Annotated in this window: 52 protein-coding genes, 2 tRNA genes and 1 other RNA gene (2 of these 55 running past the window's edge); 25 read left to right on the plus strand and 30 right to left on the minus strand. The window is 69.6% G+C overall.

What is annotated here, in order from left to right:
- Positions 1-972 carry the 5' end (the start) of an AAA family ATPase gene (locus ASD56_RS11330; RefSeq protein ID WP_235565655.1) on the minus strand. The gene continues 1,659 nt to the left of window position 1, outside the view, so only the first 972 of its 2,631 coding nucleotides appear in the window; the start codon lies at positions 970-972; the stop codon falls past the left edge of the window.
- Between the two features lie 502 nt (positions 973-1,474).
- Here ASD56_RS11330 and ASD56_RS11335 point away from each other — a divergent pair.
- Both ASD56_RS11335 and ASD56_RS11340 read left to right on the plus strand, forming a co-directional pair.
- Positions 1,475-5,398: a hypothetical protein gene (locus ASD56_RS11335; RefSeq protein WP_055965645.1), complete on the plus strand. Its 3,924-nt coding sequence runs from the start codon at positions 1,475-1,477 to the stop codon at positions 5,396-5,398.
- Positions 5,399-5,746: 348 nt separating this feature from the next.
- Positions 5,747-6,913 carry a tyrosine-type recombinase/integrase gene (locus tag ASD56_RS11340; RefSeq protein WP_055965647.1) on the plus strand — a complete coding sequence of 389 codons (1,167 nt, stop codon included), beginning with the start codon at positions 5,747-5,749 and terminating at the stop codon, positions 6,911-6,913.
- 232 nt (positions 6,914-7,145) lie between these two features.
- Here ASD56_RS11340 and ssrA read toward each other — a convergent pair.
- Positions 7,146-7,514: a transfer-messenger RNA gene (ssrA, locus tag ASD56_RS16030) on the minus strand.
- A 495-nt stretch (positions 7,515-8,009) separates the two neighbouring features.
- Between ssrA and ASD56_RS11345 the strand changes: the two genes are divergently transcribed.
- On the plus strand, positions 8,010-8,270 hold the full coding sequence (locus tag ASD56_RS11345) for a hypothetical protein (protein ID WP_055965649.1): 261 nt from the start codon (positions 8,010-8,012) through the stop codon (positions 8,268-8,270).
- A gap of 20 nt (positions 8,271-8,290) precedes the next feature.
- Positions 8,291-8,965: an SIMPL domain-containing protein gene (locus tag ASD56_RS11350; RefSeq protein ID WP_055965651.1), complete on the plus strand. Its 675-nt coding sequence runs from the start codon at positions 8,291-8,293 to the stop codon at positions 8,963-8,965.
- A gap of 24 nt (positions 8,966-8,989) precedes the next feature.
- Here ASD56_RS11350 and smpB read toward each other — a convergent pair whose 3' ends face one another.
- The 3 genes from smpB to ftsE all read right to left on the minus strand — a co-directional run bounded on the left by smpB (position 8,990) and on the right by ftsE (position 11,664).
- Positions 8,990-9,466 carry an SsrA-binding protein SmpB gene (gene smpB / locus ASD56_RS11355; RefSeq protein WP_055965653.1) on the minus strand — a complete coding sequence of 159 codons (477 nt, stop codon included), beginning with the start codon at positions 9,464-9,466 and terminating at the stop codon, positions 8,990-8,992.
- Between the two features lie 93 nt (positions 9,467-9,559).
- A complete protein-coding gene (ftsX, locus tag ASD56_RS11360) occupies positions 9,560-10,474 on the minus strand; it encodes a permease-like cell division protein FtsX (RefSeq protein WP_055965656.1) in 915 nt (304 codons plus the stop codon).
- Entirely contained in the window at positions 10,471-11,664 is a 1,194-nt protein-coding gene (gene ftsE / locus ASD56_RS11365) for a cell division ATP-binding protein FtsE (protein ID WP_055965658.1), read from the minus strand. The genes ftsX and ftsE overlap by 4 nt, the downstream gene beginning before the upstream one ends.
- Positions 11,665-11,778: 114 nt before the next feature.
- Here ftsE and ASD56_RS11370 point away from each other — a divergent pair, with 114 nt between their 5' ends.
- Positions 11,779-13,116: an HNH endonuclease signature motif containing protein gene (locus ASD56_RS11370; RefSeq protein WP_055965660.1), complete on the plus strand. Its 1,338-nt coding sequence runs from the start codon at positions 11,779-11,781 to the stop codon at positions 13,114-13,116.
- Between the two features lie 47 nt (positions 13,117-13,163).
- Complete coding sequence (locus ASD56_RS11375) at positions 13,164-13,511, plus strand: cupin domain-containing protein (protein ID WP_055965662.1); 348 nt, start codon at positions 13,164-13,166, stop codon at positions 13,509-13,511.
- A gap of 18 nt (positions 13,512-13,529) precedes the next feature.
- On the opposite strand, the gene ASD56_RS11380 is transcribed toward ASD56_RS11375, so the two are convergent.
- Together ASD56_RS11380 and prfB are read right to left on the minus strand one after the other, a co-directional pair.
- Complete coding sequence (locus ASD56_RS11380; RefSeq protein ID WP_055965664.1) at positions 13,530-13,976, minus strand: GNAT family N-acetyltransferase; 447 nt, start codon at positions 13,974-13,976, stop codon at positions 13,530-13,532.
- Positions 13,977-14,018: 42 nt separating this feature from the next.
- Positions 14,019-15,128 carry a peptide chain release factor 2 gene (prfB, locus tag ASD56_RS11385; RefSeq protein WP_055965666.1) on the minus strand — a complete coding sequence of 370 codons (1,110 nt, stop codon included), beginning with the start codon at positions 15,126-15,128 and terminating at the stop codon, positions 14,019-14,021.
- Positions 15,129-15,148: 20 nt separating this feature from the next.
- On the opposite strand from prfB, the gene ASD56_RS11390 reads away from it, so the two are divergent.
- Together ASD56_RS11390 and ASD56_RS11395 are read left to right on the plus strand one after the other, a co-directional pair.
- Positions 15,149-16,423, plus strand: a complete 1,275-nt coding sequence (locus tag ASD56_RS11390; RefSeq protein ID WP_055965668.1) for an MFS transporter — start codon at positions 15,149-15,151, stop codon at positions 16,421-16,423.
- Positions 16,420-16,755: a hypothetical protein gene (locus ASD56_RS11395; RefSeq protein ID WP_055965670.1), complete on the plus strand. Its 336-nt coding sequence runs from the start codon at positions 16,420-16,422 to the stop codon at positions 16,753-16,755. The genes ASD56_RS11390 and ASD56_RS11395 overlap by 4 nt, the downstream gene beginning before the upstream one ends.
- A 6-nt stretch (positions 16,756-16,761) precedes the next feature.
- On the opposite strand, the gene ASD56_RS11400 is transcribed toward ASD56_RS11395, so the two are convergent.
- Positions 16,762-17,778, minus strand: coding sequence for a transcriptional regulator TrmB (locus ASD56_RS11400; RefSeq protein ID WP_235565660.1), 1,017 nt, complete (start codon positions 17,776-17,778; stop codon positions 16,762-16,764).
- 79 nt (positions 17,779-17,857) lie between these two features.
- Between ASD56_RS11400 and ASD56_RS11405 the strand changes: the two genes are divergently transcribed.
- The gene (locus ASD56_RS11405) at positions 17,858-21,700 is read left to right on the plus strand and encodes a S8 family serine peptidase (protein WP_055965672.1); all 3,843 of its coding nucleotides are present in this window, start codon (positions 17,858-17,860) and stop codon (positions 21,698-21,700) included.
- Positions 21,701-21,772: 72 nt separating this feature from the next.
- On the opposite strand, the gene ASD56_RS11410 is transcribed toward ASD56_RS11405, so the two are convergent.
- Genes ASD56_RS11410 through ASD56_RS11440 form a run of 7 tightly spaced genes read right to left on the minus strand, consistent with a single transcriptional unit; the run spans position 21,773 to position 26,237 of the window.
- Positions 21,773-22,219 (minus strand): pilus assembly protein TadG-related protein, encoded by a 447-nt coding sequence (locus tag ASD56_RS11410; protein WP_055965674.1) that lies wholly within the window; start codon positions 22,217-22,219, stop codon positions 21,773-21,775.
- A complete protein-coding gene (locus tag ASD56_RS11415; protein WP_235565662.1) occupies positions 22,216-22,656 on the minus strand; it encodes a TadE/TadG family type IV pilus assembly protein in 441 nt (146 codons plus the stop codon). The genes ASD56_RS11410 and ASD56_RS11415 overlap by 4 nt, the downstream gene beginning before the upstream one ends.
- A 13-nt stretch (positions 22,657-22,669) precedes the next feature.
- A complete protein-coding gene (locus ASD56_RS11420; protein ID WP_055965678.1) occupies positions 22,670-23,077 on the minus strand; it encodes a TadE/TadG family type IV pilus assembly protein in 408 nt (135 codons plus the stop codon).
- 3 nt (positions 23,078-23,080) lie between these two features.
- Complete coding sequence (locus tag ASD56_RS11425) at positions 23,081-23,281, minus strand: hypothetical protein (RefSeq protein WP_082541421.1); 201 nt, start codon at positions 23,279-23,281, stop codon at positions 23,081-23,083.
- An 18-nt stretch (positions 23,282-23,299) separates the two neighbouring features.
- Entirely contained in the window at positions 23,300-24,235 is a 936-nt protein-coding gene (locus tag ASD56_RS11430; protein WP_235565664.1) for a type II secretion system F family protein, read from the minus strand.
- Positions 24,232-25,089, minus strand: coding sequence for a type II secretion system F family protein (locus ASD56_RS11435; protein WP_055965680.1), 858 nt, complete (start codon positions 25,087-25,089; stop codon positions 24,232-24,234). Before ASD56_RS11435 ends, ASD56_RS11430 begins: the two co-directional genes overlap by 4 nt.
- Positions 25,086-26,237 carry a CpaF family protein gene (locus tag ASD56_RS11440; protein WP_055965682.1) on the minus strand — a complete coding sequence of 384 codons (1,152 nt, stop codon included), beginning with the start codon at positions 26,235-26,237 and terminating at the stop codon, positions 25,086-25,088. Before ASD56_RS11440 ends, ASD56_RS11435 begins: the two co-directional genes overlap by 4 nt.
- A gap of 103 nt (positions 26,238-26,340) precedes the next feature.
- On the opposite strand from ASD56_RS11440, the gene ASD56_RS11445 reads away from it, so the two are divergent.
- From ASD56_RS11445 to ASD56_RS11455, 3 genes are all read left to right on the plus strand, one after another.
- Positions 26,341-26,553 carry a PLDc N-terminal domain-containing protein gene (locus ASD56_RS11445; RefSeq protein WP_055965947.1) on the plus strand — a complete coding sequence of 71 codons (213 nt, stop codon included), beginning with the start codon at positions 26,341-26,343 and terminating at the stop codon, positions 26,551-26,553.
- Between the two features lie 68 nt (positions 26,554-26,621).
- Positions 26,622-26,703: transfer RNA gene (locus tag ASD56_RS11450), tRNA-Leu, on the plus strand.
- Between the two features lie 56 nt (positions 26,704-26,759).
- A complete protein-coding gene (locus ASD56_RS11455) occupies positions 26,760-27,551 on the plus strand; it encodes a DedA family protein (RefSeq protein ID WP_055965684.1) in 792 nt (263 codons plus the stop codon).
- 11 nt (positions 27,552-27,562) lie between these two features.
- Here the strand turns inward: ASD56_RS11455 and ku are convergent, their stop codons facing one another.
- Positions 27,563-28,489, minus strand: a complete 927-nt coding sequence (ku, locus tag ASD56_RS11460; RefSeq protein ID WP_055965686.1) for a non-homologous end joining protein Ku — start codon at positions 28,487-28,489, stop codon at positions 27,563-27,565.
- Between the two features lie 46 nt (positions 28,490-28,535).
- Between ku and ASD56_RS11465 the strand changes: the two genes are divergently transcribed.
- A complete protein-coding gene (locus tag ASD56_RS11465; protein ID WP_055965688.1) occupies positions 28,536-31,013 on the plus strand; it encodes an ATP-dependent DNA ligase in 2,478 nt (825 codons plus the stop codon).
- 3 nt (positions 31,014-31,016) lie between these two features.
- Here ASD56_RS11465 and ASD56_RS11470 read toward each other — a convergent pair whose 3' ends face one another.
- The 4 genes from ASD56_RS11470 to murI all read right to left on the minus strand — a co-directional run bounded on the left by ASD56_RS11470 (position 31,017) and on the right by murI (position 34,215).
- Positions 31,017-31,937: a cation diffusion facilitator family transporter gene (locus tag ASD56_RS11470; RefSeq protein ID WP_055965690.1), complete on the minus strand. Its 921-nt coding sequence runs from the start codon at positions 31,935-31,937 to the stop codon at positions 31,017-31,019.
- Between the two features lie 81 nt (positions 31,938-32,018).
- Positions 32,019-32,630, minus strand: coding sequence for an RdgB/HAM1 family non-canonical purine NTP pyrophosphatase (rdgB, locus tag ASD56_RS11475; protein ID WP_055965692.1), 612 nt, complete (start codon positions 32,628-32,630; stop codon positions 32,019-32,021).
- Entirely contained in the window at positions 32,630-33,379 is a 750-nt protein-coding gene (rph, locus tag ASD56_RS11480; protein ID WP_055965694.1) for a ribonuclease PH, read from the minus strand. The genes rdgB and rph overlap by 1 nt, the downstream gene beginning before the upstream one ends.
- Positions 33,380-33,387: 8 nt before the next feature.
- The gene (gene murI, locus ASD56_RS11485) at positions 33,388-34,215 is read right to left on the minus strand and encodes a glutamate racemase (protein ID WP_055965696.1); all 828 of its coding nucleotides are present in this window, start codon (positions 34,213-34,215) and stop codon (positions 33,388-33,390) included.
- Between the two features lie 41 nt (positions 34,216-34,256).
- Here murI and ASD56_RS11490 point away from each other — a divergent pair, with 41 nt between their 5' ends.
- The gene (locus tag ASD56_RS11490; RefSeq protein ID WP_055965698.1) at positions 34,257-35,591 is read left to right on the plus strand and encodes a nicotinate phosphoribosyltransferase; all 1,335 of its coding nucleotides are present in this window, start codon (positions 34,257-34,259) and stop codon (positions 35,589-35,591) included.
- Here ASD56_RS11490 and ASD56_RS11495 read toward each other — a convergent pair.
- Genes ASD56_RS11495 through ASD56_RS16500 form a run of 3 tightly spaced genes read right to left on the minus strand, consistent with a single transcriptional unit; the run spans position 35,570 to position 38,692 of the window.
- A complete protein-coding gene (locus ASD56_RS11495; RefSeq protein WP_055965700.1) occupies positions 35,570-35,836 on the minus strand; it encodes a DUF3039 domain-containing protein in 267 nt (88 codons plus the stop codon). The two genes, ASD56_RS11490 and ASD56_RS11495, sit on opposite strands and share 22 nt — an antisense overlap.
- Before the next feature lie 31 nt (positions 35,837-35,867).
- A complete protein-coding gene (locus ASD56_RS11500) occupies positions 35,868-37,433 on the minus strand; it encodes a hypothetical protein (RefSeq protein ID WP_055965702.1) in 1,566 nt (521 codons plus the stop codon).
- Complete coding sequence (locus tag ASD56_RS16500) at positions 37,409-38,692, minus strand: ABC transporter ATP-binding protein (RefSeq protein WP_235565665.1); 1,284 nt, start codon at positions 38,690-38,692, stop codon at positions 37,409-37,411. Before ASD56_RS16500 ends, ASD56_RS11500 begins: the two co-directional genes overlap by 25 nt.
- 196 nt (positions 38,693-38,888) lie before the next feature.
- Between ASD56_RS16500 and ASD56_RS11510 the strand changes: the two genes are divergently transcribed.
- The 3 genes from ASD56_RS11510 (at position 38,889) to ASD56_RS11520 (ending at position 41,964) form a co-directional block, all read left to right on the plus strand.
- Positions 38,889-39,581 carry a phosphocholine cytidylyltransferase family protein gene (locus tag ASD56_RS11510; RefSeq protein WP_055965706.1) on the plus strand — a complete coding sequence of 231 codons (693 nt, stop codon included), beginning with the start codon at positions 38,889-38,891 and terminating at the stop codon, positions 39,579-39,581.
- A 77-nt stretch (positions 39,582-39,658) separates the two neighbouring features.
- A complete protein-coding gene (locus ASD56_RS11515) occupies positions 39,659-40,531 on the plus strand; it encodes a hypothetical protein (RefSeq protein WP_235565667.1) in 873 nt (290 codons plus the stop codon).
- 53 nt (positions 40,532-40,584) lie between these two features.
- Complete coding sequence (locus tag ASD56_RS11520; protein ID WP_055965707.1) at positions 40,585-41,964, plus strand: maltokinase N-terminal cap-like domain-containing protein; 1,380 nt, start codon at positions 40,585-40,587, stop codon at positions 41,962-41,964.
- Here ASD56_RS11520 and ASD56_RS11525 read toward each other — a convergent pair whose 3' ends face one another.
- Entirely contained in the window at positions 41,965-43,254 is a 1,290-nt protein-coding gene (locus tag ASD56_RS11525; RefSeq protein WP_055965709.1) for a CDP-glycerol glycerophosphotransferase family protein, read from the minus strand. It abuts the gene before it with no gap.
- Between the two features lie 109 nt (positions 43,255-43,363).
- Here ASD56_RS11525 and ASD56_RS11530 point away from each other — a divergent pair, with 109 nt between their 5' ends.
- Entirely contained in the window at positions 43,364-44,389 is a 1,026-nt protein-coding gene (locus ASD56_RS11530) for a glycosyltransferase (RefSeq protein WP_055965948.1), read from the plus strand.
- Positions 44,390-44,407: 18 nt separating this feature from the next.
- Here the strand turns inward: ASD56_RS11530 and ASD56_RS11535 are convergent, their stop codons facing one another.
- From ASD56_RS11535 to ASD56_RS11545, 3 genes are read right to left on the minus strand one after another with little or no spacing between them, the layout of a single operon-like run.
- Positions 44,408-45,871, minus strand: a complete 1,464-nt coding sequence (locus ASD56_RS11535; protein WP_055965711.1) for a CDP-glycerol glycerophosphotransferase family protein — start codon at positions 45,869-45,871, stop codon at positions 44,408-44,410.
- The gene (locus tag ASD56_RS11540; RefSeq protein WP_055965713.1) at positions 45,868-47,154 is read right to left on the minus strand and encodes a CDP-glycerol glycerophosphotransferase family protein; all 1,287 of its coding nucleotides are present in this window, start codon (positions 47,152-47,154) and stop codon (positions 45,868-45,870) included. Before ASD56_RS11540 ends, ASD56_RS11535 begins: the two co-directional genes overlap by 4 nt.
- 46 nt (positions 47,155-47,200) lie before the next feature.
- Positions 47,201-48,718 carry a S1C family serine protease gene (locus tag ASD56_RS11545; RefSeq protein WP_082541423.1) on the minus strand — a complete coding sequence of 506 codons (1,518 nt, stop codon included), beginning with the start codon at positions 48,716-48,718 and terminating at the stop codon, positions 47,201-47,203.
- Positions 48,719-48,835: 117 nt separating this feature from the next.
- Between ASD56_RS11545 and ASD56_RS11550 the strand changes: the two genes are divergently transcribed.
- The gene (locus ASD56_RS11550) at positions 48,836-50,044 is read left to right on the plus strand and encodes an aminotransferase class I/II-fold pyridoxal phosphate-dependent enzyme (protein WP_055965715.1); all 1,209 of its coding nucleotides are present in this window, start codon (positions 48,836-48,838) and stop codon (positions 50,042-50,044) included.
- On the opposite strand, the gene ASD56_RS11555 is transcribed toward ASD56_RS11550, so the two are convergent.
- Both ASD56_RS11555 and ASD56_RS11560 read right to left on the minus strand, forming a co-directional pair.
- Positions 50,041-50,856: a carbon-nitrogen hydrolase family protein gene (locus tag ASD56_RS11555; protein WP_055965716.1), complete on the minus strand. Its 816-nt coding sequence runs from the start codon at positions 50,854-50,856 to the stop codon at positions 50,041-50,043. The genes ASD56_RS11550 and ASD56_RS11555 overlap by 4 nt on opposite strands.
- Complete coding sequence (locus ASD56_RS11560; protein WP_055965718.1) at positions 50,853-51,368, minus strand: DUF6328 family protein; 516 nt, start codon at positions 51,366-51,368, stop codon at positions 50,853-50,855. Before ASD56_RS11560 ends, ASD56_RS11555 begins: the two co-directional genes overlap by 4 nt.
- Before the next feature lie 94 nt (positions 51,369-51,462).
- On the opposite strand from ASD56_RS11560, the gene ASD56_RS11565 reads away from it, so the two are divergent.
- Positions 51,463-51,536, plus strand: a tRNA-Met gene (locus tag ASD56_RS11565).
- A 62-nt stretch (positions 51,537-51,598) separates the two neighbouring features.
- Here ASD56_RS11565 and ASD56_RS11570 read toward each other — a convergent pair.
- Positions 51,599-52,075, minus strand: coding sequence for a MarR family winged helix-turn-helix transcriptional regulator (locus ASD56_RS11570; protein ID WP_327043630.1), 477 nt, complete (start codon positions 52,073-52,075; stop codon positions 51,599-51,601).
- A 70-nt stretch (positions 52,076-52,145) separates the two neighbouring features.
- Between ASD56_RS11570 and idi the strand changes: the two genes are divergently transcribed.
- The 5 genes in view from idi to ASD56_RS11595 are tightly spaced (at most 1 nt apart) and all read left to right on the plus strand, a layout consistent with a single transcriptional unit that may run on beyond the window.
- Positions 52,146-52,697, plus strand: coding sequence for an isopentenyl-diphosphate Delta-isomerase (gene idi, locus ASD56_RS11575; protein WP_055965722.1), 552 nt, complete (start codon positions 52,146-52,148; stop codon positions 52,695-52,697).
- Complete coding sequence (locus tag ASD56_RS11580; RefSeq protein WP_055965724.1) at positions 52,694-53,749, plus strand: polyprenyl synthetase family protein; 1,056 nt, start codon at positions 52,694-52,696, stop codon at positions 53,747-53,749. Before idi ends, ASD56_RS11580 begins: the two co-directional genes overlap by 4 nt.
- The gene (locus tag ASD56_RS11585) at positions 53,746-54,645 is read left to right on the plus strand and encodes a phytoene/squalene synthase family protein (RefSeq protein ID WP_055965726.1); all 900 of its coding nucleotides are present in this window, start codon (positions 53,746-53,748) and stop codon (positions 54,643-54,645) included. Before ASD56_RS11580 ends, ASD56_RS11585 begins: the two co-directional genes overlap by 4 nt.
- Positions 54,642-56,198: a phytoene desaturase gene (locus tag ASD56_RS11590; protein ID WP_055965728.1), complete on the plus strand. Its 1,557-nt coding sequence runs from the start codon at positions 54,642-54,644 to the stop codon at positions 56,196-56,198. Before ASD56_RS11585 ends, ASD56_RS11590 begins: the two co-directional genes overlap by 4 nt.
- Position 56,199: 1 nt before the next feature.
- On the plus strand, positions 56,200-56,461 hold the 5' portion of the coding sequence (locus tag ASD56_RS11595; RefSeq protein WP_055965730.1) for a lycopene cyclase domain-containing protein. 89 nt of this gene lie beyond the right edge of the window; only the first 262 of its 351 coding nucleotides appear in the window; its start codon is at positions 56,200-56,202; the stop codon falls past the right edge of the window.

A 56,461-nucleotide genomic window follows, 5' to 3' on the forward strand; every position in this document is an offset into this window, starting at 1 on the left:
ACGTCCGCCCGAGGTGGTGGAGCGGGTGTCGGCGTCGACGACCGCCATCGCGGCGAGCAGGTCGACGTCGACCTCTTCGAGACGGATAGACCTGATCGCGACCGCCGGGCGTTCATTGACGAGATCGGGACTAATCGCGGCGATCTCGTCACGAACCATCCCTTCCCAGGAGTCCTCGTCAAGATCGCTCGGCTTGTTCGGGCGAGATACCGCCCACGCCCGCCGGTCGATCTGACTCATCACCCCCGCGCTCGGGATGGCACCGTGGTGCGCCGCCGACCATTCGGCGACTATGCGTGCACGGTTCGCTTCGATCTGCGCAGATCGGCGAGACAGCGGACGCACCGCAGCGGACAGCTCGGCGATTTCGCCGTCCGTATTGATCGTGTAGCCGTGACGGGCCAGCGCCGCGAGCCACTCCGGATCGGTGCGCGCAGCGAGTTCGCCCTCGGCGTTGATGACGGTGTGCAGCTTCATCGCGACGCGCGAGTCGAGATTCGACCACCTCCCATCGGTGCCGAGCACCTTCACGTTGAGCCAGAGATGTCGATGGATGTGCGGGTCAAGTGCGCGAGACCGACGGTGCCGAAGCTCAACGACCTCGAGGCGTGTGATGTCCTCGCGGATGAGGCCGTTGTGGCCGCGGCGGACGTTGAGCTCCCGCTGCCACGTGAGGAGGATCCGGCTCCGGAGGCGGTCCTGCAGTGCTTCGAACTCTTCGGCGAGGTCGGGGTGGAGCAGCGCGGCGACGCTGTACGACTTCGGGTGATTGATGGTCCCGTCGAGCACGAGGTCGGCGTCGGGACTCAGCCGTGCGCGCCCCCGCTCCTCCCCCGTGACCGGGTCATGGCCGGTGAGCCACACGCGGAGACCTCCGGCGGTGAGTTCGTCGCTCGTGACGACACCATCGGAGACGATGAAGCGAGCGACGCTTGAATCGGATGCTGCGCCATACCGGTCGAGCGCGTCCACACCGCTTCCGTGATGGAGGTGCGCGTCGCAGGTGCCCTCAAGCGCATAGGAGATCGCGTTCCGGACACCTCGGGAATCAACACCCCCCTTCCACCGCTCCAACCCGCCTCGCATGGCGCCAGAGTACGACGCGTTTTGCCGCTTATCCAGGTATTTTTGTGCGTTGCAGGTACGTGTAGCGAGATGGTGCCCAATGCCGTCGATCCGGCGAGCTCATCCACTGATGCCTGCGTGCATTGCTTTCGCCTCTGGAGGCACGGCATCGATCTCCGCGGGTCCCTGAGCTCGCACTGCTCGCATGGTTTACGTTGAGCGCGTGGCAGTAGTGGAGCGATTCGTAGCGCAACGGGGTTATGTAGCAACCGACGACTTCACACCTAGCGGGGAAGCGACTACAGGCACGCCGTTCCTCCCGCTGTCCAGCCTCGTGGGTCGAACCGCGAGCCTTGTGCTTGGTGAACCGGGTGCGGGGAAGTCGACAGCGCTATCAGAACTTCGCGAGATGCTTGTCAATTCTTCGTCCGCCGTCGAGTTGGTGGACCTCCGCGATTTTGGATCGGACCAAGCCCTTTCAAACGCATTTGACAGGCTCACCGCGACGGTCGGGGCAGTCGCCCCGATCTTGCTCCTGGACAGCGTGGACGAAACTCGCCTTCTCATCCGGCACTTCGTTCGTTTCCTCGAGCAGCGGCTGAGACCCCTTATCGCGGCGGGCTGGCGAGTCATTGCTGTCTGTCGCACGGCAGAATCGGTCCGGGCACTCGATGCGCTGTTTGAGTCGTTAGAAGACAAGGCTGTCCACGTCCTGCTCCCGCTGAGGAGGAGCGATGTCGAAACCATCGCGGAAGAGCGCGGGATCGACGGCGCCGACTTCATGGGTCAGGTAGAGCGGCGTCGACTCGAATCGCTGGCTGCGACTCCATACACTCTGAGCCTCTTGCTCACCATCTATGCGGCTGACGGCGGACTTCCCGGATCGCGCCAGTTGATATTCGAAAGGGCCCTGTCCTTGATGATGGCGGCAGACTCGATAGGGAACTACACGCCGCGCCAGGCCGAAGACGCGTCGCCTGCTCGGCAACGGGCGGCGCTGGCCAGACTTGCCGGCTACGCGACCTTCACCGACGCTGGCGACTTTGCTCTATACGAGGTGGGCCAACGTTCTGCCGGCACACAGACAGACCGGCTGGTCGGGACCACGACAGTCGACGGCGTCACAGTGGAAGTCAACAATGATGACCTGCAACTCGCGCTTCGGACTCCGGTGTTTGCGCACTCTGGATCGACCGAGCGACAGTTCGCCCATCGTCGACTCCGCGACTTTCTCGCGGCCGAGCAGCTTGCTGGCGCATCGCTTTCTCACGCGCAGCTTAGATCGGTACTGCTCGTAGGTGATGGCGAGACAATTCCGCCTCAGATGGCCGACGTGGCAACGTGGCTGGTGGCGCTGAACCAGGATGCGTTCGCATGGCTCTTGGATGCTGACCCGTTGACACTGGTCCGGAACCGGATCACTCAGGACGACACGACGATCGCACGAGGATTAGTCGCCCGATTGACCGAGCGCGCGGACGATTTTGACCGCGATATCTCTTGGCGGGATGATCTTTCCGGCCTGGAGTACGACGAGATGGAATCGGACTTTTCGCGATTCCTCACCCAAGACGAATCAACGCAGCGGGTGGCCCTGAGAATCTTGCGTGACTCGTACCGCGGGGGGCTCGAGGCAGATCTCCAGCGCACATTGGAGGATCGAAACCTCAGTGTCAACACACGGGTCCTCGCTGCGGATGTCGTGTCTACCCACAACATTGAAGGCGTGCTCCGATCCCTTCGATGGGGGGCCGACGAGTTCTTTGAAGGCGACTCAAATTCGGAACTTCGGGGCAAGGTCCTAGATGCGCTTTGGCCCAGATACATCACTGCGGAGGAGTTGACGGAAGGGCTCGTTCGTGCGCCCGAGAGCTTCTTCGGCTCGTACTTCGTTTTCCTATCGACGCTCGCAAACGAGATGACGGAAGACCTCGCACTCGCCGTCATCCGCCGTGCTTCGCCTGTGGTCGACGCTTCAGTGGCCGATGATGGCGGGCTGTCGGAAACGAACGAGTGGGAGCATGACGAGTTCGATCCCGACGACCTTCAAAGACTCGTGGACAGCGCGATTAGGGTGCTCGCCACACTCCCGGAACTCGAAGACGATGTCCGCACGCTCCTGGCACGCGCCGTCGCTCGACGACTGTCCGGAGATCGCTCGAAGCTGCCATTCGCCCGCGCGTCAATTCAACCGCGGGAGTTTCGCGCGCTTATCGAGCGTCTCGTCACGGTCTACGACGGAGATCTGCCCGCATGGTACGGCTTGCTCACTGCGCGCGATGCCGATGGTGAACCGCTGATCACACGGTCTGACCTGGACTGGTTGGCCGAGAGCGCCGAGCGCGGCAGCGAGGACGAGCTTCGCGTGTGGACCGCTCTCATAGATCAACTGCTCGACGCGACGAGCGATGCGGATATGGCGTGGGCGTGGCACCACAATCACGGACGACTATGGGCCGGGTTACGACACCGGTTCGATCCCGTCGACCTCGACTCCGACATCGCCAGAACTCAGCGAGAGCACTGGGAATTTGGTCAACGGTTCAATGACCGGCCCCCGGACCGAAGCCTGTCAGTAAGCGAGTACCTCGCAGCCTTCCGGAACGCGGCGACGCGGGTTCGCACGGCACCCCTGGGTTTCTGGCACCTGGTTCGTCTTCTGGGTCTCGACCTCGCGACGCGAAGGTATCAGTTCAGCTTTGAGGCTGACCTGCTTGACCTCGAGAACGTGGACCTTCTAGACGACAGCGATCGCACGTGCATCCTTGATCTGGCTCACGCCTACCTTGTCGCGATCACGTCGCCCGATCGCCCATTTCCCAAGCAGTTCAAGAAGGACCGGTTCCACCTCGGTATTCAGGCTTGCTACCAGGCGTTGTACACACTGCTCAAGCATGAGCCGCACCGACTCGACGATCTTGAGGACGCGGTCTGGGCTATCGCGAACATCGCGATCCTCGAAGCACAGACGACTTCGCGCGACTCGGCGACCACTGATTTTCGGCGCGCTCTCCTGGAGATGTCCGCCGCGAAGAACCGGCCAAACCTTCGTCGCTCTATCCGGGCGTTCTTCGGCCGCGTCGGTCGCGGTACTTCCTCGGCAGCCGCGCTGCCCGCATTGACCACGCTCATCGACTCGGACCTTCTATCGGCTTTGCGCCCCGCGGTCCTGGCAAGCGAGCGGCACCGCGACTCCCTTGCGGATCTACTTCTGCAAGTGGATCCCATCGATGGCCGCGAATGGATGCGGCGGCGCATCGGGAAGTCGATCAATGAACATGAGCTCGCGACTCTCATAGGTAGTCTTCTCACGTCGAACCCGTCGTTTGGGTACGAAGTTCTCCTGGAGTTCTGCGACCGAGCACCGACGCTTGTGCGCTCAGTGCTGCTGCTGGTCGGCTCGCATGAGCGATATGGCGGTGACCGCATTCGAGAAGTTTCGCCAGAGGACCGGGTAGCCTTCTACGTTCGACTCGCGGCACTATTTCCGGCAAGTGAGGATGACATTCCCACCGGTGTGCATTCGGTCACGCCGCGAGAGGATGTCGCGTACTGGCGGGCGGCGCTACTCGACAGCGTCGCATCCAGCGGAAGTAAAGCGGGCCTGGCCGCTCTGCTCCAAGCGGCGCGCGAACACCCCGAGCTTGACCTTGCATACGCAGTCGCGACAGCGCGCGAGTCCTACCGCGTCAATGGCTGGATGCCTCTGTCCATAGGCGAGTTCACCACCATCCTTGCCGTTAGCAACTCCGTGCTCGCACGGAGCGCCAACGACGTACTCGCCGCCACAGTTGACGCGCTAGGCACGATTCAACACTGGCTTACTGATGAGACACCGCAGTCGTTCGCGCTGTGGAACATCGCACCAAACTACAAGAGCCCGAAGGACGAGAACCGCTTGTCCGACTGGTACACGCATGCGCTGAGGGTCATCTTGGATCGTGGCGGCTTCATCGTTAATCGCGAGGTGGAAGTGCGTCGCGTCTCGGATCACGGAGTAGGGCACCGCCAAGACATTCGCGTCGAGGTCCGCGATCCACACTCCGGCGACGTGTTCGTGGTGGTGATCGAAGTGAAGGGCATCTGGAACTCCGCAGTTCGAACGAGTCTCCTCGATCAACTGGCGGCGGACTACTTGGTGCGTGGTGGCCTGACCCACGGCATCTACCTGGTCGTCGACTTCGACCCATCTCAGATGACTCGGCAATCAAACGCCCGTCGCTCCATGCGCAACCGGCACGGCCTCAACGAACTGCTGCACCAGCAGGCGCAATCGCTCGAACCAGCACTTCGAATCACGCCGGTCGTGCATGATGCGAGTCTGCCGACCTAACCGCCCAGAACACCGATCGTCAATCCGCTGCGATTCTCAGTGGGGGCTTAGCAGGTAGCCACGACAGCGACAGCTGAGCGATGCTGCACGTGTGCGCCAATCGCGCAGGAGCGTTCCGCGCCTCGTCGATGGACTTGCCGGCAGGTCAGCGCGCCACGCGGATGACCGACAAGAGGCCCGTCACGACTCCGCTCAAGGTAGTGCCGATCGGGCGCCACTCGCGCAAGCAGGGGCTCCGATGCCTCCACAAACTGCAACTAGCCACAGTTATCCACAAGACACACCCGGGTCGATAGATTACCGGCACGCACACCGCACCTCGAGGCTACCCTGGCCCCGAGGTGAGCCATGGGAAGCATCACGGCGTACGAGATTGAGGCTGGACGGCGCTACCGGGTTCGCTGGCGCAACGACCAGCAGAAGCAGGTCGAGAAGAAGGGCTTCCGCACCAAGAAGGACGCAGAGCTCTACCTCGCGCACAGCGAAGTCTCGCGTTCGAATGGCTCCTACACCGATCCCGGCGAGGCCCGCATCACGGTGGGCGCGCTCGGCGTCGAGTGGCTCCGCAACAAGGAGCACGCCCTCAAGGCATCGTCGTTCAGCTCGCTGAAGACGTCGTGGCGGGTCTACGTCCTCCCCCGCTGGGGCGACGTGCGTATCGGGGATATCCGTGCGTCCCATGTCGAGCAGTGGATTCGCGAGCTCTCAGAGGGCACGGCGACGACGAAGCGCACGAAGAGTGAGAAGGCCGGCGCCAACCCGCGTTCTGCGAGTGTCGTCTACCGTGCGCTAGGCGTGCTCGCGGGCATCCTGGACACCGCCGTGCGCGATGGCCGCATCCCGCGCAACGTCGCCCGCGGAGCTCAGAACCTGCCTCCGAAGCAGTCGCAGAAGCCGCGGCGATACCTGACTCACGCCGAGGTGGTCCGCCTTGCCGAGTCGACGAACAACGACACCCACAAGACCCTCATCCTGCTGCTCTCTTACTGCGGGCTCCGCTGGAGCGAGGCGATCGGCATGCACGTCAGCGACATCATCTTCCCCAGACATCGGATCCAGGTGCAGCGCGCCGCTGTCGAAGTCGAGGGCAAGATCGTGCTCGGGACTCCGAAGAATTGGGAGCGCCGGCTCGTCCCCTTCCCCGCCTTCCTCGAAGATCCTCTCAAGCAACTCTGCCGCGGCAAGCGGGCCGACGACCTCGTCTTCACGGACCTTGAGGGCAAGCACCTGCGCCGGGCCAAGACGCAGTACGGCGTGAACTCGTGGTTCACGACCGCGCTCGATCTCGCCGACATCGAGCGGCTGACACCGCACGACCTGCGTCACACCGCGGCGAGCCTGGCGATCTCGTCCGGAGCGAACGTGAAGGCCGTGCAGCGGATGCTGGGTCACAAGTCGGCGGCGATGACACTCGATACCTACGCCGATCTGTTCGACGACGACCTTGCCGACGTCGCCGAGCGGATGAATCAGGGCGGGTTGAACGCCGATGTCGGCCGCCTCTGGGCGAGCTGATCGCCATTCCGTCTCGCTGCCCTCGCTCTTCGACCGACTCGCGCTCGCTCGCTCGCTCGGACTAGAAACCGACAACTAGCGGCTTTCGGACACGCTTATCGACATGTATACCTCAAAAGTTTGTGGGCGATTTGTGGGCGATGAGACTCTTGGTTGACTCCTCGACAACGAACGAAGGCCCCAAAACCCGCGTGATTACGCGGCTTTCGGGGCCCTGTTCCGTGACAGCGGGTGGTGGAGATGGGGGGAATCGAACCCCCGTCCATCGCTGAGATACTGCGTCTTCTCCGGGCGCAGTCTGTGAAGACGTTCTACTCGGCTCCGACCTTTGTCACAGACACCTAAGTCGACAAGCCCAGCCTGGGAAGAGTCCCGCGTGACGTCCAGACGCCGTCACGCAGCAAGTCCCCTAGATGACGCCAGGATCCGTAGCGGGAACACCTACGGTCTGACGGAACTCAGGCTCGCTTACGCAGCGAGGGCGAGTTCAGTGCGCTTGGTTTCGGCACTTATTGGTTTGCAGAGATCGTTTACGAGATAACCCTGCATCCTCGGCCCGCTTCTCGCAGATTCGCAGGCGATGTCGAAACCGATCATCCCCATGAGCCTTCGTGCGAAGGGCCGCTGTCACGCTGTTGAGTTGCCATTACCGGATGCCGAAGCATCCGAGCACATCAGTCTATAACGTCTCGGCGACACGGACCATTCCGCGGTGTGCTGAACCGTAGAGTGAAGCTCCCTCGTAACTTCAGGAGCCCGCTTGACCCCTCGCACCTCGGCCGTCGTGGCCGTCGCTGCCCTGCTGATCTTCGCTCTCGCCGGATGCGCACCCGAGCCTGTTCCCTCGCCGGATCCGAGCGCTACTCGGACTGCGTCCCCTACCCCCACGCTGACCCCGAGTCCGACTCCGACTCCGACCGCCACCCCGATCGCAGCGACATGCGAGAACACCTCCACGGCGGAGTGGCATGCCGCGGCGGCGCGGATGGATTGGGTGTCCTGGAGCCGGCCTGACGGATCCGGTTGGCCGTTCGCGGAATTTCCGGGTGGTGCGCCCGTCGGAAGCTTCACCTGCACGTGGGGTGCGGACCCGGACTTGGGTACGGACAGCGTAGCGACGCTCGCGTGGGCTCCGATCGAACCGGATGCCGCTGCCTCCGCCCAGAGCTACCTCGAATCGCTGGGCTTCGTTCGCATCGAGACCCCGGAAGGGGTTTATCTCGCGCAGAAGGGCGACGACGGCTGGGCCGATGCCGAAGGTTACGGAGTGACGTACCTCTTCACTGACACGGATGTCCGCTGGGCCGCCTACAAGGACGAGGTCGGCTACGTGAAAGCACCCGACGAGGCGGGCTGATCGGCGCGTAGAGTCGGCCCATGAGCGAAGTCGTCATCACGGTCCGGGGCGAGCACGAAGCACGTCTGGCGCCCGAGCGCGCCGTGGCCCACCTCACCATCCGCGCCGAGAGTTCCGAGCGCGGCGACGCCGTCGAGCGCATGGCCGCCTCCAGCGCCGTCGTGCGCGACGACCTGGAGTCGCGCAAGAGCGCGGGGACCATCGCCGAGTGGACGAGCCAGCGGGTATCGGTGTGGTCGGACCGCCCGTACAACCACGAAGGCCGTCGCCTGGCCCCGGTGCACTATGCCACGGTGGACTTCTCGGCCACCTTCACGGACTTCCCGGTCCTGTCGGCCTGGGCCGCAGAGGTCGCCGAGCGGGAAGGCGTACAGCTGGGCTGGATCGACTGGCAGCTCACACCCCAGACCCGGACGGCGACGGAGCGGGATGTCGCGGCCGGCGCCGTCGGGGTCGCTGTGACCCGCGCGAACGCCTATGCCTCGGCCATCGGGCTGTCCACCGTGACCCCGGTCGAGATCGCGGACCTCGGGCTGCTCACGCGCAACGACTCCCCCACGCCTGAGCATGCGCCTCGCATGCTGATGGCGAAAGCATCCTTCGCCGGCGATACCGGCGGCGGACCCTCCGTGCAGCTCCAGCCCGAGGAGATCGTGATCACGGCCGCGGTGGAAGCACGGTTCCGCGCGAGCTGACGCCGGGTCGCGGCATCCGCTCGGCTACTCCCCCAGGCGGTTGCGGCCGCGCATCGCGCGCTCGGCCTCGCGCTTGTCTTCGCGCTCGCGGATCGTCTGGCGCTTCTCGTACTCGCGCTTGCCCTTGGCGACGGCGATCTCGACCTTGGCGCGACCGTCGTTGAAGTAGAGCTTGAGCGGCACCAGCGTGTATCCGCCCGCCGACACCGCGTGCGAGAGCTTCACGATCTCGTCCTTGTGCAGCAGGAGCTTGCGGATGCGCTTGGACGCGTGATTGGTCCAGTGCCCCTGCGAGTACTCGGGGATGTGGACGGCGTCGAGGAACGCCTCACCGCCGGAGATGTAGGCGTAGCCGTCAGAGATGTTCGCGCGTCCCTGCCGCAGCGACTTCACCTCGGTGCCGGTGAGCACCAGGCCCGCCTCGTAGGTCTTCTCGATCGTGTACTCATGGCGCGCGCGACGGTTGGTCGCGACGACCTTCTCACCGCGTTCGCGAGGCATGACCACTCCTTGTTCGATCGCCGCGCGAGCGCACGGCAGCCCGTCAGTCTATCCGAGCCCGCACGAGTCGCGCGAACGACCCAGCCTGCCGGGTCAGGCGCGCAGCCACCGCCGGATCGCGAAGCTCGCGGACAGGCCCGCGAGGAGCACGCCGATCAGCACGAGGATCGGCACCACGAGCCACGCATCGCCCATGTCGACCCACGTCGTCACGAACTCGACCCGGCCTCGCAGGTACTGGTCCACGCCGAAGTGCACGCCGGCGAGGACTGCCGCGCTGGCCAGGATCGAGCCGAGCAGCGCGGCGAACACGCCCTCCAGGATGAACGGTGTCTGGATGAAGCGATTGGATGCCCCGACCAGGCGCATGATGCTGAGCTCGCGCCTTCGCGCATAGGCGGACAGCCGGATCGTGGTCGCGATGAGCAGCACCGCTGCGATGAGCATGAGGGCGGCGATGCCGACGGCGATGTAGGTCGCGACGGTGAGCGCCGAGAACAGCGGCTCGAGGTACTGCAGCTGGTCCTTGACCTCCTCGACGCCCTCCGTGCCCGAGAAGGCCTCGAAGATCACGTCCGACTGCCCCTGGTCGACCAGGTTGATCCAGAAGGTCTCGTTGAGCTGATCGGGCGTGATGACGCTCGCGTAGTCGTCGCCGAACAGCTCGAGCGCGTTCTCGTACGCCTCGTTCCGGTCCTCGAACCGCACGTCGCGGATGAGGGGCGACAGCGCCGGACCCTCGAGCTTCTCCTGCACGGCGGCCAGCTGCTCCTCGGTCGCGACACCGCCGGTGCAGGTCGGCGCGAGCGAGATGCCGGTGCACATGTAGATCGCGACCTGGGCCCTGTCGACCCAGAAGTCCTTCATCGTGCCGATCTGCATCTGCATGAGGATCGCGGCGCCGACGAAGGTCAGCGAGACGAACGTCACCAGCACGACGGAGATGACCATCGAGGCGTTGCGGCGCAGTCCGGTGAACGCCTCGGAGAGGATGAGTCCGGCCCTCATGACGTCGGCCCCACTTCGCGGTCGCCTTCGCTGTCGTCGAGCCCCAGACGGTCGGCCAGTCCCAGCTCGGCGACGTCGAGCTCGGCGAGGTCGATGAGCGGAATCGGCTGGGTGTGGGATGCCGGGGGCGTCTTCTTCGCGGATGCCGCGGCCTTCTCAGCCGCCGCGGAGTCCTCGGATGCTGCGGATTCGTCTGGCGGCGCGGCCGTGGCCGGCGCCGTGTCCTGCGAGCCCGTGGTGTCGGCGGCGCGTGGTGCGGGGGCCGGCGGCTCAGCGGCGGGGGTCGGGGCGGGCTGCGGCTCCGGCTCCGGCTCGGCGCTCGGGGCGCTCGAGGGTTCCGGGGCGCCAGGTGCGGCATCCGCTCGATCTTCCGCATTGGCGAGTGTGGGGTCGAGGCCCGCCTGGGCTGCGGCGACGGCCTCGCGCTGCACCTCGAGCACGGCGGTTAGTGCGGCCACAGCGGCTGCGCCGCGCTCCTGCTCGGGCGCGAGGCTCGGCAGGCTCGAGGTGTCTCCGTAGCCGCCGTGGCGCTCGTCGCGGACCATCTCACCGTGGCGCAGCTCGATCACCCGGCGCTGCATCTGGTCGACGAAGCCCGCCTCGTGCGTGGCCATGACCACGGTCGTCCCGCCCGCGTTGATGCGCGCGAGCAGCTGCATGATGTCCACCGAGGTGGCGGGATCGAGGTTTCCGGTCGGCTCATCGGCGAGCAGGACCTGAGGACGGTTCACCAGCGCGCGGGCGATCGCCACGCGCTGCTGCTCACCGCCCGAGAGCTCGTGCGGGAACCGCTTCTCCTTGCCCGCGAGACCCACGAGCGCGAGCACCTCGGGGACCGTTTGCTGGATGAAGCCCTTCGACGATCCGATGACCTGGAGCGTGAAGGCGACGTTCTGGAAGACCGTCTTGGTCGGCAGCAGCCGGAAGTCCTGGAACACCGCGCCGACGTGACGTCGGAAGTACGGGACTTTGCGGTTCGTGAGCGTCCGCAGATCGCGGCCCAGCACGACGACCCGGCCGTCGGTGGGCGTCTCCTCGCGCAGGATCATGCGGAGGCACGACGACTTTCCCGAGCCGGACGCGCCAACGAGGAACACGAACTCCCCGCGCAGCACCTCGAAGTCGACATTGTTGAGGGCAGGCTTCACCGTGCCCTTGTAGCGTTTCGTGACGTTCTCGAACCGGATCATGGCCCCACGAGCCTATGCGGCCGACTCCTCACCGTGACCGCGACACCCGGGGTCGGCACGCACCGATGTGCGGGCCCGCCTCAGAATGTCGGAGGTATGTTCTAACGTCTGAGTATGACCCCTTCCGACGACGACTCGTTCGCCGCGGACGAGAGCGCCGTGTGGGATGCCGAGCCCGTCGACGACGCGGGGTGGTACGTCGACGGCGTCGATGCAGCGCCGGTGCCGGACGACGTGGATCGGGTGACTGAGGTCGCGGACATGATGGCGGTGTTCGCGGCGCAGCGGGTGCTGCGGGTCGAGGCGCTGCGACGCAACGCGCTCGACGACGCGGCCCGGTACGGCGGCGCGATCGAGTCCGTTGTCGATCGGTCGGTGCGGCTCGAACTGGCGGCAGCGCTGCGGGTCACCGAGCATGCCGCGGCCAGCCTGCTGGGGTTCGCGGAGGCGCTGGTGCACCGCTACCCGGCCGCGCTGGACTCGCTCGGCCGGGCCGGGATGACCGAGCGGCACGCCGAGATCCTCGTCGATCTGCTCGACAGCGCCGAGCCCGACGTGCGGAAGCGACTCGTGCCGCGTGCCGTGGAACTGGCCGGAGAGCTTGCCGTCGGGTCGTTCCGGCGGGCACTGCGCCGGCTGGTCGAACTCGAACAGTCCGCGACCCTGGCGGAGCGGCACGAAGCAGCCCTGCAGGGTCGGCGGGTGGTGGTCGAACCCGCCGGCGACGGCATGGCCTGGATTCACTCACTGGGTCCCGAGGTCGAGGCGCACGCCATTTACAACCGGCTCACCGCGAAGGCGAAGGCGATCTGCGCCCATCCCGACGAGACCCGCACGCTCGACCAGGTCCGCGCCGACATCTTCGGCGACCTGCTCATCGACGGCGACACCGCCCACCTGGCTCCCGAAGCCCGCGGCATCCGCGCCACCGTCGCCGTCACCGTGCCGGTGCTGACCCTCCTCGACGAGTCCCAAGCCGCGGATGCCGCACCGGCGGTGGTCGAGGGCCTCGGACCGATCCCGCTCGCGAAAGCCCGGGAGTTGGCCGGGGGCGCCGACGGGTGGACCCGTATCCTGACCCACCCCGAGACCGGGGTCGTGCTCTCCGTCGGACGCGACCAATACCGGCCACCACCCGCACTGCGACGACTGGCCCGATGGCGGGCCGACCGATGTATGGCACCCGGATGCGGGATTCCCGCCGCACGATGCGAGATCGACCACACCATCGCCTGGGAACACGGCGGCCCCACCGCCCTCGACAACCTCGCACCCCTCTGCAAAGGGCACCACACCATCAAGCACCACGGCGGCTGGCAGGTCGAACAGGTCGACGGGTCCGGCGGCGCCCTGCACTGGACCTCGCCCTCCGGACGCCACTACACCGTCCACCCCGAACGCCGCGTACCTGTCTTCCGGGCCGCCGCCGAGACCGCCCCGGCGCCCTTCTGACGCACGCGGCGATGGACGACGAGGGGCCGAACGATGAGGATGGAGGAATGACTGCGTCCCCCATTCCGGCATCCGATCTCCTCGTCGGCGCGTCTCGCACGATGCGCTTCGAAGGCGAGCAGTACGACTCCGGCATCTCGTTCTTCTATGTCGACAACGACCCCGGGATGGGTCCGGATCTGCATCGGCATCCGTACACCGAGACGTGGCTCGTCATCGAGGGCGAAGCGACCATCCGGATGGGCGAGGACACCGTGGTGGCACACGCGGGCGACACCGCCGTGGTGGCCGCCGACACGTGGCACGGCTTCAAGAACACCGGAAGCGGGCGGCTGCGCATCATGTGCATCCACGCCTCCCCCGTGATGATCCAGGAATTCCTCGAGGGGGCCTGAGACTCGGACCCGCGGGACTCAGACCCGCATCACGCCGACGGTCTCGCCGAACAGCTCACCGGCCTTCTCGAAGCCCACCGCCAGGTAGAAGCCCTCGGGGCCGTCGGCAGCGGGTTCCCACAGCACCGTGATCTGCTCGAAGCCGCGGCGGCGCGCCTCTTCGGCGACCTGCTGGACGGCGAAGCGTCCGACACCTCGCCCTTTCGCCTCGTCGGCGACATTGAGTCGCCAGATGCCACTGCGGAACTCGGGGATCTCGTTCTCGGCGTCCCAGTTCGCCATCACGAAGCCGACGACCTCGTCACCGTCGAGGATCACCCGCGGCCACGCCGTCGGCGTGACATACGCCTCGGCGATCGAGTGCAGGACGGGTGCCACGTAGGCCTTCTCGCCGATCGCCGGCGGCAGCCCGATGACCGCAGGAAGGTTCTCCGTGGACAGCTCAACCAGTCGCAGATCGCTCATGCGCCGACCCTAGCGACCGCCATCGACAATCCGCGCGGGCGCTCAGTCCTCGGTGGGACGCTTGCGCCAGCGGATGCCGGCCGAGATGAAGCCGTCGATGTCGCCGTCGAACACGATCGCCGGGTTGCCGACCTCGTGCCCGGTACGGAGATCCTTCACGAGCTGCTGGCCATAGAGGAAGTACGAGCGCATCTGGTCGCCCCAGCTCGCGGTGATGACACCGGCGAGCTCCTTCTTCTTCGCGGCTTCCTTCTCCTTCTGGAGCAGGAGCAGACGCGTCTGCAGCACGCGCATCGCGGCAGCACGGTTCTGGATCTGCGACTTCTCGTTCTGCATCGAGACGACGAGCCCGGTCGGGAGGTGGGTGAGGCGGACGGCGGAGTCGGTCGTGTTGACCGACTGGCCGCCGGGTCCCGACGACCGGAAAACGTCGACGCGGATGTCACCCTCGGGGATGTCGACCTCGACGGCCTCCTCCATGACGGGGATGACCTCGACCGCGGCGAAGCTCGTCTGGCGCTTGTCGGCCGATCCGAACGGGCTGATGCGGGCAAGGCGATGGGTGCCGGCCTCGACCGAGAGGGTGCCGTAGGCGTAGGGGGCGTCGATCTCGAAGGTCGCGGACTTGATGCCCGCACCTTCGGCGTAGGAGGTGTCCATCACCTTGACGGAGTACTTGTGCCGCTCGGCCCAGCGCAGGTACATGCGCATCAGCATCTCGGCGAAGTCGGTGGCGTCGTCGCCGCCCGCGCCCGACCGGATCGTCACGACCGCCGAACGGTCGTCGTACTCCCCGTCGAGGAGCGTCTGCACCTCGAGCTGGCCGACGATGTCCTCGAGCTCGGCGATCTCGCGACGGGCCTCTTCGGCCGAGTCCTCGTCGTCCATCTCGTTGGCGAGTTCGACGAGCACCTCGAGGTCGTCGAGGCGGCTCTCGACGTCGGTGACGCGCTTGAGCTCGGACTGACGGTGACTCAGGGCGCTGGTGACCTTCTGCGCCTTGTCAACGTCGTCCCACAGATCGGGTGCGCCCGCCTCTTCGCTGAGCCGCGCGATCTCGGCGGTGAGCGCGTCGACGTCGACCACGGCCTTGATGTCGGAGAACGTGGAGCGCAAGGCCTGGATGTCGGCGGAGGGATCGAAGTCGAGCATGACTGTCCAGACTAACGTGGATGCCCGTGAGTGATCAGCCGCGAGAGGTCCTCGCACGGTTCGGCCCCATGATCTACGGGCCGACCGTGCTCTTCGCGGTCGGCGAGGGGGCCGTGATCCCGCTCATCCCCGTGATCGCCGCGCAGCTCGGCGCCGACCTCGCCACGGCCGCGCTCGTCTCGTCCGCCCTGGTCGTCGGACAGCTGTGCGGCAACATCCCCGCGGGATGGGCCGTCGCCCGCATCGGCGAGCGCTTCACCATGGCGGCCGCAGGCACACTCTCGCTCGTCGCCGTCGGCGCGATGGCGTTCGCCCCCTCTCTCGCTCTCTTCGCGATCGCGGTGTTCCTCATCGGGTTCTGCGCCGCGGCGTTCGGGCTCGCCCGGCACTCGTTCATGACGACGCGGGTGCCTCTGGCGTTCCGGGCCCGGGCACTGTCGCTCCTGGGCGGGACCTTCCGCCTCGGCATGTTCATCGGACCCTTCGTGGCCGCGGGACTCCTCGCCCTCACCGGGGACGAGCACGCCACCATGTGGTTCTTCGCGGCCTGTCTCATAGCCACCGTGCTGCTCGTGCTGCTCGGCCCCGATCCCGAAGCGGAGCTCGCCCGCACCGCCGCGACGCGAGCCGACCCACCGCTGACCGAAGACACCGGCGAAGCGGTCACCGGGTCGATCCCCACCGCCGAACGCATCGGCGTCTTCCGGACGATGTGGCGATTCCGCCGCGTCCTCGCACGCCTCGGGCTGGCTGCGGCATCTCTCTCCGCCGTCCGTTCCGCACGACAGGTCGTGCTGCCGCTGTGGGGCGTGTCGATCGGACTCGACGCCCAGACCATCGCGATCGTCGTCGGCGTCTCGGGCGCACTCGACTTCGCGCTGTTCTACGCGAGCGGCCAGGTGATGGACCGCTTCGGGCGCCTGTGGGCGGCACTGCCCGCCATGCTGCTGATGGGCGCCGGATTCCTCGCGCTGTCGTTCACCCACGAGTCCGGCCAGGCGGCGATGTGGTTCGCGCTGTTCGCGGCGGTGCTGGGCGTGGGCAACGGCCTGTCCAGCGGCATCCTGCTCACGCTCGGCGCCGATGTCGCGCCCAAGGGCGATCCCGCGCCGTTCCTCGGGTCGTGGCGAACTCTCACCGACGCCGGCGGCGCCGTCGCGCCGCTCCTCGTCTCAGCGATCGCCGCCGTCTCGACGCTCGCCGTCGCGACGGGTGCGATCGGTCTCGTCAGCCTGCTCGGCGCCGCCGCCTTCGTGCGATGGGTGCCGCGCTTCGTGCCGAAGCCAGAGCGATGAGCGACGGCATCGTGCGGTTCTGCCGCAGCCGCAATGGCGGCCGGAGGTGCACCCGTCATCTCGACCACCCGGGGCTTCATCGGCACCGAGCCGTGATGTGGGCGGATGCCGCGGCCGACGCGGCGCGGTGCTCCGGCTCGGGCGGCTCCGGCTCCCCCGCCTTGCCGCTGCCGGACGGGTATCCGAACGGCCGCGCGCTGTGCCCGTTGTGCCTGCGGTTCGTCGCACTCGACGCCGACGACCGAATCGCGGAGCACGATACCGCGGACCCGGCGGATACGCCCGACGAGGCGCGACGTCGCCGGGAGTGGCTCAACACGAACGGATGGTGACCGCGGTCACACCCAGGCGCGCCGCACAGCCTCGGCTCCCAGCTGCATGCGGGTCGTGACGCCTGCGACCTCCATGAGATCCGACACCCGACGCTGGACGGTGCGCAGCGAGATGCCGAGCTGGCTGGCGGCCGCGGCATCCGTCACTCCCAGCAGGAGCAGGCGGAGCAGGTCGCGATCGATGTCCTCCGCCGTCGGCGCTGCGGCGACGGGCAGGAACTGCGTCGCCGTGCGCCAGTACTCGTCGAAGATCGAGATCACCAGATCGAGCAGGCCGCTGGGGTGGATCAGCAGGGCGCCGAAGCCGCCCTCCTCGCCCTGCGAGTGCATGGGGAGCAGCGCCATCTGGTCGTCGGCGATGAACATCCGCGTGGGCAGCGTGGGCAGCACGCGGACCTCTTCGCCGATCTGCGCCATCTCCCGTGCGGCCGACAGGAATCCGGGCCGCTCGAGCACGGCGCTCTCGACGATCACCCGGTACCGCACGCCTCGAGCGAGGGCGCGATCCTCCTCGACGTTCTCCTCGCCGCTCAGCAGCGCGATCTCGTTCAGCACGAGCACCCGCACCTGGGAGGTGCTCGCCGCCTGCAGCTGCGCCACGCGCTGACGCACGGCGTCGTCGCCGATGACGACATCGACGACATCGGCGATGCTGCGCTTCTCCGCCGAGCGGCGGTAGAGGTCGCTGAGATCGGCGAGCGCCTCGTGCGCACGAGTGAGCCCGCGTTCGCGCTCGAGCAGCAGCGGCCGCAGTGCCATCGTCGGCGGGGAGGCGACGAACCGGTCGCTGCTCGCGGCCTGGCGCGCGAGCAGCCCCAGACTCTCGAGCTCGGAGACGATCGGACGCACGCGCGGCAGCGACATGCTGAGCGCCGCCGCGACCTCCGGGATCGAGGCCGACGGCTGCTGCAGCACGAACCGATAGACGGCGGTATGCGCCTCATCCAGTCCGAGTGCGTCGAGCACGTTCGCCTTTCCCATGCCACCCATCGTCACCCGGCGACCCTGGCGGATGGTGGACATGGCGTTTCTCCGCCACCACTTTAGGCGATGCCCCGTGTGAGGCTCGTCTGCGGATCCCCTACCCCCGAGAGGCTCACGCATGTCACGACACCAGCCCACCGGCCGTCGCCTGCGCCCCATCGTCGCCGCCACAAGCGGTCTGGCGATCGGCATCGCAGGCATCGGCCTCACGACTCTGCCGGCGGTTGCCGACCCCAGCCCGAACGGTGTCCCCAGCACCCCCGCGGCCGCCGGCAGTTCTCACAAGGTCACCCTGATCACGGGCGACCGCGTCACGGTCACCGACTTCTCCGACGGCACACACACCGTCGACATCGACACCGCTGTCGATGGCGCCGGAGTGCGCACCTACGAGGTCGGCGGCGAGCTCCACGTCGTTCCCGATCAGGCGCTCGCCTACCTCGCGTCCGGCGTCCTCGACCGCGATCTGTTCAACGTGTCGAAGCTGGTCGAGTACGGCTACGACGACGCGTCGGTCGACGCGACCCCGATCATCGTCGAGCAGGCCCAGGTCGGCACGTTCTCGGCGCCGATCCCCGGCATCGAGGCTCACACCGAACTTGCCAGCATCGGCGGCGCCGCCGCGACCCTCGGCCACGCGGACTCGGCGTCGGCCTGGATGGCTCTCACCGCCTCCGGCGCGTCGACGTTCTCCACCGCTCCGACGCTGGCGGGCGGCATCGAAGCCATCCACCTCGACGGCAAGGTGCGCGCGACGCTCGACAGCAGCGTCGGCCTCATCGATGCACCCGAAGCGTGGGCGCAGGGCTACACCGGCGCCGGCGTCACCGTCGCCGTGCTCGACACCGGCTACGACGACACCCACCCCGACCTCCAGGGCCGCGTCCTCCCGAGCTCCACGAGCTTCGTTCCCGGCGAAGAGGTCGCGTCCGATCCCAATGGCCACGGCACGCACGTCGCCTCGACGATCGCCGGCACCGGCGCCGCCTCCGACGGCACGCACCGCGGTGTCGCCGATGGCGCGAACCTGCTCGTCGGCAAGGTCCTCGGCGCTGACGGCAGCGGCCAGGACTCCTGGATCATCGACGCCATGGAGTGGGCCGGGCAGAACGCCCCGATCGTCTCGATGAGCCTCGGCTCGTCCGAAGCCTCGGACGGCAAGGACCTGATGGCCGAAGCGCTCAACAGCATCTCCGAGGAGACCCGCTCCCTGTTCATCGTGGCAGCCGGCAATCAGGGCGCCGCGGAGACGATCGGCTCACCCGGCTCTGCGGAGCAGGCGTTCACCATCGGATCGGTCGATGACCCGTCGGGCGACATGTCGTACTTCACCAGCCAGGGGCCGCTCTCTCGCTCCGGCGCGATGAAGCCGAATGTCATGGGTCCGGGCGGCGACATCACCGCTGCTCGCTCCGGCGACAGCGGCGGTGAGGGCTCCTACGTCGCGATGAGCGGCACGTCGATGGCGACGCCGCACGTCGCGGGCGCCGCGGCGATCCTGCTCGGCGCGAACCCGGACATGACCAACGAACAGCTCAAGGCCGCGCTCGCCAGCACCGCCGTCGAGGGCGAGTACACCGCGTACCAGGGCGGCACCGGTCTCATCGACATCGATGCGGCTCTGGATGCGCCCGTGATCGCTGGCGGCTCCGGCGACTTCGGCATGCTGATGTGGGGCGAGGAGCCGACTCCGGTCGAGCGCTCCGTCACGTACACCAACCGCACGGATGCCGAGATCACCCTCGAGCTCACCGCGACGCTGAACGACACCACGCCCGGCGGCGGCGACGAGGGGCCCGGCCCCCTTTCGGAGGGCATCGCGTTCGATGCCCTGACGATCGACGCCACGTCGCTCACCATTCCCGCAGGGGGCACCGCCACGGCGACCATGGTCGTCGACCCGGCCAAGGTGCCTGCGGGCGCGCAGCTGTCCGGCGCTCTCGTCGGCTCCGTCGACGGCGAGCCCGTCACGCGCACGGCCCTCGGCACGATCGCCGAGCTGGAGCGCTACGACCTCACCCTGACGGCGACCGGATTCGACGGCCAGCCCGTCGGCACCTACGCGGTCATCTACGACGTCGCGGCTCAGTGGATGGAGCCGGTGTACATCGACGGCGAGACCACCGTTCGCCTCGTGAAGGGCGACTACGCGGTCATGTCCTACATGCAGCTCGACCGCACGCCCGACACGGTCGCGGTGGTGCTCGACGGCGACCCGAAGTTCTCGCTCACGCAGAACCACACGGTCGAACTCGACGCGCGCGACGCAGTGCAGGCGACGGTCGACGTGCCGCGGGACGGTCTTGAGACGGTCTTCCAGCGGATGGACTTCCGTGCGGACGACTTCGTGTCGAGCGTCGTGATGCCGGTGGTGGTCGATGAGATGTGGGCGACCCCGATGAAGGTCGACGACGCGAAGTTCGACTTCACGACGCGCTGGCGTCTGTGGACGCCGATGCTGACGGTCGCCGCGGGGAAGAAGCCGCTCGACGTCATCCTCCAGGGCGGCTCGCCGTTCCTCGACGGTGAACTCAAGGGCACCGCCGTGAACGCCGGAACCGGCACCACGCAGGACCTCGCGGCCACCGACGTCGCGGGCAAGGTCGCCGTCATCACCGATTCCGCCGACATCGCGCCCGGTGACGCCGTCGCCAACGCGGCGGCAGCCGGCGCGACCCTCGTGATCTTCGCGAACGACACGGACGGCGAGTGGAACCGGTGGGTCGGCTCGGCCGACTACACGGCGAACGCGTCGATCCCGGTCGCAGGCATCAGCGGCGTCGAAGGGCGTGACCTCCTCGCGAGGATGGCCGACAAGAAGGTGACCGTCTCGGCGGTCGGCGACCACTACGCCGACGTCGTGTACGACATCGCCGACTACAGCGCGGGCGAGATTCCGGCCGAGCTGGCGTTCACGCCGACCGACCTCACGCGGATCGACACGACCTACCACGGTCAGAAGGAGGCCATGGGCGAGTTCCGGTACGACTTCGTGCCGGGTGCCACCTACGGCGTCGGAAACTTCCTGATCGCCGAACGCGGCAACGTGCGCGAAGAGTGGGTCAACACCGAGGACCTGCACTGGAACCAGGGCGTCGGCATCGACTCGGTGCGATGGGAGATGCGCGACATCCGTCGCGCCTACCAGGCGAACGACGAGGTCGAGGCCGAGTACTTCGGCGGAATCGTGCGGCCCTACGTGGCGACCGGCTACTGGGTCCCCTACCGCGTGTCGGACTACGCGCAGATCAACATCCCCAGCTGGGCCGACGGCGGCAGCGCCGACCACACCGGCTCGTTCGACACCTGGATGGAGCCGTCCACGGTCGTGCAGACCACCGATATCTACATCGACGGCGAGCTGATCAAGCAGGCGCAACATCAGGGTGCCAACGTGTACGAGCTCCCTGACGGCGAGCAGGAATGGCGCGTCGTGAGCACGGCGACCCATGACGGCACGCACCTCGCAGGCTCGAACAAGACGGTCTCGGAATGGTCGTTCCGTTCGGCCGGCAAGCTCGGCGACTGGGACTACCGGCTGCTGCCGATGATCCAGGCGTACTACGGCGTGGACGTCAACGTGGAGAACCTGGTAGGCAAGGGCCGCAAGAAGGGCTCGAGCATCCCGCTCGACCTCGAGCTCGGCCACGTCGCCGGCACTGTTGAAGCCGGCGCCATCACCGACGCGACGCTCGAGGCCCGCACCGCGGGCGGCGAGTGGGTGCCGATCACGCTGACCTCCGCGGCGACCGATGCGCCCGCCGGCGCGGTCGAGGGCGACGGCGACATCTTCGTGAAGTCCCGCGCCTGGGTCAGCGGCTACGCCGCCCAGATCCCGGTGTCCGACAAGGGCGGCTGGGTCGACCTGCGGGTGACGGCGAAGGATGCCGCGGGCAACACCTTCTCGCAGGAGATCGAGCGTGCGTTCCAGGCGACTCCGGCCAAGGGCGTTCGCCCCTGACAGGTCCGCAGTGAAGGCGAAGGCCCCATCCGCTCCAGCGGGTGGGGCTTTCGCCGTGGGCGGCCTCCGGGTTCAGCGCAGCGCGGTCCGGCTCGTCGCGGTGGCCTCGAGCGCCACTCCGTCGGGCACGAACAGCGTCAGCACGGGCGGGCGCCAGACGTCCGCGACGGTGACGCGAGCCGAGACTCCGTCCGGCGTGGCCGCGGAGACGAGCACAGCTCCCCCGCCGACCTCGCCGACCATCTCCGCTGCCTGTTCGAGCACAGCCGCGTCGGTCAGCGTGGCGACGGGCTCGTCACCGACCACGCTCAACACGAAGCCGTCGGCAGCGGCGAGGGCCGCGGCATCCGCGAGCGAATCGAGCTTCTTCTGGGCGAGATACAGGCTCGCGGCGTCGACGCACACGAACACCGTCACGAGGGCGAGAACGGCGTAGCCGAGGGTCAGGATGAGGACGCTGCCCTCGTCGTCCGGGTCGCCCGGGCCACGACCGGCATCCCTGATCGGTCGCCGTCTCATTCAGACCCCCAGAATCGAGAGACCTTCTGCGCGGCCGAGGCTTCCACCGGAACGGAGGCCAGCCGATCCAGACCGAGGACCGGCGGGACGAGCGGCAGCGCGATCGCCGTCCGCAGGGTGACGACGAGCGTGGCACCCGCCGAGGGGCACGTCGCGCCGGCTGGCCGACACTCCAGCACCAGGCCGACGGCGTCGGGATCGAGTCCGTACTCCCGCACGACGGAGTCGAGGACCAGATCGGCGCGTTCCTCGGCGTCCGCTTCATCAACCGCGGTGGCGACCGCGCGCGCGATGTGCCGGGCGCCGGCCTCGGCGCCGAGCGACTGCCCCTGAATGAGTCCCAGGGTCACGACCAGGTAGATCAGGGGCACGAGCATGAGCAGCCCGACGACGATGAACTCCAGCGCCGCCGATCCCCGCTCGGGATCGTCGTCCACCGGACCGGGCGCGTCAGTCGAAGGATTCGACGGGCGCATGGGCCGTCACCTCCAGTGTTCGCGGGGCCCCGAGCAGTCCCACGAGTGGCAGCACGGTCCTCACCGTGACCTCGACGATCGGATGCCCCGGCGAAGTGCTCTCGCGGACCGTGATGTCGGCGGCATACTCCGATCCCACCGTGCGCGACACGATGTCGTGCGTGCGCTGCGCCCCCTCATCGAGCGAGGTGTCCGCCAGCGCGGCGTGATAGGCGCCTTCGACAGCGGCGTCGTGGACCAGGTTGCGCACGTAGATGGCGAGTCCGAGCTGCAGCACCGCGAGGGTCAACACGGTGAGCAGCGCACCGACCATGACGAATTCGACCGGGCTGGAACCGGTGTCGTCCTCGACGACGGCGGCGAGCCGGGCGCGCAGGCCCATCGCCTAGAGGCCGGAGACCCGGGAGATCGCCTGTTCGAACAGGCTCGCCAGTGCCGGACCCGCGAGCGCCCAGATCACCACGACCAAGCCGGCGGTCATCAAGGTGATCAGCACCCAGCCGGGAACGTCGCCGCGCTCGTCCTCGATGAGGTCGCGTGTCGCGCCGCGCAGTCGCGCAACGGTCCGATCGATGAGGTTTCGCATGATCTCTCCTTGGGAATGTCAGCCGATGCCGAGTCGAAGCAGGAAGATCCCGGGGAACACCGCGAACAGCACGCTCAGCGGCAGGATCAGGAACACGAGGGGGACGAGCATGTAGATCTCTTTGCGGCCGGCCTGCTCGATGAGGCTGCGCTTGGCGTCCTCGCGGGCATCCAGCGCCTGCGAGTGCAGCACCTGTGCGAGCGGGGCACCGCGGTCGATCGCGGCGACGAGCTGGTCGACCGAGCGCGTGAGCGCGGGGATCTGGAGCCTGTCCGACAGCGCGGTCAGGGACTCGGGCAGTGAGCTTCCGGTGCCGACGGCGACGACCACACTACGCAGCTCGCCGGTCAGCTCGCCCGCGCCGACGTCGCTGACGCGCCGGAGCGAATCGAGGATGCCCTCCCCCGCCGAGAGACACAGCGCGACGAACTCCAGCACGGTGGGGAGCTCCTCCTCGATGCGTGCCACCCGTGCGCGCGCGGCACGGGACAGGGCCATATCGCACGCGAGTGCCGCGCCCACGGCCATGACGGGCGGGACGAGGACGAGCGAGGCGGACGCCCGACCGAAGAGCACGAGGGCGACGACGACGGCGCCGCCGAGCGCGAGGCCGACGACCGCCCACCCCAGCTGACGTGCCCGGAAGGCTGCGGCATCCGTCGTCCTGCCGGCCTGACGCAGCCGGCGCACCACCGAGTCGTCGCCACCGATCACCTGCGAGAACCGGAGCTGCGCCCCGGCCCAGAGACGTCCGAGGTCGCGGGCGGGCAGGCCTGGGGAGCCCAGTCCGACGCCGCGCGGATCAGTCACGTCGCGGATGTACGGGGCGATGCGCCGCGCCAGGCTCGGCGCACCCCAGCGCGGCGCGAGCGAGACGAGCAGGCAGACGCCGAGCCCGAAGGCGGTGCCGAGCACCACCGCGAAGGCGAGATCGTCCACGCCGGCCACCATCATCCGAACCACCTGCGCGGCTCGGGAAGGCGGCCGAGCGAGATCATGATGCGGAACGCCACGAACGACACCGCCGCTCCCGCGAGGATCAGCGCCACCCCCTCGGGGCTGCCGTAGGCCTCCGCTCCCTCGGGCCGCATCGCGAGGAGGGCCAGGATCACCCAGGGCGCCGCGACCCCGAGCACGGCCGCGCCCCGGATCCAGGACTGCCGCGACTCGACCTCGGATCGGAGGGACGTGTCGGCCCGCACCGAGGAGGCGAGTGCTCGCAGCACTGGGGTCAGTTCGGTGCCGCCGACCTGCCGCGCCATGCGCAGGGTCTCGATGATCCGGTCGGCCACGGGATCCGCGAGAGCGATCTTCAATCGCGCGGCACTGGAGTCGAAGTGCCCGGATGCCGAGACGTCACGGCCGAAGGCCGCGAACGCCGGTCGCAGCGGCAGCGGAGCCGACTCGGCGAGGCTGGCGACCGCATCGGGCAGCGACATCCCGGCGCGCACCGAGGCGATGAGCAGGTCGCAGACGTCGGGCCATAGGGCGCGGCGGGTGCGCAGCAGGCGCGAACGGCGGGCCCGCAGCCACGCGAAGGGCGCGATTGCGCCTGCGATGCCGGCGACCACGGCGAGGGCCGCGACCTGCGCGATCAGCCAGGCCAGGGCGGCGGCGACCACGGCGAGCGCGCTGGCCACGACGATGACGGACGCCGGCGAGACACGGGCCAGGCCGGCATCCTCGAGAAGCCGGGAGAGTCGACCCGGCGCGGCGACGACGGGCTTGCCCGTCCCGCGCGGCCACAGCCACGGCGACAGCGTCAGCAGGATCCCCGCCGCGAGCGCCGCGCCCCACACGAAGGTCATGCCGCGCTCAGTCCGTACACGGTGCGCGCGGTGATGGCCGACCCGTCGACTCCCGTCGGCGCCACGATCTCGGCGACGCGGCGCACTCCCGACGCGTCGCGTTCGCAGTGGACGACAAGATCGACGGATGCCGCGACCGCCGGCAGCACGAAGGCGGCGTCGATGTTGCGACCGGCCAGCAACGGCAGAGCGGAGAGCTTGCCGAGCGCTTCGCGCGCCGAATTGGCATGGATCGTCGCCGCGCCGGGAACGCCCGTGTTGAGAGCGAGCAGAAGATCGAGCGCCTCGGCGTCGCGCACCTCGCCCACGACGAGGCGATCCGGCCGCATGCGCAGGGCCTCCTTGACGAGCCGGCGCAGCGTGACTTCGCCGGTGCCCTCCAGGCTCGGCTGGCGGCCCTGGAGCGCCACGAGGTCGGGAGCGGCGACGGCGAGCTCGAAGGTCTCCTCCACGGTCACGATGCGGTGGTCGGGCGGGCAGGCGGCGATGAGCGCGCCCAGGAGCGTCGTCTTGCCCGCGTGAGTGGCCCCGGACACGAGCACCGACGCCCCCCGCGCCATCGCGCCCCGCAGGTACTCCGCGCCGTCCGCCGTGATCGAGCCCGCCGCCACGAGCCGGTCGAGGTCACGGAATGCGGGAAGGAACTTGCGGATGTTCACGGCCCAGTGCCGTCGCGTGATGTCGGGGATCACCACGTGAAGCCGCGAACCGTCCGGCAGGGAGGCGTCCGCGAACGGCTGGCTCAGGTCGACCCGGCGACCCGTGGAATGCAGCATCCGCTCGACCAGATCCCGCACGGCGGAGTCGGTCAGGCTCAGCGGCAGCCGCTCCGGGACTCCGCCGCGCGCGACGAAGATCCGGTCGGGAGCGTTGATCCACAGCTCCTCGACCGTCGGGTCGTCGAGGTAGGCCTGCAGCGGCCCGTACCCCGAGACCGCGGCCAGTACCTCGCGTACACACGCCGACTCGTCGTCGACCGGCGCCAGACCTCGTGCCAGCGCGTAGTCGTTGTGACGGCGCACCTCGGCGCGGGCGACCTGCGCCGCGAACTCGGGGTCGCGGGCGGGGTCTGCGTGCTCCGCGCGCAGTCGTTCGCGGACGCGCTCCGCGACGAGCGTCGCGGGAGCGGGTGCGAGGGACGAGGGCACCGCCCAATCCTCGCAAGCCCGGCAAGCGGCATCCGGAAGTTATCCACAGGTGCGCCGAGAGGTCCGGAGGGGCAGGATGGATGCCGAGCAGAAGGAGCGGTCCATGACGCACGAGAAGAAGCAGCTCTCCCCCGGCACTCAAGCGGCATTCGGGGTGGTCGGCCTGGTTCAGGTCGCGTTCGCGTTCCTCGCCTTCTGGGATCTGGCGCACCGTCCCGCCACGCAGGTGCGCGGACCGAAGCCCGCCTGGATCCCGGCCATCCTCGTCAACTGGATCGGCCCGGCGAGCTACTTCCTGTTCGGCATCAGGCGCTGACGCACCACTCGACCCGGGGGCCAGCCCCACAGCCGCCGTTCACCTCGCTCAGTAGACTGAACCCACTCGCGGGAGTGGTGGAATTGGCAGACACGCAGGATTTAGGTTCCTGTGCCTCCGGGCGTGTGGGTTCAAGTCCCACCTTCCGCACGTAGTCGCAGACGCGACGCACCTCCGCCGACCCCTAAGACCGACGGGAACGAATCTTGCAGCCGATCGCCCTCATCCCCTGGCTCGACCCTGCCGCGATCATCGAATGGGCCGGCCCCTGGGCGCTCGTCGTGGTGTGCTTCATCGTCTTCGCCGAGACCGGCCTGCTCGTCGGGTTCCTGCTGCCCGGTGACACGCTGCTCGTCATCGCCGGACTGCTCTCGCACTCGACGCCGGCCGCGCCGAACGGCGTCTTCGGCCTCAGCGTGTGGTGGGTGGCGCTGCTGATCGGACTCTCGGCGTTCATCGGCGGCGAGGTCGGGTACTACATCGGCCATAAGGCGGGCCCGGCCGTCTTCGAACGCAAGGAGAGCGGGGTCTTCAGCGTCAAGAACGTCGAGCGCACCAACGCGTTCTTCGAGCGCTTCGGCGGACTGACGATCATCCTGGCCCGCTTCGTCCCGATCGTGCGCACGTTCGCCCCGGTTGCGGCGGGCGTCGGCCACATGCACAAGGGCAAGTACACGCTCTACAACCTCATCGGCGCCGTCCTTTGGGGCTTCGGTCTCACGATGCTCGGCTATGCGATCGGCTTCATCCCCTGGGTGCGCGACCTCGTCACCGAGTACATCGACGTCATCCTGCTGATCGCCGTCGGCGGCACCGCGATCGTCACGCTGTGGCACTACCTCTCCGAGCGCCGCAAGGCCAAGAAGGCCGCCGCAGCCGGCGAGGACGTCGTCACCGACCACCAGGAGGCCGAGGCGCTCGTCCTCGACGCCGAGGTGTTCGAGCGCGGCCCCGAGCACCACGACGGCCACCACGACGACACCGCCCCCAAGCCCTAGCGGGCCAGGGTTTAGGACGCCTTCGCGGTCTTCTTCTTGGCTGCGGGCTTCTCGGACTTCGGCGCCGCCTTCTTGGCGGCCGGCTTCTTCGCGGGCGCCTTGGCCGCGGCATCCGTCTTCGACGACGTCTTGGACCCGCCGCCCGAGCGCGCCGCACGCGACTTCTCGACGCTGGCGCGCAGCGCCTCCATGAGGTCGATGACCTCTCCGCCGGTGTCCTCTTCCTCGTGGTCGCCGAAGGTCTCGGAAGTGTCGAGCGCGTCGCCCTTCTCGAGCTTCGCCTCGATCAGGATGCGCAGCTCGTCCTGGTACTCGTCGGCGAACTCGGACGGATCGAAGTCGCTCGCGAAGCTCTCGACGAGGGATGCCGACAGCTCCAGCTCCTTCGCCGAGATCCGCACCGTCTCATCAAGCGCCGGGAACGCGGCCTCGCGCACCTCGTCGGCCCAGAGGAGCGTCTGCAGCACCAGCACGTCGCCGCGCACGCGAAGGGCGGCCAGCCGCGTCTTCTGGCGCAGCGAGAAGCGCACGATGGCGGTGCGATCGGTCTGCTCGAGCGTCTTGCGCAGCAGCACATAGGCCTTCGGCGACGCGGAGTCGGGCTCGAGGTAGTACGCCTTGTCGAGGGTCAGCAGGTCGACCTGCTCGCTGGGCACGAACTCGACGACGTCGATCTCGCGGCTCTTCTCGGCCGGTAGCGACGCGAGGTCCTCCTTCGTGAGGACGACCGTCTTGTCGCCGTCGTCGTAGGCCTTGTCGATGTCGGAGAACGGCACGACCTCGCCGTCGATCTCGCAGACCCGCTGATAGCGGATGCGCCCGCCGTCCTTGTTGTGCACCTGGTGCAGCGAGACGTCGTGATCCTCGGTCGCCGAATACACCTTCACCGGCACGTTGACCAGACCGAAGGTCAGTGCGCCTTTCCAGATCGCCCTCATCACACCAGTACACACCTGTCACACCGGTCGCGGCTACCCTGAGTCCATGCCGCGCGCGGAACAGATGGTGAGCATCGGCGGCCGGCGCCTGCGCGTGACCAATCTCGACAAGGTCCTCTATCCCGAGACGGGGACCACCAAGGGCGAGGTGATCGAGTACTACACGCGCATAGCGCCGCTGCTGATCCCTCATGTCATCGGGCGGCCCGTCACACGGAAGCGGTGGCCGGAGGGCGTCGGCACGGAGGACGACCCGGGCATGGTCTTCTTCGCGAAGGACCTCGAGCCGGGCGCGCCCTCCTGGGTGAGACGGATGCCGATCCCCCATTCCACCGGCACCAAGCACTACCCGCTGATCGGCGACATCCCGACCCTCGTCTACCTCGCGCAGGCGGCGAGCCTCGAACTGCACGTGCCGCAGTGGCGCTTCACGCCCGACGGTGACCGCGGCTACGCGGACCGTCTCGTCTTGGACCTCGACCCCGGACCCGGCGCCGGCATGCCGGAGTGCGCGGTCGTCGCCTCCTGGGCGCGCACCATCCTCACCGACATGGGGCTCGAGCCCTATCCGGTCACGAGCGGCAGCAAGGGCATCCACCTCTATACGGCGCTGCCGCCGGGACAGACCACCGAACAGGCGTCGATGATCGCCAAAGAGCTCGCCCGCGCGATCGAGGCGGATCACCCCGACCTCGTCGTGAGCTCGATGAAGAAGGCCGAGCGCCACGGCAAGGTGCTCATCGACTGGAGCCAGAACAACGGCGCCAAGACGACGATCGCGCCCTACTCCCTGCGGGGGCGTCACCATCCGACGGTCGCGGCGCCCCGCACCTGGGACGAGCTCGACGACCCCGGCCTCCGGCACCTCCTCTTCGACGAAGTCCTCGAGCGCATGGATTCCCTCGGGGACCCGATGGCACCGCTCGGGTTCCACGCCGGCGGGCGCGAGGCGGAGGCCGGGCCGCTGTCGGCGTACATCTCCAAGCGGAGCGCTTCGCGCACGCCCGAACCGGTGCCCGAGAACCCGCTCGGCGCCACCCCGCACGGCGAGAAGCCGATCTTCGTGATCCAGGAGCACCACGCCACCGCTCTGCACTGGGACTTCCGGCTCGAGCACGACGGCGTGCTGGTCAGCTGGGCCGTCCCGCGCGGCGTGCCGCACAGCTACAAGCGCAACAACCTCGCGATCATGACCGAGGACCACCCGATGGACTACGCGACCTTCGAGGGAGTGATCCCCGCGGGCGAGTACGGCGGCGGCTCGGTCACGATCTGGGACGACGGCCGCTACGAGTTGGAGAAGTGGCGCGACGACGAGGTCATCGCGACCCTCGAGGGCAGGCCCGGCGGCCCGCTCGGCCGCGTGCGCCTCGCGCTCATCCGCACCGAAGGCGAGGGCGAGAAGTCGAGCTGGCTGCTGCACCGCATGAAGACGGATGCCGCGGGCCGGCCGCAGCCGGACGGCATCCCCGTCGAGGCCAGCCTGCAGGCGGACGAGCGGGAGCCCCTGCCTCGTGCGTCCGCGCCGTCCGCCGCGTGGCCGCCCAGCCCTGAGGATCTTCGCCCCATGCTGTCGACGATCGCGACACCCTCGATCGCGAAGCAGGCGGCGGCTCGATGGGGTCCAGAAGCATGGGTCGAAGGCAAGTGGGACGGCATCCGCGCCGTCGGCGTCTGGGACGGCTCCCGGCTGCGCCTGTACGCCCGCAGCGGCAACGAGCTGACCCACCGCTACCCGGAGCTGACCGACCTCGATGCCGGGCTCGGCCCGGCCCCGGCGGTCATCGACGGCGAACTCGTCGCCCTCGAGCCCGACGGCCGGCCGAGCTTCCCGCTTCTGCAGACCCGCATGAACCTCGAGCGGGCCGGCGACATCGCCCGCGAGGCGCGGCGCACCCCGGTGCGGTACTACCTGTTCGACATCCTCGTCGACGGCGGCCGCGACGTCACCGGACTTCCCCTGCACGAGCGGCGCGGCATCCTGGAGCAGCGCGCTGCGGGCGCGATCGCACCGATCTCCGTGCCGCCCGTGTTCGACGACGTCGACGACGCCCTCGAAGCGAGCGGGACTCTCCGTCTCGAGGGGATCGTGGTCAAGGACCCGAACTCGACCTACAGACGGGGCCATCGCTCGGAGTCGTCGCTGAAGGTCAAGCACACCAGCACGCAGGAGGTCGTGATCGCCGGCATCCGTCCGGGCAAGGGCGGACGCAGCGGCACATTCGGCTCGCTGCTGCTGGGAATCCCGGGCCCGGACGGCCTGCAGTACGCCGGACGCGTCGGCACGGGCTTCAGTGACTCCACCCTCAAGACGCTCCTGCGCACGCTCACGCCGCTCCGCACGGACGAGAACCCGCTGGTCGGCGTCCCGTCCGCCGATGCGCGCGACGCGCTGTGGGTGCGGCCGGAGCTCGTCTGCGAGGTCGAGTACGGCGAGTTCACTCCCGGAGGCATCCTCCGCCACCCGCGCTGGCGAGGGCTCCGGCCCGACAAGAATCCCGCCGACGTCCGCCGCGAGGACTGAGCGTCACGCGTGGGCGTCGTGCTCGACGTGCCCGGCCGGCTCGAGCTGGAACGTCGAGTGCTCCACGTCGAAGTGCTCGGAGAGGCACGACTGCAGCTGGCTCAGGATGCCGGCGGCGCGTCCATCTCGCATGGCGTCGTCGTCGACGACGACGTGGGCGCTGAACACCGGAGCTCCGCGTGTGAGCTGCCACACGTGCACGTCGTGGGCGTCGACCACCCCCGGCGTGGAGAGGATGTGGTCGCGGATGTCGCGCACCTGCGTGCCCTTCGGCGCCGACTCCGCGAGCACCGAGAACACCTCGCGCAGCAGGCCGATCGCGCGCGGCACGATCATCACCGCGATCAGGAGGGACGCGATGGCGTCGGCCTGCACCCACCCCGTCACCACGATGACGATCGCGGCGATGATGACCATCGCCGAGCCGAGGAGGTCGCCGAGCACCTCGAGATAGGCGCCGCGCACGTTGATGCTGCGCCGCTGCGCAGAGCTGAGCAGCCACATGGCCACGGCGTTCGCGATGAGGCCGATGACCGCCACCACGAGCATGAGGCCGCCCGCGACCTCGACCTCGGCCGGATCGAGCAGTCGCTGCACGCCCTCGAACGCGACCCAGACCGACAGTGCGATGAGGATCACGGCGTTGACCAGCGCGCCGAAGACCTCCGCGCGCTGGTAGCCGAACGTGCGCCGGTCGTTGGCCGGCCGAGCGGCGACAGCGGTGGCCACGAGCGCGATCACGAGGGCGGCGGCATCCGTGAACATGTGGGCCGCGTCCGCCAGCAGCGCGAGTGATCCCGACAGGGCCGCCCCGACGATCTGCACGACCATGACCACGGTGGTGAGCGCCAGCGACAGTGCGAGCAGTCGCCGATTGCTCGCACCCCGGAGGCCGCCCTCCGGCGCGTGCGCGTGATCGTGCATGGGTCCAGGCTAGGCCCGGCGAAGCCTCAAGAGCCGCGGCCGGCGCAGTCGGGAATGATCGTGATTCTCAGTCCCGCGAACTCAGATCAGGGTGAGCAGGGGCGCAAGTTCGCCGAACGCCCGTGCGCGATGAGACATCGCGTTCTTCTCGGCCGCGGACCACTCGCCGACGGTCCGCTCCTCGCCCGCCGGCTGACCGTCCGGGATGAAGATCGGGTCGTACCCGAATCCGCCTGCGCCGGACGAGGCCTCGGCGAGGCGTCCCGGCCAGCGTCCCTCCACGACCTGCTCGCTCGAGGCGTCGCCCGGCACGACCAGCGCGATGGTGGAGACGAACTGCGCGGTGCGGTTCGGATCCCGGATGTCCGACAGTTGATCGAGGAGCAGCGTCAGGTTGGCCGCGGCATCCTTCGCGTGACCGGCCCAGTACGCGGAGAACACGCCCGGCGCACCGCCGAGCACGTCGACGCAGATCCCGGAGTCATCCGCGAGCGCCGGAAGCCCGGTGTGCGCGGCCGCCGCCCGCGCCTTGATGAGCGCGTTCTCGGCGAACGTGACGCCGTCCTCGACCGGCTCGGGGCCGTCGTAGCCGATGACCTGCAGGTCGGGGCGCGTCGCCGCGACGATCGCCTGAAACTCCTCGACCTTGTGGCGGTTGTGCGTCGCGAGCACGATCTGTCCGGCGGGCGTCATCAGACGGCGCTCTCGGCGGGAGCGAGCGCCGTGAGCTGGTGCTCGCGCAGCGAGGCACAGCCCGAGACGCCGAGCTCGAGAAGGGCGTCGAGTTCGCGCTTGTCGAAGGGAGCGCCCTCGGCGGTTCCCTGGACCTCCACGAACAGCCCGCGGCCGGTGACCACGATGTTCATGTCGGTCTCGGCGCGGACGTCCTCGACGTAGGCGAGGTCGAGCATGGGCTCGCCGTCGATGATGCCCACCGACACCGCGGCCACCGAGTCGAGCAGCACCTGCGACTTCTGGCCGATGAACTTCTTCGTGCGGCCCCATTCGATGGCGTCTGCGAGCGCGACGTACGCGCCCGTGATCGCGGCCGTGCGCGTGCCGCCGTCGGCCTGCAGCACGTCGCAGTCGATCACGATGGTGTTCTCGCCGAGTGCCTTGGTGTCCACGACGGCCCGCAGCGCGCGCCCCACGAGGCGCGAGATCTCGTGCGTGCGACCTCCGACCTTGCCCTTGACGCTCTCACGGTCGTTGCGGCTGTTCGTGGCCCGCGGCAGCATCGCGTACTCGGCGGTGACCCAGCCCTTGCCCTTGCCGGTCAGCCAGCGCGGCACGCCGTTGGTGAAGGAGGCCGTGCACAGCACTTTCGTGCCGCCGAATGAGATCAGCGCAGAGCCCTCGGCATGGCTGCTCCAGCCTCGCTCGATCGTGATCGGACGCAGCTGGTCGGTGGCGCGGCCGTCGGCGCGGACGAGGTCGGTCATGGTGCTCCTCAGGAACGGTGGGTGGGAAGCTCGATGGCACCGGTCTGCACGAGCTGCACCTCGCGCACCTCGCGGCCCATGAGTCGGTGCGCAAGGCTCAGGAAGTCGTCCGCGGACGCCCCCGTCGCCTCGTAGACATGAGTGGGCACGACGCCCGGGCCGGCGAGCAGATCGCGCGAGACCAGCTGACGGTAGACGTCCTTCGCCGTCTCGGTGTCGCTCGAGACGAGCGAGACATCGGGGCCCATGACGTAGCTGATCGCCCCTTCGAGGAACGGATAGTGCGTGCAGCCGAGCACGAGGGTGTCGACGCCCGCATGACGCAGCGGCGCCAGGTACTCCTCGGCGACCGCCAGCACCTCGGGAGAGTCCGTGACGCCGGCCTCGACGAACTCGACGAACCGGGGGCAGGCCTCGGCGAACACCGTGAGGTTCTCGTTGACCTCGAGCATGTCCTGGTAGGCGCCGGACCCGATCGTCCCTGCCGTGCCGATCACGCCGATCCGCCCGTTGCGGGTGGTCGACATCGCGGTGCGCACGGCGGGGCCGATCACCTCGACGACGGGCACGTCGTAGCGCTCCCGCGCGTCGCGCAGCATCGCGGCCGACGCGGTGTTGCAGGCGATCACGAGCATCTTCACGCCCTGGTCGACCAGCGTGTCGAGGATCTCGAGCGCGTAGCGCCGCACGTCCGCGATGGGCTTGGGTCCGTAGGGTGAGCGCGCCGTGTCGCCGATGTAGAGGACCGACTCGCGTGGCAGCTGCGCCGAGACGGCGCGAGCCACGGTGAGCCCGCCGACACCCGAGTCGAAGATTCCGATGGGGGCGTCGTTCACGATCCCCAAGCCTACGCCAGCGGCTGGTTAGGCTGACCCGCATGGATTCCTCGCGCAGCACCGCCCTCCTCACCGACCGGTACGAGCTGACCATGCTCGAAGCGGCGCTGCGGGACGGCACCGCCCAGCGCCGCTGCGTGTTCGAGCTCTTCGGGCGGCGCCTGTCGGGCGGCCGCCGGTTCGGGGTGGTGGCGGGCACCGGCCGGCTGCTGAGCCTCATCCGCGACTTCCGGTTCGGCGAGGACGAGCTGCGCTTCCTGCGGGACGAGCGGGTGGTGGATGCCGCGACCCTTGACTACCTCGAGGGCTACCGGTTCACCGGCTCGATCTCGGGATATCGCGAGGGTGAGCTGTACTTCCCGGGCTCTCCGATCCTTACGATCGAGGGCACGTTCGCAGAGGCCGTGCTCCTCGAGACCCTGGCGCTGAGCGTCCTCAACCACGATTCCGCGGTCGCCACCGCGGCCGCCCGCATGAGCATCGCCGCCGGTGACCGTCCGCTGTCCGAGATGGGCTCCCGCCGCGCGGGCGAGTCCTCCGCCGTCGCGGCGGCGCGCGCCGCGTACATCAGCGGCTTCGGGGCCACCTCCAACCTGGAAGCAGGACGAACCTGGGGCATTCCGACGATGGGCACCGCCGCGCACGCGTGGACGCTGCTCCACGACAGCGAGGAGGACGCCTTCCGCTCCCAGATCGAGGCGCTCGGCACCGGCACCACCCTCCTCGTCGACACCTACGACATGCGCGAGGGCGTTGCCACCGCGATCCGCGCCGCCGGCACCGGGCTCGGCGGTGTCCGGCTGGACTCGGGCGACCTGCCGGTGGTCGCGGCGGCCGTCCGTGCGCAGCTCGACGAGCTCGGCGCGACGGGCACGCGCATCACCGTGACGAGCGACCTCGACGAGCACGCGATCGCGGCGCTCGCGGCATCCCCCGTCGACGCGTATGGAGTGGGCACCTCGGTGGTGACCGGCGCCGGCACGCCGACCGCCGGCATGGTCTACAAGCTCGTGGCACGCCAGGGATCCGACGGCGGCTGGGTGGGCGTGGCGAAGGCCTCGACCGACAAGGCCTCCAAGGGAGGACGCAAAGCCGCGTTCCGCACGCTCGAGCGCGGGATCGCCTCCAGCGAGCTCATCGTCGTCTCGGACGGGTTCGAAGACATCGAGCCGGCGTCGGCACACCCGGACGCGCGCGCACTGCAGGTGCAGCTCGTGCAGGACGGAGAAGCGGATGCCGCGCACGAGGGCGCCGCCGGAGTGCAGGCGGCACGCGCCCACCACGCCGCGGTCCGATCAGAGCTGCCGCTTCACGCGCTCGCGCTCAGCCGGGCAGATCCGGCGATCCCGACGGTCTACGCCGAGAGGGACTCGTAGATCTCTTTGCAGGTCGGGCAGACCGGGAACTTCTCGGGATCGCGCCCGGGAGTCCACTTCTTGCCGCACAGTGCGCGCACCGGCTTGCCGGTGATGGCGGACTCGAGGATCTTGTCCTTCTTCACGTAGTGCGAGAAGCGCTCGTGATCGCCGGGTTCGATGCTCTCTTCGCGAATGAGCTCTTCGAGCTCTCGGTCGAGGGTGGCCAGACCGCCTTGGTCCGGGCCTTCGAGAGGGGTGCTCATGGTCAGCCAGTGTAGTCCGAGGGCGGACGGGTCAGGTCGACTCGGCGAACTCCATCAGCTGTCCGCCGCGATGCGAGAACACGCGCGCCCCGGCGGCGACGCCGATGATCAGGATGATCAGGCCGCTCGCGAGACCGACCCACAGGGCCAGTGAGGCATTGTCGATGTCCTCGAGCGCGAGCCAGGCGATCCACAGCGTCGGCGCGCTCAGCACCACCGCGCCGAGCATCACCAGGCTCTGCGAGATCGCTCCCCCGGGCCCGGTGCGCTGCGGCTGCTGGAACGGGCTCTCCCCCGGGCGCGAGACGGCGTACGGACCCAGGACCGACGCGACCGACGACAGCCCCAAGGCAGCGAGGAAGAGCGCCGCGCACACGCCCACCATGGCGGGCAGCATCGCCCAGCGGCCGTGGAGGGAGATGGCGACCGGGATCGCCACCGCCAGCACGGGAAGGCTGATCAGGAGTACGGGGACCAGTCGCCCGAGGCGATCCGCTCCTCCACGCACGCCACTGGCGATGTGCATCCAGACGGCGGTCGAGTCGTAGGCGAGATCGTTGTGCGGCAGCCAGCCGAGCAGCAGCGCTGCGAACGGCACCGGCACCAGCACGGCGAACTCCCATGGCACGCCCGCGACCAGGAGCGGAACCACCGTGACCGCCGCGGCGACCGGGATCACGAGCATGTTGACGATGTACCGCGGGTCGCCGAACCAGTACATGAGACTGCGGGCGGCGATGGCGCCACCCGCGGTGCCGGGCGCGACGCCGAACCAGCCCAGACCGCCGCGGTCGCGGCCCACGGCGGGGCGCTCCGTCGTGGTGAGCAGTCGCCGTACGAGCAGCCCCCACAGCAACGCGAGGATCACGAGAGTGCCGACGGCGACCAGCAGGGCCGACCCGGCGCGACCGTCGCCCGCGGCCACCAGCCCGGGAGCCGCCCACGCGGCGCCGATCGGGGTCAGCGCGAGGATCTGCATGGCCTCCAGCAACTGACTGGGGACCTCGCCCTGCCATTCCAGCGAGGCGAAGAAGACGCCGACCGGAACGACCACGACGAGGACGGCGAGCAGGAACAGGCCGGACAGCTCGCGTGATCGCCGCTCGCGGAGGAAGAGGGAGGCGATCGCCATGCCCACCCGGGCCAGCATCGAGCAGGTCAGCACGCCGAGGATCGCACCGAGCGCGCTCACTGCCGCGGGAACGCCGTGCGCAGTCCAGACCACGGCGGCCGACGCGGCGACGGCCGACAGCACCAGGATCGGGACGCTGATGATGCCGACGAGCGCCAGGACCGCGGCCAGCGGCCCGCGGCGCAGGCCCAGCACGGCGAAGCGGCGCGGATCCAGCGGGTCGTCGACGCTCGCGAGCAGCGGTGCGAGAGCGAAGCCGAGAGTGACCGCCGAGCCGCCGAGCACCGTGACGGCTGCGACGACGTCGGCATCGGCATCCCGCAGCGTGAGCAGCGCCCAGCAGGCGGTGAACGTCGCGGCGGCGAGCACGAGCAGCCCGAACACCACACGGACGACGTGCCTGACGTCTCCGCGCAGGCCGCCGAAGAGCAGGGCGATCCTCAGTCGGAGAACGTGTGCAGCCACTCGAGACCCTCCACGTCGCTGAGCCCGCCGGCCAGCTCGATGAACCGCTGCTCGAGGCTGAGCTCGCCGCGTACGGCGTCGACGGTCCCCTCGGCCAGCACCTGCCCCGCCACGATGACGGCGACGCGCGAGCAGACCCGCTGGACGAGCTCCATGCCGTGACTGGAGAGGATCACCGTGCCGCCGTGGGCGACGTACGCGGAGAGGATGTCGAGGATCACGGCGCTGGAGACGGGGTCGACCGACTCGAAGGGCTCGTCGAGCACCAGCAGTCGCGGCGAGTGGATCATCGCGCCGGCCAGCATGACCTTCTTCGCCATGCCGGCGGAGTAGTCCGACACGACGCGCCCGAGCGCGTCGGTGAGGTCGAAGGCCCGCGCCAGATCTGCGGTGCGGCTCTCGACGACGGCGGGCTTCAGCCCGCGGAGCACGCCGTAGTAATAGAGGAGCTGACGACCCGTCAGCCGGTCGAACGTGCGTAGCCGGTCGGGCAGCACGCCCATCAGCCGCTTCGCCTGGTGGGGGTGGCGGGCGGCGTCGATGCCTCCGACGCTGATCGTGCCGCGGTCCGGCTCGAGCAGGCCCGCGATCATCGACAGCGTCGTGGTCTTGCCGGCGCCGTTGGGGCCGACCAGGCCGTAGAAGGTCCCGGCGGGGACGGTGAGGTCGATGGAGTCGACGGCGTGCGTGTCGCCGAACCGCTTGGCGACGCCGCGGAGGACGAGCACGTCACCCGCGGTGGCGGTGGCCGGGAGCACGGGAAGCGGAAGGTCCTCCACTACTGCGGCGGGGACGATCGGCACGTCGGGCACGGGCACTACGATCGGGGGCTGCTCTACCGGCGCCTCCTCGACCGGGGGCACCTCGACCGGGGTCACCTCGACCGGGGTCTCCTCGACCGGGGTCACCTCGACCGGGGTCTCCTGAACCGGAGTCTCCTGGACCGGGGGCAGGGGCGGCATCGGGGGGATGACGAGCTCGGGCTCCGCGGGCGCGGAGCGCGTCAGGTCCGCGGGAAGCGGTGGCGGCGGACCCGGGTCCGCGATCGCCTCGCGCTTCACGGGCACCGGCTGCGCGGCGGCCGGACGGGTCGCCTTGCCCGCGCTGCTCCCCTTCTTGCTGGGCGGCTTCCGCGGGGCCGTGCGCGCGTCAGTCGTCTGCTTCGCGGCGCTCGCCGAGAGCGACACGACCGGAGCGCTGTCGTGACGTTCCGGCTCGTCCGGATCGATGTCGTTCGGCATCGGCAGGGAGACTGTCACCGGTCCAAGGTATCAAGCGCCCGGCGCGCGATGGCAAGGCGCGACGCCCGTCTTGACAAACGGCGTTATGTCACGAATCGACAACGGCGGGGCTGCATTATGCGCGTTCTCAGGTGCCATCGATACCATGGGCGAGGCACGAAGGGGTGTCAAGTCGGTGAACCGACAGTGAATCGCACACTTCAGGAGCAGACCTTTGACCCTTCAGACCGTTATCCTCGCAGCCGGAATGGGCTCGCGCCTCGGGCGCAGCCTGCCCAAGCCGCTGACCGAACTCGCTGACGGCCGCAGCATCATGCAGCAGCAGCACGACAACATCCGTGCGGCTTTCGGCGACGACGCCGAGATCACCACGGTGGTCGGCTACCGCGCCGAGACCATCGTCGAGGCCTTCCCCGACGTCGACTACGTCTACAACGACCGCTACGACCAGACGAACACGTCGAAGAGCCTGCTGCGCGCCCTCACGACCACCGGCAAGAGCGGGGTGCTCTGGATGAACGGCGACGTCGTGTTCGACCCGCGCGTCCTCGGCCGCGCCATCGAGCTCATCGAGCGCGATCAGTCCTTCGTCACGGTGAACACCTCGAAGGTCAGCGACGAAGAGGTCAAGTACACCGTCACGTCCGAGGGCTTCATCAACGAGCTCTCCAAGACCGTCAAGGGCGGCATCGGCGAGGCCGTCGGCATCAACTACATCTCCAGCCGCGACAAGAAGGCGTTCATGCGCCAGCTCACCCGCGTCGACGACCAGGACTATTTCGAGCGCGGCCTCGAACTGGCGATCGCCGAGGACGGCGTCCTGCTCGAGCCCCTCGACATCTCTGACCTGTACGCGGTCGAGGTCGACTTCGCCGAGGACCTCGAGCGCGCCAACCTGTTCGTCTGATCGGTCTCACTGCCTGGCGCGGCACGCGCTGTCAACCCTGAGCAGCCGTCCAGCGTCGTGTGGTTAGTATCGGCGCGATGACCGACAAGGTGCACAGCATCCATTCGCTGCCAACGGACTCTCCGTGGCAGGGCGGACTCGCGCCCGTGGGCTCCGACGAGCATCCGCGCACGATCCGACTTCTCGATCGCGTGCTGGCGATCCAGCGTCCCGTCGTGGTCGCGCATCTGCGGAGCATCCGGCTGCGGCATCCCGACGCCTCTGCCGCGGACATCGTCCGCATCCTGGAGCGCCGCTACCTCGCCGCCGTCACGACCGGCGGCGCCGCGGTCGGTGCGACGGCCGTCGTCCCCGGAATCGGGACCGGGGTCACGCTCGCGCTGAGCGGTGTGGAGACCGTGGCCTTCCTCGAGGCGACGACGCTGTTCGCCCAGTCGGTCGCCGAGGTGCACGGCCTGCAGGTGTCCGATCCGGATCGTGCGCGCGCACTGGTCCTCACCCTCATGCTCGGCAAGGAGGGCGTCGACCTCGTCGCGCAGCTGGCCGGCCAGGCCGCCGGGCGCGGGCCGGCGCGGGACAAGTACTGGGGCGAGCTGGTCACCAAGACGCTCCCTCGCGCGGCGATGGGGCCGCTCGTCGACCGCCTGAAGACCACGTTCATCCACCAGTTCGCCGCCAAGGGCGGGGCATCGTGGATCGGCAAGGCCCTGCCGTTCGGCATCGGCGCGGCGATCGGCGGCGCCGGCAACAACATCCTCGGCCGCCGCGTCCTCGTGAACTCGCGCCGCGGGTTCGGGCTCGCGCCGGCGATCCTACCGGCCGAGCTCGAACCCCGTGCCGGTGCGCTCCCCATCGAGCGCGCCGCCTCGCGCGGCATCTCGCGGGTCGTCGGCCGTGCCCTGCGACGCGCGCCGCGTTCGCCCGCCCCCACCGACGACCGCGCGATGTAAACGCTTGCATTCTCGGGTCGACAGGCCGGTGCGCCCGGGCATACGCTCATGGCATGGACAGCACCCTGGCGTGCCTGGCGGCATGGATGCCCCGCCAGCGCTGGTACGCCGCCAAGGGACGTCCTCCCAGCCTGCGGCTCGTGTCGTGGTGGGATCTCGCACCCGTGTGTGCGGAAGATGCCGATGCGCGCATCCGCACCTATCTGGTCGCCGACGAGGGCGCCCTCCCGATCGTGCTGTACCAGCTCCCCGTCGTCTCACGAGCGACGGAGACGGTCGACGCGCTCCCCGACCACATCATCGGGAGTCCCGAGCCCGGCACGACGTTCATCGACGGTCCGTTCGACCCCGCGTACGCACGCGCCCTCATCCGCCTGGTGACGCGCGGTGGACGTGCCGTCGGGCCGCGCATGGTCGCGACCGGGCACCCGGGCCGCGACGTGCCGCCGGACGAGGACCGCATCGCGACCGTGCACAGCGGCGAGCAGTCCAACACATCGCTGATCTACCGTGGCGACGGGATGCCGATCATCTGCAAGGTGTACCGCCAGCTGCATCCGGGCTTGAACCCCGACATCGAGCTTCCCTCGGCCCTCGCACGGACGGGTTCTCCGCACGTGCCCCGCGCGATCGGGTGGGTGGAGGGCGTCTGGCCGGACCTCGACACGTCGCAGGGGGACGTCACGGGTTCGCTCGCGTCCGCTCAGGAGTTCCTGCCCGATGTCGAGGACGCCTGGCGCGTCGCGCTGCTCGCGGCCGCCCGGGGCGAGGACTTCCGCGGCCCCGCCCGCGCGCTGGGCGCGGCGACGGCCGACGTGCATCTGTCGCTGGCCCGGCTCTTTCCGCGGCGCGAGACGGTGCCCTCAGACCAGGATGCCGCTGCGGCGACGTGGCGGAGACGGCTGACCATCGCGATCGCCGAGGTGCCGGAGATCGCCGACCGCCGCGGCGCGATCGAATCGGTCTACGCCCAGGCCGCGGCCGTGGCGTGGCCCGATCAGCAGCGCATCCACGGCGACTACCACCTGGGCCAGGTCCTTCAGGTTCCCGGACGCGGCTGGGTGCTGCTCGACTTCGAGGGCGAGCCGCTGCGCCCGATGGCCGAGCGCACCCGCGCCGACCTCGCCCTGCGCGACGTCGCAGGCATGCTGCGCTCGTTCGACTACGTCGCCGGCTCGATCCGGCTGGACGACCCGGAACGCTCGCCGGAGTCGGCGCGCGAATGGGCCCGGGCGGCGCGGGAAGCGTTCCTCGAGGGCTACGCGCTCACCTCGGGCGAGGATCTGCGCGGCGAGGCGCCGCTGCTGGCCGCCCTCGAGCTCGACAAGGCCGTCTACGAGGCGATCTACGAGGCGCGCAATCGGCCGACCTGGGTCACGATCCCACTGCGCGCCATCGCGCGGCTGGTCGAGCGCCCGGCCCCCGTGGGCTGATCAGGCTTCGACGGCGTCGTCGAGTTCGGCCTCGTCGGGATCCGGCTCGTCGTCGTCGGTGTCGTCTGCCGACCGCGCGTACCAGGCGTCCCACTCGTCCATGAGATGGCGGACGGCGCCGTGGAAGCGCTCGGTCGCTGCTCCAGGCGACGCGTCGCCGAAGTAGTGGGCCACCCACTGCTCGAGCCGTGCCACCGCGTCGGGGTCGCCGAGCAGACGCTCGGCCTCGGCGACGATCGAGCCTGCGGCCGAGGCGTCCAGCCACTCGCAGGCCGACAGGTAGCCGTGCGTGTCGATCGCAGCAGCGGGGTCGACGGGACGCGTGATCATCAGCGGCTTGTCGGCGGCGAGCCGGTCGTAGACCATCGCCGAGATGTCGACGACGGCGACGTCCGCCGCGGAAAGCTGCCAGCCGAGCTGCGGCCCGTCGTCGAAGACGTGATGCGCCCGAGGGTCCGCGGCATTCGCCGCGGCGATGGCGGCGATGATGCGGCGGTTGGCCTCGCCGTACTCCGGGTCCACCACACCCGAGCGCGGGTGCGGGCGGTAGACGACGCGATGGCGGCCGGTGGCGAGCAGCGCGCGGACCAGCGCCTCACCGTGGGTGCGCACCGAACCGTAGTGGGCTGACGGCCGGTCACCCTCCCACGTCGGCGCGTAGAGCACGACGGTTCGCTCATCCGGCGTGTACGGGAGGGTCCCCGAATAGTGATCGGCCTGGGGGCGGCCGATCGCGATCGTGCGATGGTCGACGTCGTAGTCCCACAGCACCCGAGAGAGCCGCTCCCGAGCGGCATCGCCTGCCACGAAGGCGTAGTCGTACGCCTTGTACTGGTTCGTGGTCATGTACATCTTGTCGGACTCGCCGTGGTTGATGAACACGTGCCAGCGCCGGCCGTAGCGGAACATCTGGAAGTTGCGCGTGTTCTGGTTCACATAGAGCACGACGCGGATGTCCTGCTTCGCGAGGAACCGCTCGAGGTCGCGTACGGTCGGCACGAAGGCCACCGGCGGCGCATCCTCGTTCAGCATCGCGCGAGCGCCGGTCGCTGCCCGGCTGAGCACGACGACGGGCCAGGTCTTCGACAGCTCGGCCAGCGGCTTGTACCACTGCCGCATCTGGTACATGTTCACGGCGCCGTCGGCGAAGTAGACCGCCACGCGGTACTGGAACGGCGGATGTGGCGGGCGCTGCGCGAGAGCGCGGCGCACGTCGATGACCGCCGACCGGTTCTTGACGGCCTTGCGCACCAGCGCAAGGGCTTTCTTCGCATCCGAGACGACACCCACGCTCCCAGACTACCCAGGCGAGCCGTGACATGATCGACCGGTGCAGGTCGAGCAGCGCGGGCGCAGGGACGCTCCTGAAGTCCCTCCCCACGCCGGGGTCACCTTCGTCATGCCCGTCCTCAACGAGCGGGACTACCTCGGACGCGCGGTGGAGACGGTGCTGGCCCAGGAGGTCGACGGTCCGACCGAGCTGATCCTGGCCCTGGCGCCCTCGACGGACGGCACGAGCGAACTGGCCCGTCAGCTGGCCGACGCCGATCCGCGCATCGTGGTCATCGACAACCCCGCCGCCGACATCCCGGTCGGGCTGAATCTCGCGATCCGCGCCGCGCGCTACCCCACGGTCGTGCGCGTCGACGCGCACTCGGAACTCGAGACCGACTACACGCGGCGCGCCATGGCGACCCTCGACCGCGTTCGCGCGGCGAACGTCGGCGGGGTCATGCGCGCCGACGGGCGCACACCCTTCCAGCGTGCCGTGGCCCGCGCCTACAACTCACCCATCGGGCTCGGCGGGGGCGCATACCACGGCGGCACGCAGGAGGGAGAGGCCGAGTCGGCCTACCTCGGCGTGATGCGCCGCTCCGTGCTCGAGGAGATCGGGTTCTTCGACGAGTCCATCCGCCGCGGCGAGGACTGGGAGCTCAACCTCCGCATCCGCCGCGCCGGCTATCGCGTCTGGTTCGATCCATCGCTGTCGGTCACCTACTGGCCGCGCGAGAGCTGGACGCGCCTCGTGCGCCAGTTCGCCGCGACAGGCCGGTGGAGGGGCGAGCTCGTCCGCCGCTTCGGGCGCGGCAACTCGCTGCGCTTCTTCGCGCCACCGGCACTGGTGGCGACGATCTTCGCGGCGATCATCGTGGGCATCCTGCAGGCCACCGGCGTGCTCACCGGCTGGTGGGCGCTCATCGCCTCGGTGCTCTACCTGCCGATCGCCGCGTACGCCATCCTGATCGTCGCGGTCGCCCTCGGCGCCGGCGGCGGCAGAGGGTGGCGCGACAAGCTGTGGACCATGGCGGTCCTGCCGACCATGCACCTCGCGTGGGGCTGGGGCTTCCTGCTCGGCGTGCTGCGCGGCGCGCACGACACGGTCGACACCTCGCGGCTGGGCAGTCGCAACACGCCGCTGCCCTGAGCCCGGGCAGGCCGGGGTCTAGGCCGTCTCGATGTAGCCCTGGTCGAGGATGCGGGCGACCACACGCTCGGCCGCGTGACCGTCGTCGCGCGCGTTGAACTTCTCACGCCACTGGTCGTAGCGCGCCGCGTGCTCGGCGGGGTCCGCCGCCAGCGCGGCGACGAGCTCGTCCTGCGTCCGCACCACGGGACCGGGCGCATGCGCCGCGAGGTCGAAGTAGAACCCGCGCAGTTCGCCGCGGTAGTGCTCCATGTCGGGCACCAGGAAGTACATCGGCTTGCCGGTCACCGAGAAGTCGAACATGACGGAGGAGTAATCGGTGATCAGGCCGTCGGCTGCCAGCAGCAGGAGGGACGTGTCGGGGAACCCGGTCACATCGATGACGCGCGGACCCTCGGCATCCCGTCCCGGCTGAAGCGTGCGCGAGTGGCCTCGAACGAGCACGACGGCGTCGGCCGCCTCGGCGAGGGCCGCCGGGTCGACGAAGTCCACCATCTCGTCGCGGTCGTCGCGCCACGTCGGGGCGTAGAGCAGCACTCGCTCCCCCGGCCGGATGCCGAGGGCCTCGCGCGTCGCGGTCCCGTCGCCGGTGACGAGGACGTCGTTGCGGGGATAGCCCTCGACCCACACCGGACGCGAGAGGAAGGCGTATGCCTTGCCGAGGATGCGCGCGGCGTAGGGGTTCTGAGCGAGCAGGACGTTCCAGCGGCGCGACTCGCGCACCACGGCGGCCATGCGGCGCGGATCGAAGCCCGGCCGGTGCAGCGCGAGCCGCTTGAGCGGCGTCCCGTGCCACGTCTGCAGCACGATCTGCCCGGACCGGCGGGAGAACCGGCGGCGCAGCCAGTCGTTGACCACCAGGAGCCGGGCGGCTCCGCGCGCGCGCCACCACTCAGGGCTGCCCTCGACCACCGGGATCGCACCGTCGGGCACGGCGACGGAGAGGTCCACCACGCTCCAGTAGCGCGTCACGCCCGGCGCGCGCCGGGCGAGCTCGCGGTCGATCGCGAGCGGATTGCAGCTCGCGTTTCTGCCGTAGAAGCTCTCGAAGAACACGGCGTTCTCGAGCCGCGCGGTGCGCGTGGCGTAGCGGCGCTCCAGGGCGTCCTGCCCCTCGCCCGAATCGTAGGCGGGATCCACTGGAGGATCGATCCGCACCGACCACCCGTCGATCCGCGCTCGCAGGGTTCCGAGCCGGGCTTCGGCGGCGTGAGGCGGCGACGGCTCGGAGGTGTCCGACTCACCGGAGCCGTCGGCCCCGTCGATGCGCAGCCGGTACGCGCCGGAAGGCAGCGGCAGCTCGGGTCCGCCCCACCGTGCCGCCCGCAGCGGCAGCGTGACCGTCCACGCGCCGTCCTCGCCGGTGGGCACCGCCGACACGCGGGCGCGGCTGCCGACGAGCTCGACCAGACCGGGTCTGGTCCCGTCGCCAGCGAGCGTCAGCGCCGCGCCGTCATCGGTGGTGAAGCGCGCCTGCGTCATCGGTGTCCCTTCGTCGGCCGGGCCTCGTCGCCGCGTTCAGCCGCAACGGCAAGGATCGCACGGTAGACGCGCTCCGCATTGCCGCCGTCGCGGTAGGTGTGGATGCGGCGGCTCAGGGCCTCGGATCGTTCGACGCGCAGCGCGCGCTCAGCCGGATCGCCGAGCACGGCATCCAGCTCGCAGAGGGCCTGGGTCCAGTCCCTCGACCACTCCGGGCCCGCCACGTCCGCGTAGCGACCGTAGAACCCCCGGCGCTCGGCGTAGGCCTCGACGTCAGGGGCGAGGAACACGACCGGCAGCGGGACGAGCGCGGCATCGAAGGCCAGGGACGAGTAGTCGGTGACCAGGACGTCCAGTCCGGGCAGCAGGGGCGTGACATCGGCGACCAGGTCACTGCCGAGCAGGCGCACCCGATCGGTGGCGCGAGGCGGGCGGTAGTCGCCGGCACCGAGCGGGTGCGAGCGCACCAGGAGCACCGCATCGCGGCTCTCGAGCACTCCGTGAATGGCGTCCCACTCGGCTTCCGAGGGCACCGCGGGATCGGCATCACCGTCGCGCCAGGTCGGGGCGTACAGCACGAGGCGGGTGGTCTCGGGAATGTCGCCGCAGACCGCCGTGATCGTGCGACGGGCGCGCGCTCGGCGATCCTGCGCCGAGCCGTCGGAGAGCACGTCGACCCGGGGTTCGCCGGTCACGGGCACGCGCTCGTCCGGGAGCGCGAACGCCGACTCCAGTCGGCCTCGCACGAGATGCGATGCGGCCGGCAGCACCCGGATGCGCTGCGCCGCGCCGCGGAACATCGCCCCGAGACCGCGCCGGGCCAGCCGCGCGCCGGGTATCCGGGCCAGGACGCCGGGCAGCCGCAGCGTCTCGGGGGAATCGAGCCCGATGCGCTTCAAGGGCACGCCGTGCCAGAGCTGCACCACGACGGCGCCCGACACCGCGTACCGGTTGACGTCGCCGAAGCCGTGGGTCACGACGACCACCCCCGCCCGGGCGGTGCGCCACAGGCCGCGCAGCGATGAGCGCCGAGCGGTCGGGATGCCGAGGGCCGCGGCATCCTGTGCCTCCCGGTCGCCGCCCACGAGCCAGAGCATCCGGTGTCCTCCGGCGGCAGCGACGTTCCAGAGTGCGAGCGCCCCGTCGCCGATGCCGGCGCCGCAGCCGAACACCCACTCGTCTCGCGAGCGAGGCACCAGCAGCGTGAGGATGCGTCCCGCGGCATACAGCGGGAGGGCTGCGAGCTTTCGCGCATTTCCCGCGCCGAACGAGAAGGACGCCACCCCGCGAGCCTATCGCGGGGTGGCGTCCTGAGCCGTTCTCGTGCGCCTACTGCTCGAGCGTTCCGAGCGTGACGTCTACCTCTCGGGTCTCGCCGTCGCGGACGAAGGTGACGGTGGCGGTGCTGCCGGCGGCGGCGGCACGCACCAGGGCGGTGAGGTCGACCGAGTCGGTGACCGGCACGCCGTTGAACGCCGTGACGATGTCGCCTTCCTGCAGGCCCGCCTCAGCGGCGGCGCCGCCCTCGACGGCCTCCTTGATGAAGGCCCCGGTCATCGTGGCGTCTTCGACCTGACCAGCCGAGAGCACGTTCGCGCCGAGCAGGCCGTGGCTGGCCTCGCCGTTCTCGATGATCTCGTCGGTGATGCGCTCGACGATGTCGGACGGGATGGAGAAGCCGACGCCGATGGAGCCCGCCTGGCCGGAAGAGCCGCCCGCCGAGGCGATCGCGACGTTGATGCCGATGAGGCGGCCCTCGTCATCGACCAGCGCACCGCCGGAGTTGCCCGGGTTGATGGCGGCATCGGTCTGGATGACGGCGATCTTGATGGACTCCGACGGCTGGGTCGGCGTCTGCTGCTGGCCGTAGTCGAACAGGAACGGCGGGACGTCGCCCTCGCCTTCGCCCTCGCCGCCGTCCTCGGGCGCCGTCTCCGGCTCGGTCTCGGGCGCCGCGGAGGACGCGATCTCGATCGAGCGGTTGAGTGCGCTGACGATACCGGTGGTCACCGTGTTGGCCAGGCCCAGGGGCGCGCCGACGGCGATGGTGGTGTCGCCCACGTTCAGCTCGGACGATGACGCGAACTCGATCGGGGTGAGGCCCTCGGCGTCGGTCAGCTTGATGACGGCGAGGTCGTACGTCGGGTCGGTGCCGACGATCTCGGCGTCGTACACCCGCCCGTCGGAGGTCGTGACGCGGATCGTCGCGTCGCCGGAGGCGCCGTCGAGGGTGACCACGTGGGTGTTGGTGACGACGTAGCCGTCTTCGGTGAGGATCACGCCGGAGCCCGTGCCGCCGCCGCTCTGGCTCGTGGCCGAGATCGTCACGACGCTCGGCACGACCTTGGCCGCGATGCCGGTGGTCTGGTTGACGTCGTCGGAGTCGTTGACGGTGACCGTCGCGGGGCCGGCGATCGGCGCCGTGCCGGACGGGGAGAAGAGCGCCGAGCCCGCGTAGGAGGTGCCTAGTCCGGCTGCACCGCCGACGAGTGCGGCGGCGACGATGATGCCCGCGACCTTGCCGGCGCCGGAGCGCTTCTTGGGGGCGGGAGCCGACCACGCCAGCGGGGCGGTGGTCTGTGTGCCCGTGGTGGGCTGCCCGGCGAACGTCTGGGGGTAGGGCGCCGTCTGCGCGGTGTAGCCCTGCGGCATCGCGTAGGCCGGCGCCGGACGGCCTGCCGGCGTCTGCTGCGCTGCCTGCCACGCTGCCGTGGTGGGAAGGGCCGGGGGCACCGCGGGGGCCGCCGGGGCCGCGGGAGCGGGAGGCGTCTGCGCGCCGGCCGTCTCGGCGGGGTTCTGGTCTGCGGGGGTCTGGTCTGCGGGGCCGGTGCCCTGGTGGTCGCTCATGATTGCTCCTTCTGGCCTGACAACGACCACATTGCCCACCGATCCTGTGCGTTTCTTATGGCGGGTCTGGGACCCGTCTATGCAAACCGCCTGAGCAGGGCGAGTACCGTGAGGGCGATGCACACGATTCCCGGAGCATGGCACCGCGCCGCAGCGGGTGCCGGGCTCGTCGGCTCGGACGGACAGGTCCGTCCCACCATCTTCGCCGAGATGTCGGCGCTCGCGGCCGAAACCGGCGCACTGAATCTCGGCCAGGGCTTCCCCGACGAGGACGGTCCCGCCGAAGTCCTCGAGGCGGCGCGCGAAGCGATCGCCGGCGGGATGAACCAGTACCCGCCGGGTCGCGGCATCCCGGATCTGCTGGCGGCGATCTCCGAGCACCAGAGCCGGTTCTACGGCCTGCGCCCCGACCCCGCGCGCGAGGTGCTCGTCACCGCCGGCGCCACGGAAGCCCTGGCGGCGACGCTGCTCGCGCTCATCGACGGCCCCGACGACGAAGTGGTCGTGTTCGAGCCGTTCTATGACTCCTACGCCGCGATCGTCGCTCTCGCCGGAGCGAGGCTCGTCACCGTGCCGCTGCGCTGGCCCGAGTTCCAGCCCGATCTCGATCGGCTACGACAGGCGGTCACCGACCGGACGCGCGTCATCCTGGTGAACGACCCGCACAATCCCACCGGAGCCGTGTTCACCGCCGAGGTCCGGGACGAGGTGCTGCGCCTCGCCGAGCGCCACGACGCAGTGATCGTGACGGACGAGGTGTACGAGCACCTCGTCTTCGGCGCGCCGCACGTGCCGATCGCGACACTGCCGGGCGCCTGGGAGCGGACGCTGACGATCTCGTCGGCCGGCAAGACCTTCTCGACCACCGGCTGGAAGATCGGCTGGGTGAGCGGGCCCGCCGAGCTGATCTCGGCCGTCCTCGCCGTCAAGCAGTTCCTGACGTACGTCAACGGCAGCCCGTTCCAGCCGGCGATCGCGCGCGGCCTCCGTCTGGACGACGGCTTCTTCCGCGGGATCGCAGAGGCACTGCGCGCCAAGCGCGATCTCCTCGGCCGGGGGCTGCGGGCGGCGGGGTTCGCGGTCTCAGAGCCGGCCGGCTCCTATTTCACCGTGGCCGACGCCCGCGATCTGGGAGCGACGGATGCCGCGGCCTTCTGCCGCGCACTACCAGGGCGCGCGGGCGTCGTGGCCATCCCCCTCACCGCCTTCGTCACCCCCGAGCACCGGGACGAGTACGCGACGCTCGTGCGCTTCGCCGCCTGCAAGCGCATCGAGGTGCTGGAGGACGCCGCAGGGCGTCTCGCCGCGAGCCGCGACCGCGCTTAGGCCTCCCGCGGGATGACTCCGAAGCGCCGCAGCCGCAGCGACGGATTGACGCGGCGGACGCGCTCGAGCGTCTCGGGGTCGAGGTGGGCGACGGCGATGTCGGTCGCTGTGCCCACCGCGGCGAGCTCGACGCCCTGCGGATCGACGATCATCGAACAGCCGACACCGAGTGGCGGCGGATGATCGGCGGCGAGCACGAACACCGTGTTCTCGATGGCCCGCGCATGCAGCAGCGTGCGCCAGTGGTGCTCCTTCAGCGGTCCGCGCACCCATTCGGCCGGGACGACGAAGGCGCCGGCACCCGCGTCGACGAGGATCCGGCCGACCTCGGGGAAGCGCAGGTCGTAGCACGTCATGAGACCGAAGCGGATGCCCGCCAGCTCGAACGTCTCGGCGGGCGCGAGGTCGCCCGCCTGCACCCAGTCCGACTCGCGCTGACCGAAGGCGTCGTAGAGGTGCAGCTTGCGATAGCGCGCGAGCACACCGCTGCCGTCGACGGCGACGACCGTGTTGTGGACGCGGTGCTCGTCCGCGCTGCGTTCGAGCAGACCGGCGACGATGTGCACGCCGTGCTGCGAAGCCAGGTCGACGAGCGCCCGTACGAACGGGCCGTCGACGTCCTCGGCGTGTGCCGCCAGCGAGTGGTCGAACGGGTCGATGAAGTAGCTCGAGTACTCGGGGAAGACGACCAGACCGGCGCCCCGTCCCGCCGCCGCCGACGTCAGCTGAGCGATGGTCTGCAGGTTCGCCGCGGTGTCGGCGCTCGGGGCGAACTGGGCGACGGCGACGCCCAGCGCCGCGGACGAGGTCATCGCGTGCCGTTCGTGCGCAGGCGGGCCCTGATGACCACCGGAGTGAGGACCCAGAGCACCAGGATGACGAGCGTGAGGATCGCAAGCGCCCACCACGCCGCCGCGTCACTGACCACGACGTCGAACACGAAGGCGACCACTCCCACCACCAGGACCGACACGGTGAACAGTGCCGTGATGAGCGCCGCATGACCGTAGGCGACCACCGATGCCTTCGCGCGCTGCTGGAAGAGCACGCGGTGCAGGGCCACCGGCGCGAGCGCGATGATCGCGCTGAGCGCCGACATCACCACGAGGACCAGGTACACGACCCGCTGACCGTCGGTGAGGTCGGCGAACGCCGGCTGGAAGGCCAGGGCGAGCAGGAAGCCGGTGAGGATCTGCGTGCCGGTCTGCAGCACACGCAGCTCCTGCAGCACCTCGTTCCAGTTCCGGTCGGCGCGCTCGGTCGGCGTCTCGTCCCGACCGTCGACGCGGTCGTCCTTCGGGTGCGTGTCGGGAGCGGCGGCCATGGGCCCATCCTCGCCCGGTCTGCTCGGTCGGGGCAAGCGAAGGCGACCGGCGTCGCAACCCCGCCGAAACCCGTGCTAGGATTTCATCTTGTGCCGCGGGGTGGAGCAGCTCGGTAGCTCGCTGGGCTCATAACCCAGAGGTCGCAGGTTCAAATCCTGTCCCCGCAACAAGAAAAGGCCCCAGATCAGGGATTTCCCCGATCTGGGGCCTTTGCCTTTTCCCTCGAGGATCAGGCGATCTCGATCGCATCGCCCAACTCGGCCAGGAACCGGGCGATCACGACGAGTTCGTCATCCGTGTAGCGATCGGCCACGCGCCTCATCGCCTGAAGCCGATCCCCGAAGTGGCGGAAGAACGTTCGCCGCGACTCCTCTGTGAGCACGATCACGCGGGCACGGCCGTCGTGCGGATGCGCCCGTCGCTCGACATGACCGGATGCCGTGAGCCGGTCCAGCAGCTTGGTGGTGGACGCCGTCGAGATCCTGAGGTGCTGGGCGACGTCATGCGGGCTCACCGCCTGTCCCCGCTGCTCCCGCATGATGAGCATCCGGAGTGCGGAGAGATCCGAGGCGTTCATCTCCATGTCGTCCTTCATGCCGCCGTGCATCCGATCCATGGCGTCGCTGAAGGCACGGACGGCCTGCAGCACCTGCAGGACGGCCCGGTCATGCGGCGTGTGGGGTGACGGCTGGACCAATGTGGACACTCCCTCACTACCCTTGTATCATCGGACGCACCAGATCGCTAGCTAAACTAGCGAATTAGAGGAGGAACCGATGAATGATGCCGACCACGTGGTTCTTCTCGATGACGAGGGCACAGCGATCGGCACGGCTCCCAAGAGCAGCGTCCACGGCACAGACACCGCGCTGCATCTCGCGTTCTCCTGCCATGTCGTGAACCCGGAGGGACAGGTCCTCGTCACCCGCCGCGCGCTGAGCAAGAAGACGTGGCCGGGAGTGTGGACGAACTCCTTCTGCGGTCACCCGAAGCCGGCCGAGCCGCTCATCACCGCGGTCCATCGCCGCGCGGAGTTCGAGCTGGGCATCACGCTTTCCGGCATCGAACTGGCACTCCCGCTCTTCCGCTACCGCGCCGTCGACGCCAACGGCATCGTCGAGCACGAAGTCTGCCCCGTCTACACCGCGCTGACCACGGACGAGCCGCTTCTCAATCCGCTCGAGGCCATGGACTCCCAGTGGGTGGACCCCCTCGATCTCGCGGCCTCCATCCGCACGACGCCCTGGGCGTTCAGCCCGTGGCTCGTCCTGCAGGCCGAGCAGCTGCACCTGTTCGACACCGTCGCCGAGCGCAGACGCGCGTCATGATCACGCTCCCCGCCCATCCGGGCATCGACGCCGCGATCGACGCGTCGGTCGCGCGGATCCTCGCCCGCGCGGGCGAGCTCGGCCCGGGCTTCCTCGCCCTCGGCGACGCCCTGTCCCGCGCCACCCGCGGCGGCAAGAGATTCCGGCCCGCGCTGGTCGCCGCGTCCTTCGAGGCGTTCGGCGGCGATCCCGCCCGCACGCCGGGGCTCTATCCGGTCGCGGCGGCCTTCGAGCTGCTCCACACGGCCTTCGTGGTGCACGACGACGTGATCGATCACGACACCGAGCGCCGCGGCGTCCCCAACATCGCCGGAGAGTTCCGCCAGCGCGCACGCGTCCGCGGTGCCGACGCCGACGGTGCCGCCCTCCTCGGAGAAGCGGCCGCGATCCTGGCCGGAGACCTCCTGCTGCACGAAGCGCTGCGCCTCGTCGCCTTCGCGGACGTGGACCCGATCGCCCGAGAGCGCCTTCACGCCCTCGTCGACGACGCGGTCTTCATCTCCGCCGCCGGTGAGCTGGCCGACGTCGAGAACAGCGTGCTGACCGAGGACGCGACGGCGGAGGGAACGCTGGAGGCGGCGTTCAACAAGACCGCGGTGTATTCGTTCCAGGCTCCGCTGCTGGCCGGCGCGGTGCTCGCCGACGCACCCGAGACGGCACTGCAGGCGATCGAACGTGCGGGCGGACAGCTCGGACTGGCGTTCCAGCTCGTCGACGACCTCATCGGCGCGTTCGGGACGCAGGAGCAGGCTGGCCGTGAGAGCGGCGGAGACCTCCGTGAGTCCAAGCGCACTCCCCTGGTCGCGCTCGCCCGTGACACGCCGTCGTGGGCCCGGGTGAACGATGCCCTCGCGCTCGCGCACACCGGCCCCATCGCCGTGCGCGAAGCGCAGGTGGCACTCGAGCAGAGCGGCGCGCCGGTGCGGCTGCGTGCCGTCATCTACGAGACTCTCGAGCAGGTGCGCGCGAGCGCCGCCGACCCGGCCCTGCCGGGAACCGCGACCGTCCTGCTCGAGGAGCTGGCCGCCGCGGTGGAAGGGCGCATCCCGTGAGCCCGAGAGTCCCGCGCGGGGGCCAGCCGACCGGCCTCGAGCTCTACGACAGAACGGCACGGGATGCCGCCGCCACGGTGATCTCGCGGTACTCCACGTCGTTCAGCCTGGCCTGCCGGCTGCTGGGGCCGCGTCCGCGTCCGCACGTGCGGACCGTCTACGCGCTCGTGCGGATCGCCGACGAGGTGGTCGACGGGCCTGCCGCAGCCGCGGGCCTCACGCCCGACGCGGCGCGCGAGGTCCTCGACGCCCTCGAGGTCGAGACGCTGCGCGCGATCGAGACCGGATTCAGCACGAACCTGATCGTGCACGCGTTCGCCCTCACCGCGCGCGAGTGCGGGATCGGCGAGGACCTGGTCCGCCCGTTCTTCCGGTCGATGCGCACCGATCTGTCCACGGCACGGCATGACGACGCCTCGCACGACGACTACGTCTACGGCTCGGCCGAGGTGGTCGGGCTCATGTGCCTGCAGGTGTTCGTGAACGCCGGGGCGCGGCATCCGGCCGCCCCTTCCCCCGAACTCACGGACGGCGCCCGCCGACTGGGCGCCGCCTTCCAGGACGTCAACTTCCTGCGCGACCTCGACCACGACGCCTCCGCTCTCGGCCGCGACTACCTCGGGCTGGCATCGGGCACGGCCACCCGCACCGCGGTGCTCGACCGCATCGACGCCGACCTCGCCGCCGCTGCGGCGGTCGTGCCCGACCTCCCGGCCGACTGCCGCCGTGCGGTGACGGCGGCCCACGACCTCTTCGCCGAGCTGTCCGCGCGCCTGCGCGCTCAGGCCGGCACGACCCAGGAGGGCACGACGCGCGTGCGCGTTCCGGATGTCACGAAGGCCCGGCTGGCCGCACGTGCGTGGCTCGGCTTCTCCCCTCGCGAGGTTCGCCCGTGACCGCCGCCGGTCGCGCCGTCGTCATCGGCGGCGGCATCGCGGGCCTCGCCACGGCCGCCCTCCTCGGCGCCGAGGGCTGGCAGGTGACCGTCCTGGAGGCGCGCGAGACCGTCGGCGGCCGAGCCGGATCGTGGGACGAGGGCGGCTTCCGCTTCGACACGGGACCCAGCTGGTACCTCATGCCCGAGGTCTTCGACCACTTCTTCCGGCTGCTGGGCACGACGGCCGAGCGCGAGCTGGATCTCGTCGAGCTCGACCCGGCGTATCGCGTCTACTCCGATCCCGGTTCGGAACGGGTGCCGGTCGATGTGCGATCGGGACGGGATGCCGCCACCGCGCTGTTCGAGAGCATCGAGCCGGGCGCGGGGGCGAAGCTGTCGGCATACCTGGATTCTGCCGGCGACGCCTACGATCTCGCCGTCACGCGCTTCCTCTACGACACCTACGAGTCCACCGCGGGACTGCGAGACCCGGTTCTGCTGCGCCGCGCCCCGCAGCTGCTCCCGCTGCTGACCCGCAGCCTCTCCTCCCATGTGGAACGCCGCTTCACCGACCCGCGCCTGCGGCAGATCCTGGGCTATCCGGCAGTCTTCCTGGGCGGATCGCCCTACGGCGTGCCGAGCCTGTACCACCTCATGAGCCACCTCGACCTGGACGAGGGCGTGCTCTATCCCCGCGGCGGCTTCGTCGAGGTCATCCGTGCGATCGAGCGACTGGCAGCGGCATCCGGAGCGGTCATCGAGACGGGCGCGCGGGTGACCCGCATCGACACCGAGGGCGCCACGGCGACAGGCGTGGTGCTCGAGGACGGCCGCAGCATCGCCGCCGACCTCGTGGTCTCCACCGCGGACCTCCACCACACCGAGACGAAGCTGCTGCCCCGCGAGCTGCAGACCTATCCCGAGTCGTGGTGGGCGAAGCGCGAGCCCAGCCCCGGCGCCCTGCTGCTGCTGCTCGGCGTCGAGGGATCCCTGCCCGAACTCGCGCATCACACGCTGCTGTTCACCGAGGACTGGCGCGCGAACTTCGACGACATCTTCGGTGATCGCCCGCGCATCTCCGATCCCGCCTCGCTCTACGTCTGCCGGCCGAGCGCCACCGACCCGTCGGTCGCCCCGCCGGGCCACGAGAACCTGTTCGTGCTCGTCCCCGTGCCCGCCGACCCCGGCATCGGTCACGGCGGCGTCGACGGTGCCGGCGATGCCGCCGTCGAGGCGGCCGCCGACCGTGTCATCGCGCAGCTGTCGTCGTGGTGCGGCATCCCCGACCTCGCCGAGCGCATCGTCGTGCGCCGCACCATCGCACCCGGCGATTTCGCGAGCGACCTCAACGCCTGGCGCGGCAACGCCCTGGGGCTGGCCCACACGCTCGGCCAGAGTGCGATGTTCCGGCCGCGCAACGTCTCGCGCAAAGTCGCCGGGCTCGCCTACGCCGGCGGATCGGCCTTGCCCGGGATCGGTCTTCCGATGTGCCTCATCTCGGCCGAGCTGGTCGTGAAGCGGCTGCGCGGCGACCGCTCCCCCGGTCCCGTCGCCGAACCGGCGAAGGTTTGACGTGCCGGGTCTCTACCTCGCCGCGATCCTCGTCTCCGCCGCCGGCGTCGCGCTGCTGGACCGCCGCTGGCGCCTGGCGGCATGGCGTGCGCCCGGCCGCACCGCCGCGGCCGTCGGCATCGGCACGGCGTTCTTCCTGGCATGGGACGCCGTCGGCATCGCGGCGGGGGTCTTCGTGAAAGGCGACAGCACGCTCCTGATCGGGCTGGACCTCGCGCCCCACCTTCCGATCGAGGAGCCCTTCTTCCTCGCCTTCCTCTGTT

The organism is Microbacterium sp. Root166 (assembly GCF_001427145.1).
Taxonomy (GTDB): domain Bacteria; phylum Actinomycetota; class Actinomycetes; order Actinomycetales; family Microbacteriaceae; genus Microbacterium.

Coding starts and splice junctions, on each gene's coding strand:
- ASD56_RS11380 (WP_055965664.1), bottom strand. CDS start 13,976: ATGAGCGATCTGCGACTGGTTGAGCTGTCCACGGAGAACCTTCCTGCG.
- ASD56_RS11465 (WP_055965688.1), top strand. CDS start 28,536: ATGCCGCGCGCGGAACAGATGGTGAGCATCGGCGGCCGGCGCCTGCGC.
- ASD56_RS11495 (WP_055965700.1), bottom strand. CDS start 35,836: ATGAGCACCCCTCTCGAAGGCCCGGACCAAGGCGGTCTGGCCACCCTC.
- rph (WP_055965694.1), bottom strand. CDS start 33,379: ATGACCGACCTCGTCCGCGCCGACGGCCGCGCCACCGACCAGCTGCGT.
- ASD56_RS11555 (WP_055965716.1), bottom strand. CDS start 50,856: ATGACCTCGTCCGCGGCGCTGGGCGTCGCCGTCGCCCAGTTCGCCCCG.
- ASD56_RS11515 (WP_235565667.1), top strand. CDS start 39,659: ATGACCGACAAGGTGCACAGCATCCATTCGCTGCCAACGGACTCTCCG.
- ASD56_RS11530 (WP_055965948.1), top strand. CDS start 43,364: ATGCCCGTCCTCAACGAGCGGGACTACCTCGGACGCGCGGTGGAGACG.
- ASD56_RS11430 (WP_235565664.1), bottom strand. CDS start 24,235: ATGATGGTGGCCGGCGTGGACGATCTCGCCTTCGCGGTGGTGCTCGGC.
- ASD56_RS11370 (WP_055965660.1), top strand. CDS start 11,779: ATGACCCCTTCCGACGACGACTCGTTCGCCGCGGACGAGAGCGCCGTG.
- ASD56_RS11470 (WP_055965690.1), bottom strand. CDS start 31,937: ATGCACGATCACGCGCACGCGCCGGAGGGCGGCCTCCGGGGTGCGAGC.
- ASD56_RS11405 (WP_055965672.1), top strand. CDS start 17,858: ATGTCACGACACCAGCCCACCGGCCGTCGCCTGCGCCCCATCGTCGCC.
- ASD56_RS11445 (WP_055965947.1), top strand. CDS start 26,341: ATGACGCACGAGAAGAAGCAGCTCTCCCCCGGCACTCAAGCGGCATTC.
- ASD56_RS11550 (WP_055965715.1), top strand. CDS start 48,836: ATGCACACGATTCCCGGAGCATGGCACCGCGCCGCAGCGGGTGCCGGG.
- ASD56_RS11395 (WP_055965670.1), top strand. CDS start 16,420: ATGAGCGACGGCATCGTGCGGTTCTGCCGCAGCCGCAATGGCGGCCGG.
- ASD56_RS11335 (WP_055965645.1), top strand. CDS start 1,475: ATGCTTGTCAATTCTTCGTCCGCCGTCGAGTTGGTGGACCTCCGCGAT.
- ASD56_RS11435 (WP_055965680.1), bottom strand. CDS start 25,089: ATGACCTTCGTGTGGGGCGCGGCGCTCGCGGCGGGGATCCTGCTGACG.
- ASD56_RS11410 (WP_055965674.1), bottom strand. CDS start 22,219: ATGAGACGGCGACCGATCAGGGATGCCGGTCGTGGCCCGGGCGACCCG.
- idi (WP_055965722.1), top strand. CDS start 52,146: ATGAATGATGCCGACCACGTGGTTCTTCTCGATGACGAGGGCACAGCG.
- ASD56_RS11400 (WP_235565660.1), bottom strand. CDS start 17,778: ATGTCCACCATCCGCCAGGGTCGCCGGGTGACGATGGGTGGCATGGGA.
- ASD56_RS11350 (WP_055965651.1), top strand. CDS start 8,291: ATGAGCGAAGTCGTCATCACGGTCCGGGGCGAGCACGAAGCACGTCTG.
- ftsX (WP_055965656.1), bottom strand. CDS start 10,474: ATGAGGGCCGGACTCATCCTCTCCGAGGCGTTCACCGGACTGCGCCGC.
- ftsE (WP_055965658.1), bottom strand. CDS start 11,664: ATGATCCGGTTCGAGAACGTCACGAAACGCTACAAGGGCACGGTGAAG.
- ASD56_RS11545 (WP_082541423.1), bottom strand. CDS start 48,718: ATGAGCGACCACCAGGGCACCGGCCCCGCAGACCAGACCCCCGCAGAC.
- smpB (WP_055965653.1), bottom strand. CDS start 9,466: ATGCCTCGCGAACGCGGTGAGAAGGTCGTCGCGACCAACCGTCGCGCG.
- ASD56_RS11535 (WP_055965711.1), bottom strand. CDS start 45,871: ATGACGCAGGCGCGCTTCACCACCGATGACGGCGCGGCGCTGACGCTC.
- ASD56_RS11560 (WP_055965718.1), bottom strand. CDS start 51,368: ATGGCCGCCGCTCCCGACACGCACCCGAAGGACGACCGCGTCGACGGT.
- ASD56_RS11490 (WP_055965698.1), top strand. CDS start 34,257: ATGGATTCCTCGCGCAGCACCGCCCTCCTCACCGACCGGTACGAGCTG.
- ku (WP_055965686.1), bottom strand. CDS start 28,489: ATGAGGGCGATCTGGAAAGGCGCACTGACCTTCGGTCTGGTCAACGTG.
- ASD56_RS11425 (WP_082541421.1), bottom strand. CDS start 23,281: ATGCGAAACCTCATCGATCGGACCGTTGCGCGACTGCGCGGCGCGACA.
- rdgB (WP_055965692.1), bottom strand. CDS start 32,630: ATGACGCCCGCCGGACAGATCGTGCTCGCGACGCACAACCGCCACAAG.
- ASD56_RS11580 (WP_055965724.1), top strand. CDS start 52,694: ATGATCACGCTCCCCGCCCATCCGGGCATCGACGCCGCGATCGACGCG.
- prfB (WP_055965666.1), bottom strand. CDS start 15,128: ATGCTCGACTTCGATCCCTCCGCCGACATCCAGGCCTTGCGCTCCACG.
- ASD56_RS11390 (WP_055965668.1), top strand. CDS start 15,149: ATGCCCGTGAGTGATCAGCCGCGAGAGGTCCTCGCACGGTTCGGCCCC.
- ASD56_RS11420 (WP_055965678.1), bottom strand. CDS start 23,077: ATGGGCCTGCGCGCCCGGCTCGCCGCCGTCGTCGAGGACGACACCGGT.
- ASD56_RS11520 (WP_055965707.1), top strand. CDS start 40,585: ATGGACAGCACCCTGGCGTGCCTGGCGGCATGGATGCCCCGCCAGCGC.
- ASD56_RS11340 (WP_055965647.1), top strand. CDS start 5,747: ATGGGAAGCATCACGGCGTACGAGATTGAGGCTGGACGGCGCTACCGG.
- ASD56_RS11375 (WP_055965662.1), top strand. CDS start 13,164: ATGACTGCGTCCCCCATTCCGGCATCCGATCTCCTCGTCGGCGCGTCT.